At 74.0% G+C, this 42774-nt stretch carries 35 protein-coding genes, 3 pseudogenes and 1 riboswitch; of the genes and pseudogenes, 13 read left to right on the forward strand and 25 right to left on the reverse strand.

Going from position 1 to position 42774, the window contains the following annotated elements; translation table 11 throughout:
- Positions 1 to 401: 401 nt before the first annotated feature.
- Positions 402 to 2081 carry a recombinase family protein gene (locus ACFF45_RS28110; protein WP_381349412.1) on the reverse strand — a complete coding sequence of 560 codons (1680 nt, stop codon included), beginning with the start codon at positions 2079 to 2081 and terminating at the stop codon, positions 402 to 404.
- A 90-nt stretch (positions 2082 to 2171) separates the two neighbouring features.
- Between ACFF45_RS28110 and ACFF45_RS28115 the strand changes: the two genes are divergently transcribed.
- Both ACFF45_RS28115 and ACFF45_RS28120 read left to right on the forward strand, forming a co-directional pair.
- Positions 2172 to 2879 carry a DsbA family oxidoreductase gene (locus ACFF45_RS28115; protein WP_381349458.1) on the forward strand — a complete coding sequence of 236 codons (708 nt, stop codon included), beginning with the start codon at positions 2172 to 2174 and terminating at the stop codon, positions 2877 to 2879.
- Positions 2880 to 2975: 96 nt separating this feature from the next.
- Entirely contained in the window at positions 2976 to 4028 is a 1053-nt protein-coding gene (locus ACFF45_RS28120) for an aminotransferase class V-fold PLP-dependent enzyme (RefSeq protein ID WP_381349413.1), read from the forward strand.
- Between the two features lie 73 nt (positions 4029 to 4101).
- Here the strand turns inward: ACFF45_RS28120 and thpD are convergent, their stop codons facing one another.
- From thpD to dcd, 6 genes and pseudogenes are all read right to left on the reverse strand, one after another.
- A complete protein-coding gene (gene thpD, locus ACFF45_RS28125; RefSeq protein ID WP_381349414.1) occupies positions 4102 to 4995 on the reverse strand; it encodes an ectoine hydroxylase in 894 nt (297 codons plus the stop codon).
- Between the two features lie 6 nt (positions 4996 to 5001).
- On the reverse strand, positions 5002 to 5406 hold the full coding sequence (locus ACFF45_RS28130; protein WP_381349415.1) for an ectoine synthase: 405 nt from the start codon (positions 5404 to 5406) through the stop codon (positions 5002 to 5004).
- Positions 5407 to 5448: 42 nt separating this feature from the next.
- The gene (gene ectB / locus ACFF45_RS28135) at positions 5449 to 6732 is read right to left on the reverse strand and encodes a diaminobutyrate--2-oxoglutarate transaminase (protein ID WP_381349417.1); all 1284 of its coding nucleotides are present in this window, start codon (positions 6730 to 6732) and stop codon (positions 5449 to 5451) included.
- An 87-nt stretch (positions 6733 to 6819) separates the two neighbouring features.
- Complete coding sequence (gene ectA / locus ACFF45_RS28140; RefSeq protein ID WP_381349419.1) at positions 6820 to 7344, reverse strand: diaminobutyrate acetyltransferase; 525 nt, start codon at positions 7342 to 7344, stop codon at positions 6820 to 6822.
- Positions 7345 to 7845: 501 nt separating this feature from the next.
- On the reverse strand, positions 7846 to 8949 hold the full coding sequence (locus tag ACFF45_RS28145) for an aminotransferase class V-fold PLP-dependent enzyme (RefSeq protein ID WP_381349460.1): 1104 nt from the start codon (positions 8947 to 8949) through the stop codon (positions 7846 to 7848).
- A gap of 341 nt (positions 8950 to 9290) precedes the next feature.
- Positions 9291 to 9860: pseudogene (gene dcd / locus ACFF45_RS28150) on the reverse strand (dCTP deaminase).
- A gap of 17 nt (positions 9861 to 9877) precedes the next feature.
- Between dcd and ACFF45_RS28155 the strand changes: the two are divergent.
- The 3 genes and pseudogenes from ACFF45_RS28155 to ACFF45_RS28165 all read left to right on the forward strand — a co-directional run bounded on the left by ACFF45_RS28155 (position 9878) and on the right by ACFF45_RS28165 (position 12135).
- Complete coding sequence (locus tag ACFF45_RS28155; RefSeq protein ID WP_381349421.1) at positions 9878 to 10705, forward strand: DUF6585 family protein; 828 nt, start codon at positions 9878 to 9880, stop codon at positions 10703 to 10705.
- A gap of 150 nt (positions 10706 to 10855) precedes the next feature.
- Positions 10856 to 11053, forward strand: a pseudogene (locus ACFF45_RS28160) (hypothetical protein); the annotation flags it as partial.
- Positions 11050 to 12135, forward strand: coding sequence for an amidohydrolase family protein (locus ACFF45_RS28165; protein ID WP_381349423.1), 1086 nt, complete (start codon positions 11050 to 11052; stop codon positions 12133 to 12135). The pseudogene ACFF45_RS28160 and the gene ACFF45_RS28165, both read left to right, overlap by 4 nt.
- A gap of 72 nt (positions 12136 to 12207) precedes the next feature.
- On the opposite strand, the gene ACFF45_RS28170 is transcribed toward ACFF45_RS28165, so the two are convergent.
- From ACFF45_RS28170 to cobM, 7 genes are all read right to left on the reverse strand, one after another.
- On the reverse strand, positions 12208 to 13455 hold the full coding sequence (locus ACFF45_RS28170; protein WP_381349424.1) for a serine hydrolase domain-containing protein: 1248 nt from the start codon (positions 13453 to 13455) through the stop codon (positions 12208 to 12210).
- A 361-nt stretch (positions 13456 to 13816) separates the two neighbouring features.
- The gene (cobC, locus tag ACFF45_RS28175) at positions 13817 to 14893 is read right to left on the reverse strand and encodes an Rv2231c family histidinol phosphate aminotransferase CobC (RefSeq protein ID WP_381349425.1); all 1077 of its coding nucleotides are present in this window, start codon (positions 14891 to 14893) and stop codon (positions 13817 to 13819) included.
- Positions 14883 to 15812, reverse strand: a complete 930-nt coding sequence (locus ACFF45_RS28180; RefSeq protein ID WP_381349426.1) for a sirohydrochlorin chelatase — start codon at positions 15810 to 15812, stop codon at positions 14883 to 14885. The genes cobC and ACFF45_RS28180 overlap by 11 nt, the downstream gene beginning before the upstream one ends.
- A complete protein-coding gene (locus ACFF45_RS28185; protein WP_381349428.1) occupies positions 15809 to 16411 on the reverse strand; it encodes a precorrin-8X methylmutase in 603 nt (200 codons plus the stop codon). Before ACFF45_RS28185 ends, ACFF45_RS28180 begins: the two co-directional genes overlap by 4 nt.
- A complete protein-coding gene (cobJ, locus tag ACFF45_RS28190) occupies positions 16408 to 18099 on the reverse strand; it encodes a precorrin-3B C(17)-methyltransferase (protein WP_381349429.1) in 1692 nt (563 codons plus the stop codon). Before cobJ ends, ACFF45_RS28185 begins: the two co-directional genes overlap by 4 nt.
- Positions 18096 to 19334 carry a precorrin-6y C5,15-methyltransferase (decarboxylating) subunit CbiE gene (gene cbiE, locus ACFF45_RS28195; RefSeq protein ID WP_381349430.1) on the reverse strand — a complete coding sequence of 413 codons (1239 nt, stop codon included), beginning with the start codon at positions 19332 to 19334 and terminating at the stop codon, positions 18096 to 18098. Before cbiE ends, cobJ begins: the two co-directional genes overlap by 4 nt.
- Positions 19331 to 20149: a precorrin-4 C(11)-methyltransferase gene (gene cobM, locus ACFF45_RS28200; protein WP_381349432.1), complete on the reverse strand. Its 819-nt coding sequence runs from the start codon at positions 20147 to 20149 to the stop codon at positions 19331 to 19333. Before cobM ends, cbiE begins: the two co-directional genes overlap by 4 nt.
- A 106-nt stretch (positions 20150 to 20255) precedes the next feature.
- On the opposite strand from cobM, the gene ACFF45_RS28205 reads away from it, so the two are divergent.
- Positions 20256 to 20981: a ZIP family metal transporter gene (locus ACFF45_RS28205; protein ID WP_381349434.1), complete on the forward strand. Its 726-nt coding sequence runs from the start codon at positions 20256 to 20258 to the stop codon at positions 20979 to 20981.
- Between the two features lie 11 nt (positions 20982 to 20992).
- On the opposite strand, the gene cobI is transcribed toward ACFF45_RS28205, so the two are convergent.
- The 9 genes from cobI to ACFF45_RS28250 form a co-directional block, all read right to left on the reverse strand.
- Complete coding sequence (gene cobI / locus ACFF45_RS28210) at positions 20993 to 21724, reverse strand: precorrin-2 C(20)-methyltransferase (RefSeq protein WP_381349435.1); 732 nt, start codon at positions 21722 to 21724, stop codon at positions 20993 to 20995.
- A complete protein-coding gene (locus ACFF45_RS28215) occupies positions 21721 to 23094 on the reverse strand; it encodes a cobyrinic acid a,c-diamide synthase CobB (RefSeq protein ID WP_381349436.1) in 1374 nt (457 codons plus the stop codon). The genes cobI and ACFF45_RS28215 overlap by 4 nt, the downstream gene beginning before the upstream one ends.
- Positions 23088 to 23687: a cob(I)yrinic acid a,c-diamide adenosyltransferase gene (gene cobO, locus ACFF45_RS28220; RefSeq protein WP_381349438.1), complete on the reverse strand. Its 600-nt coding sequence runs from the start codon at positions 23685 to 23687 to the stop codon at positions 23088 to 23090. The genes ACFF45_RS28215 and cobO overlap by 7 nt, the downstream gene beginning before the upstream one ends.
- A complete protein-coding gene (locus ACFF45_RS28225; RefSeq protein ID WP_381349440.1) occupies positions 23687 to 25690 on the reverse strand; it encodes a putative cobaltochelatase in 2004 nt (667 codons plus the stop codon). Before ACFF45_RS28225 ends, cobO begins: the two co-directional genes overlap by 1 nt.
- On the reverse strand, positions 25687 to 29343 hold the full coding sequence (gene cobN / locus ACFF45_RS28230; protein WP_381349441.1) for a cobaltochelatase subunit CobN: 3657 nt from the start codon (positions 29341 to 29343) through the stop codon (positions 25687 to 25689). Before cobN ends, ACFF45_RS28225 begins: the two co-directional genes overlap by 4 nt.
- Positions 29340 to 30875, reverse strand: a complete 1536-nt coding sequence (locus tag ACFF45_RS28235; protein ID WP_381349443.1) for a cobyric acid synthase — start codon at positions 30873 to 30875, stop codon at positions 29340 to 29342. Before ACFF45_RS28235 ends, cobN begins: the two co-directional genes overlap by 4 nt.
- The gene (locus ACFF45_RS28240) at positions 30872 to 31822 is read right to left on the reverse strand and encodes a cobalamin biosynthesis protein (protein ID WP_381349444.1); all 951 of its coding nucleotides are present in this window, start codon (positions 31820 to 31822) and stop codon (positions 30872 to 30874) included. Before ACFF45_RS28240 ends, ACFF45_RS28235 begins: the two co-directional genes overlap by 4 nt.
- Before the next feature lie 102 nt (positions 31823 to 31924).
- A riboswitch (cobalamin riboswitch) is annotated at positions 31925 to 32066 on the reverse strand.
- Between the two features lie 173 nt (positions 32067 to 32239).
- Complete coding sequence (locus ACFF45_RS28245; protein ID WP_381349446.1) at positions 32240 to 32461, reverse strand: hypothetical protein; 222 nt, start codon at positions 32459 to 32461, stop codon at positions 32240 to 32242.
- A 74-nt stretch (positions 32462 to 32535) separates the two neighbouring features.
- On the reverse strand, positions 32536 to 33777 hold the full coding sequence (locus ACFF45_RS28250; protein ID WP_381349447.1) for an inorganic phosphate transporter: 1242 nt from the start codon (positions 33775 to 33777) through the stop codon (positions 32536 to 32538).
- 294 nt (positions 33778 to 34071) lie between these two features.
- Here ACFF45_RS28250 and ACFF45_RS28255 point away from each other — a divergent pair, with 294 nt between their 5' ends.
- The 3 genes from ACFF45_RS28255 (at position 34072) to ACFF45_RS28265 (ending at position 37709) form a co-directional block, all read left to right on the forward strand.
- On the forward strand, positions 34072 to 34812 hold the full coding sequence (locus ACFF45_RS28255) for a class II aldolase/adducin family protein (protein ID WP_381349448.1): 741 nt from the start codon (positions 34072 to 34074) through the stop codon (positions 34810 to 34812).
- A gap of 81 nt (positions 34813 to 34893) precedes the next feature.
- On the forward strand, positions 34894 to 36021 hold the full coding sequence (locus ACFF45_RS28260) for an alpha/beta hydrolase family protein (protein ID WP_381349450.1): 1128 nt from the start codon (positions 34894 to 34896) through the stop codon (positions 36019 to 36021).
- A 257-nt stretch (positions 36022 to 36278) separates the two neighbouring features.
- Positions 36279 to 37709, forward strand: coding sequence for a hypothetical protein (locus ACFF45_RS28265; protein WP_381349451.1), 1431 nt, complete (start codon positions 36279 to 36281; stop codon positions 37707 to 37709).
- Positions 37710 to 37733: 24 nt separating this feature from the next.
- Here ACFF45_RS28265 and ACFF45_RS28270 read toward each other — a convergent pair whose 3' ends face one another.
- On the reverse strand, positions 37734 to 38147 hold the full coding sequence (locus ACFF45_RS28270) for a VOC family protein (RefSeq protein ID WP_381349452.1): 414 nt from the start codon (positions 38145 to 38147) through the stop codon (positions 37734 to 37736).
- A gap of 288 nt (positions 38148 to 38435) precedes the next feature.
- Between ACFF45_RS28270 and ACFF45_RS28275 the strand changes: the two genes are divergently transcribed.
- From ACFF45_RS28275 to ACFF45_RS28290, 4 genes are all read left to right on the forward strand, one after another.
- Positions 38436 to 39251, forward strand: coding sequence for a PQQ-binding-like beta-propeller repeat protein (locus tag ACFF45_RS28275; RefSeq protein ID WP_381349453.1), 816 nt, complete (start codon positions 38436 to 38438; stop codon positions 39249 to 39251).
- A gap of 90 nt (positions 39252 to 39341) precedes the next feature.
- Positions 39342 to 40940 (forward strand): ABC-F family ATP-binding cassette domain-containing protein, encoded by a 1599-nt coding sequence (locus tag ACFF45_RS28280; RefSeq protein WP_381349455.1) that lies wholly within the window; start codon positions 39342 to 39344, stop codon positions 40938 to 40940.
- A 400-nt stretch (positions 40941 to 41340) separates the two neighbouring features.
- Entirely contained in the window at positions 41341 to 41562 is a 222-nt protein-coding gene (locus tag ACFF45_RS28285) for a helix-turn-helix domain-containing protein (protein ID WP_018567695.1), read from the forward strand.
- Positions 41563 to 41694: 132 nt separating this feature from the next.
- On the forward strand, positions 41695 to 42486 hold the full coding sequence (locus tag ACFF45_RS28290) for an enoyl-CoA hydratase/isomerase family protein (RefSeq protein ID WP_381349456.1): 792 nt from the start codon (positions 41695 to 41697) through the stop codon (positions 42484 to 42486).
- 5 nt (positions 42487 to 42491) lie between these two features.
- Here the strand turns inward: ACFF45_RS28290 and ACFF45_RS28295 are convergent.
- A pseudogene (locus ACFF45_RS28295) lies at positions 42492 to 42774 on the reverse strand (nucleopolyhedrovirus P10 family protein); the annotation flags it as partial.

A 42774-nucleotide genomic window follows, 5' to 3' on the forward strand; every position in this document is an offset into this window, starting at 1 on the left:
TTGCTCGTCTCACCCACTTGACGACCCCACCCCACCGCAAACTTCACGGCCTTGGGGCTAGAACGGGCTCAGGCGGGTGCCTGCCGGGGCTCAGCCTGCCAGTGCCTCAGGGAAGCCCTGTAGTGCCGCCTGCAAGGCTTCCAGTCGCCCTATGCGCTGCCTGGTATAGGCGGAGTCGTCCCCGGCCCTCACAGCGCCGTACAGGGCTTCCAGCTTCCGCGTGATCTGCCGCCACTCCAACTGGCGCTCCCATGCGGCGTCTTCGGCGTCCTGTTCTGCCTGCCACTGTGCGCGCTCTGCGCCTGTCATATCCTGGTGCCTTCCCTTGAGAGAGGGACACCAGGCCCGGTCAGCGTCCGCCAAGATTCCGGCCGGTCCTGGTGCCATTTCGGTTCTTTGACTCAGACAGCCGCTTGAGTGCGGCGCTCTTCCCACTTGTCCCATGCGGCGTCTTCCGCCGGGTTCGCCCTGTCGTCCCGCCATTCGGGAACCAGCCGGTCAAGGATCGGCGTGCGGTCACCCCGGTATTTCGACGGAAGCAGCGTGATGCCCTTTGCGGCTGCCTTGAGTAGCGCGCGCTGTCCGCCGATTCCGGCACCCTGCCAAAGGGCGGCAAGTGACTCCGGGTCCATCAGCGGCGTCAGGTCAGCTTCCTGTGACAGTTCCGCCAACTCTGCTTTCAGCTCTGCAATCTGAGCGGCCACCTGTCCCCGTAGGCGGTCATACGCGTCTTCGTCCATGCGGCCCGAGACGAAGAACTCTTTTTGCAGCTTCATTTCCCGGCCAACTGCTGACTCCAATGCAGCGTTGACGTGAGCCTTTCGTGCGTCGCGCTCCGGGTCCTGGTAGGAAAGCCAGTCACGGGCAATGGCCAGAACGGTGGGGGAGTCCGGCCTAAGCCTGAGCACGTGGTTAAGCCACATGATCTCTACAGCCGAATCAACGCGGGTGCGCTCAGTAGAGACACCCTTGCAGGAGGATGCCCCTTCCGTCTGGCGTGCGTAACAGCGGTAATTCACTCCGCCGTTCGCCATGGGGCCGTTGCAGAGTCCACAGCGCAGAGTGCCGGAAAGAAGGGCAACGATTTCCCGCTTCCCGCGCGTGCGGTCGCCAATGCTTGTGCCCGGCTGTGCGCGTTCGGCCAAAATGGCGTTGATCTTTACGTGCTCAGCGAAGGTCACCACGCCCTCACCGCACGAGATTGGGTGTCCCTTCTTGTCCAGCAAAGGGCTTCCGCCACGGTGGTATTTGCCGGTGTCGTTGCCGTGTTCGTCCAGCATCTTTTCCCGCTTCACGACCAGTCCGGCCCATGCAACGGAATGGGCAAGACTGATGATCCCCGGGCCGGTCCACTTCTTACCGTGACGCGTAGGGATTCCCTCACTGTTCAGCTTCTCTGCGATCCAGTTGGGCGTCTTTCGGTCCAGAAGGTATTCGGCGATGCGGCGCGCAATGGGGTACTCCGTTGGGTGGCGCGCTAGCTTGCCGGAACCCTTGGGAGAGTAGAGGCCAAAAGGCGTTACTCCGCCGGTCCAGCGTCCGTCAGCCTTGTTGCCGTCAATGCCGATCTTCGTAAATTCGGCAATGTCGCTCGCTTGCTCCCGTGCCTGTTCGCTGAGAATGGCAAGCACCATGCGTGATTTGGTGGAGTCAAGGTTTTCAGCGACTACGAAGATTCGCGCCATGCGCTCTTCGAACTTGTCCAGCAAGAGGCCAACCTGACCCATGCCCCGACGTGAAAGGCGGCTGGTCTTGAAGACATACAGAGTCTTCGAGAGCCCGGCGTCAGTAATAGCCGCTGTGGCCTTCTCGAATTCCTCACGCCGGACGTATGCCTTGCTGGCGCTCTTCTGTTCAAACCAGACGTGCCGGATTCGCTTTCCCTCGTAGGTAGCGTGCCCGCACATCCGGCGCACCTGTTCCCGCAGTGAGCTAAGGGTGTCTTTCTTCTTGCTCCGCCGGACGTACATCTCTGCCAGTTCGGCAGGGCTGCCGGTAACTGGTTCCCAGAGTCCCAGCGCCTTGAGTTCGTCGTCCTCGAAGCCCAGTGCACGCAGGTTGGGCAGGTCTTCCCGCTCCATCGCTGTCCATTCGCCAAGGGTGGTCCGCCTCCGGAACCCTGTGAGTGAGTGGAAAGCTCAGAATCCACGTTTCCGCAGGTCAGGGGCGGTCTGGTTCCCTTGGTCCATGGGTGCCCCTGGTGCTACGTGGGCAAGGCCCGCTTCGAGAGGGCGCTGGCGGCCTTCCCGCACCGTGACGCGGTCGAGGTGGTGCACCGGTCCTTCGAACTCGACCCCGGCCGGGCCAAGGACGACGTCCAGCCCGTGCTGACGGTGCTCACCAAGAAGTACGGCATGAGCGAGGCGCAGGCGCAGGCCGGTGAGGACGACCTGGGCACCCGGGCCGCCGCCGAGGGGCTGGCGTACCGCACGCGCGGCCGTGACCACGGCAGCACCTTCGACATGCACCGGCTGCTCCACCTCGCCAAGGAGCACGGGCGCCAGGACGAGCTCGTCCAGCGGCTGTACCGGGCGAACTTCGCCGAGGAGCGGTCCGTCTTCAACGACGACGAGCGGCTGGTGGGGATCGCCGTCGGCGCCGGGCTCGACGAGGCCGCCGTGCGCGCGGTGCTCGCCGACCCGCGGGCGTACGCCGACGAGGTCCGCGCCGACGAGCGCGAGGCGGCACAGCTCGGGGCCACCGGGGTGCCGTTCTTCGTACTCGACCGGAAGTACGGCGTGTCCGGCGCCCAGCCCGCCGAGGTGTTCGAGCGGGCGCTGACCCAGGCCTGGGGCGAGCGCGCGCCCCTGACGCCGGTCGCGGACGGTGCCGCGGACGCGTGCGGCCCGGACGGGTGCGCGGTGGAACCGGGGCGGTGAAAGCCCAGCTGGGGCAGGGTGCATAAGCATCGCTTGGGGAATCCACGAAGAAACGCGCAATGGACGGGGGCATCCGGCGGGCCGCAGAGTGGATCCATGGAGACCTTCGAGAGTCTGGTCCGTGCCGAGTTCGCCCCGCAGAACACCTATCTGAACACCGCGAGCAACGGGCTGCTGCCGGCCCGCACCGTGACCGCGCTCCACGAGGCGGTGCGGCTGCGGGTCGACGGCGGCCCCCTGGACCCGCTGTTCGACGACGTCGAGGCCGCTCGCGCCGCGTTCGCCCGGCTGGCCGGCGTGCCGGCCGCCCGGGTGGCGGCGGGTTCCTCGGTCGCCGCGCACACCGGCGTGATCGCCGCCGCGCTCCCCGCGGGCGCCGAAGTCCTCACCGCCGAGGACGACTTCACCTCCGTCCTCAACCCCTTCCACGTGCGCGGCGACCTCAAGGTGCGGGCCGTGCCGCTGGAGCGCCTCGCCGAGGCCGTCCGCCCGGACACCGCGCTGGTCGCGGTGAGCGCCGCGCAGTCCGCCGACGGACGCGTCGCCGACCTGCCCGCCCTGCGCGAGGCCGCCCGGGAGCACGGGGCCCGCACGTACCTCGACTTCTCCCAGGCGGCCGGCTGGCTGCCGATGGACGCGAGCCTCTACGACTTCACCGCCGTCACCTGCTACAAGTGGCTGCTCGGCCCGCACGGGGCGGCCTTCCTCGTGCTGCCGGAGGACTTCGGGGGGCTGACGCCGGTGCTGGCGGGCTGGGTCGCCGGCGAGGTCCCGATGAACAGCTGCTACGGCCCGGTCACCGAACTCGCCCACTCCGCCCGGCGCTTCGACCTCACCCCGGCCCTGTTCAGCTACGCCGGGCTGCGCCGCTCACTGGAACTGATCGAGGAGATCGGCGTGGACGCCGTGCACGCCCACGACCTGGCCCTCGCCGACCGCTTCCGCGCCGGGCTGCGCGGGCTGGGCCGCGAACCCGTCCCCGCACCCGGCTCCCCGATCGTCTCCGTGCCGGGACTCGGGCACCGGCAGTCCGAACTGGCCCGGGCGGGCGTCCAGGTCTCCGAGCGGGCGGGCCGTCTGCGGGCCTCGTTCCACCTCTACAACACGCCCGCCGACGTGGACCGCCTCCTCGACGTCCTGTCCGGCTGACCCGCCGCACGGCCGGAGCCCGGGCCCTGCGCACGGGGGCCCGGGCTCCGCGTCCCGGCTCAGCGGCTGCGGCTCACCGGACCGGGGTGAAGTCGCGCGCGCCGATGAACGACGGCCGGCGCACCGGTGCGGAGAACGGCTCGACCGCCTCGTTCTCCACGCTGTTGAACACGATGAAGACGTTGCTGCGCGGGAACGGCGTGATGTTGTCACCCGAACCGTGCATGCAGTTGCAGTCGAACCAGGTCGCCGAACCCGCCTTGCCGGTGAACAGCTTGATGCCGTACTCCGAGGCCATCTTCGTCAGCGCCTCGTCCGAGGGCGTGCCCGCGTCCTGCATCTGCAGCGACTTCTTGTAGTTGTCCTTCGGCGTGGCCCCCGCGCACCCGAGGAACGTCCGGTGCGACCCCGGCATGATCATCAGTCCGCCGTTGGTGTCGTGGTTCTCGGTCAGCGCGATCGAGACCGACACCGTGCGCATGCGGGGCAGCCCGTCCTCGGCGTGCCAGGTCTCGAAGTCGGAGTGCCAGTAGAAGCCACTGGCGCCGAACCCGGGCTTGACGTTGATCCGCGACTGGTGGACGTACACGTCCGAGCCGAGGATCTGCCGCGCCCGTCCGACGACCCGCTCGTCACGCACCAGCGCGGCGAACACCTCGCTGATCCGGTGCACCTCGAAGACGGACCGGATCTCCTGGGACCGCGGCTCGACGACCGACCGTTCGTCGGCCCGGATCGCCGGGTCGTCGATCAGCCGGTCGAGTTCCTGCCGGTAGACGGCGACCTCGTCCTCGGTGATGAGCTCCTCGACGGCGAGGAAGCCGTCCCGCTCGTACGCCTGGAGACCGGCGACGCCGATCGGGCCCGGCGTGCCGGGCGCGCCCCACAGGACGGGGTCCTGGCGGGGGGTGGACACCTCGGCGGTGCCGCGGGTGGGGTAGAGATCGGTGACGGTGGCGGTGGTCATGCCCGGTCACACCTCCTCGGGTTCGGTGAGCAGGGGATAGACGCCGTTCTCGTCGTGGTCCTCCCGTCCGGTCACCGGCGGGTTGAACACGCACAGGCAGCGGAAGTCCTCCTTGGCGCGGAGCGTGTGCCGCTCGTGGCCGTCGAGGAGGTACATGGTCCCGGGCGTGAGGGTGTACGTCCGGGAGGTCTCGTGGTCGATCAGCTCGGCCTCGCCCTCGACGCACACCACGGCCTCGATGTGGTGGGCGTACCACATCGTCGTCTCCGTGCCGGCGTAGAGGATCGTCTCGTGCAGGGAGAAGCCGACCTTCTCCTTGGCGAGGATGATGCGCTTGCTCTCCCAGGTGCCGGACGCGGCCTTCACATGCCGGTCGGTGCCCTCGATGTCCTTGAACGAACGAACGATCACGGTGGTGCGTGCCTCCTAGGCGACGGGGTGGTGGCGAGGTCCTCAGGCGGCGGCCGGGGAGGTCTCCCGGACCGCGCGGGCGAGGACGCGCAGGCCCTCGTCGAGTTCCTCGGGGGTGATGGTCAGCGCGGGCAGCAGCTTGACGACCTCGCTCTCGGGGCCGGACGTCTCGATGAGCAGCCCCAGTTCGAAGGCGCGCCGGGCGACCCGCTCGGCCCGCTGCTTGTCGTGGAACTCCAGGCCCCACACCAGGCCGCGGCCCCGGTACTCCTTGACGTCCGCGAGGTTCTCCTCGGTGACGGCGATCAGCGCCTGCTCGACCTGCTCGCCGCGCGCCCGGGTCTGCTTCTCCATCGCGGAGCCGTCGGTCCAGTACGTCTCCAGGGCGGCGGTGGCGGTGACGAAGGCGGGGTTGTTGCCGCGGAAGGTGCCGTTGTGCTCGCCCGGCTCCCACACGTCCAGCTCGGGCTTGAACAGGCACAGCGACATGGGCAGTCCGTAGCCGCTGATGGACTTCGACACGGTGACGATGTCGGGGACGACGCCGGCCTCCTCGAAGGAGAAGAAGGCGCCGGTGCGGCCGCAGCCCATCTGGATGTCGTCGACGATCAGCAGCATGTCCTGGCGCTCGCACAGCCCGGCGAGCGCGCGCAGCCACTCGGGGCGGGCCACGTTGATGCCGCCCTCGCCCTGGACCGTCTCCACGATCACGGCGGCGGGCTTGTTCAGGCCGGAGCCCTGGTCCTCCAGCAGGCGCTCGAACCACAGGAAGTCCGGGACCTTGCCGTCGAAGTAGTTGTCGAACGGCATCGGCGTGCCGTGCACCAGCGGGACGCCGGCCCCGGCGCGCTTGAAGGCGTTGCCGGTCACGGCGAGCGAGCCCAGGGACATGCCGTGGAAGGCGTTGGTGAACGACACGATCGCCTCGCGTCCCTTCACCTTCCGCGCCAGCTTCAGGGCGGACTCGACGGCGTTGGTGCCGGTCGGGCCCGGGAACATCACCTTGTACGGCAGGTCGCGCGGCCGCAGCACCAGGTCCTGGAAGGTCCGCAGGAAGGCGCGCTTGGCGGTGGTCGACATGTCGAGACCGTGGGTGACGCCGTCCCGCTCCAGATAGTCGAGCAGGGCCCGTTTGAGGACCGGGTTGTTGTGGCCGTAGTTCAGCGAGCCGGCGCCGGCGAAGAAGTCGAGGTACTCGTGGCCGTCCTCGTCGTACATGCGGCTGCCGCGCGCACGGTCGAAGACGGTGGGCCAGCCGCGGCAGTAGCTGCGCACCTCGGACTCCAGGGTTTCGAAGACGCTGAGGTCGGGCTGGGTGATGGTCACGGGGATTCGCTCCTCTGTGCGGCTGATCGGTGTGCGGGGTGGTGGCGGGAAGGGGCCCGGGCGAGAGCCGCGCGCCGGGCGGAGGTGTCAGTCCGTCGGCTGCGGCAGGCGGGTCAGCGGGCCGATGCGGTAGAGGACCTCGGGGTCGTGCGGGCCGTCCGGGAACTGGTCCGTGCCGAACAGCACCTCGCGCTCGACCCGGGCGCCGTGGCGCGCGGCGTAGGAGGTGAACAGCCGCTCGGAGGCGGTGTTGCCCGGGGTGATGGTGGTCTCGACGGTGGTCAGCCGGTGCTCGGCGGCGACGCGTGCGGTCAGCCCGTCGAGCATCCGGGCCGCCAGTCCGCGCCCGCGGTGGGTGGAGTCCACGGCCACCTGCCAGACGAGCAGCGTCCCCGGGCGGTCCGGCCGCAGGTACCCGGTGACGAACCCGACGGCCTCACCGTCGGCCGCCCGCGCCACGGCCGACGTGCCGGCGAAGTCGCGGCACCACAGCAGATAGCTGTAAGCGGAGTTCAGGTCGAGGGTTCCGGATTCCTTGGCGATCCGCCAGAAAGTGGCCCCGTCGGCCACCGCCGGGCGGTCTATGAGCAGGTCTGCTTGTGCGGCGGTCATGCGAATTCAATTTACCGATCGCGAATTGAAAATGCATGGCCGGAAGGTCTTACGTGCGGCCGCCGTGTGTGGTATCGCGCGAGCGCGGGTGATCGCGTGAGATGGCAGTGGAATGTCCGGAATTGACCAGGAAGAAAAGGGCGTAACGGGCGCGATGTGTAACGCGTCACAGCCGTGTGACCCTCACGGAATCCGCCCGGACCGGGTCGCCCGACGTTCGCGAAATCTTTGCGTTTAGGGTCGAAAAAAGCGGGCAGAAGAACACGGGAAGCCCAGGGAATTGAATTGCACAATAGCGATCGGGGGGAATTGGCAATTGTGCCGAATTCAGGTTCCGGTCACCCCGTCGGCACGTGCGCGAGGATGCGGGGGGTTTCAGGGTGACCGTCGGGCCGGCCGCACTGGGCGAAGCCGGCGGGCCCGCCGGACGGGCCGCCCCGCCCGAGCGACGGGCCCGCCGGACGGGCCGCCCCGCCGCTCACGGCCGGCCCGGCCCGCGCCCTACCGCCAGGCCTGCTCCGCCGCCCGGCGGCCCGCCTCCAGGTCCACGGGCTGTGCTCCCCGCTCGGACAGGGCCGCCCCCAGAGCCGCCAGGCTCGCCTGCACCGCGCGCGGGGTGGCGTCCGGGCCGTAGTGGTTGACCCGGACCATCTCGCGGGCCAGGGCGCCGCCGCCCGCCGCCAGCGGCAGCGTGGGGTCGGAGGCGAGGGCGCGGGCGACCAGCTCCGAGGCCACCACGCCGGGCGGCGTGCGCAGGGTCGTCGCCACCGGTGCCGCGTCCGCGGCCGCGTGGACGTACGGCCGCAGGCCCCCGCCCAGCGCGAGCGCCCCCGCGCGGGTGGCCGCCGCGGCGGACGCGTGGCGGGCCATCACCGTCGCCGGGCCCTCCGCCTCGATGCGCTCCACGCACGCCTCCAGCGCCAGCATCTCCAGCTGGGCGGGCGCGTGCAGCAGGGCCTTGCGGCCCGCGTCCACCCAGCGCTCCTTCCAGTCGAGGAGTGACAGGTACGAGCGGCGCGGTGCCCGCGGGTTCGCCGCCATCCGGGCCCACGCCCGCTCGCTCACCGACACCGCCGACACCCCGGCGGGCCCGCCCATCGCCTTCTGCGCCCCGATCACGCACAGGTCCACGCCCCACGCGTCCGGCAGCACCGGCTCGGCGCCCACCGAGGCGACGGCGTCCAGGGAGAACAGGGCGCCCTGCGCCCGTACCGCCGCACCGATCTCCGCGACCGGGTTGGTGTTGCCCGTGGCCGCCTCGGCGTGCACCAGTGACACGAAGTCGATCTCCGGGTGCTCGGCGAAGGTCTCGCGGACCTGCGCGGCCGTGACCGCCGTGTGGAACGGGACGGCCAGGTCGTGCACCGTCGCGCCGCAGTCCCGCAGCCAGTCGCCGAAGGTCTGCCCGTACGGTCCCGTGATCACGTTCAGCGCCACCGTCCCCGGACCCGCGGCGGCCCGGATCACGCCCTCCAGCGGCAGCAGCGCCTCGCCCTGCATGATCACGACGTCCTGCCGGGTGTCCAGCAGCCGGGCCACCCGGTCCTCGATGGCGGCGAAGTGCGCGGCGCTCAACGGGGCCAGGTCCAGGAAGGGATGGGTCACGGCGGTGCTCTCTTCGGTCACGGGATCGACTCGGACGAGCCTACCGAGGCTGAACTCGTGGAGTCGTAGGGGCTGGCGGCTCGTCGCTCGTGCGGCAGAGGCGGGACGAGGACGGCCCGCGGGCTCTGCGGTCACAGGGGCCGGCGTTATGTGCGGCAGTGGCGTCGCCGGCTAGGGCGCGCCGTGAAGCACCAGATGATCAGAGGCATGTCGTTCGGAGTCGGAAGCGGCGCCGTCAGCCTCATCGTCATGTGGTGGTCAAGCCGTCACTGACCTGTAGGTAGACCGATGACGGCCCCCACGCCGGTGGGGGCCATCGCTGCGTTCAGGCAGCCGCCAGATCAGTGCGCCGGCAGCGTCGTCTGGTGCAAGCCCTGCCAGGACCGGGAGGGGGTCGGCCCCCGCTGCCCCTGATAGCGCGAGCCGCGCTCCATGGATCCTATGGGAACTGGGCCGGGCCGCTCATCCGGAAGACAGCCGGCTGCCCGACCTTCATACCCGGCCACAGCTTGATCGGCAGGGGTGGCCAGGTTCGACAGCTCCAGCGTGACGTGCCCCTCGAAGCCGGGGCCGATGAAGCCGGCCGTGGAGTGGGTGACCAGCCCGAGCTGGCCGAGCGATGACTTGCGCTCCAGCGGGGCTGCCAGGTCCCGGGGCAGCCGGACTCGTTCGTAGGTGGACGCCAGGACGAACGCGCCGGGGTGCAGGATGAACGGTGCGTCGTCGAGAAGGCCGGCGGATCCGGCTGGTTGGCGGCCGAGGCGGTCGCCGACCAGGCCCGAATAGGACACGGTCCTCAGGGACGGCACCTGCTCCCAGATCGGCACGAGCAAGGACAAGGCGGACTGCTCAGAGACAGGGCTGAAGTGAGGAGCCCTTTCGAAAGGGCTAGATTCGGCGTCGCCAACCACGCCTCCTGGGGGACACTATGACAGATGAACCGCAGCAACACTCCGAGCCCGGGTCCCTGTTGAACTGGGGCTGCCTGATGTTGCTGGTGGTCTTCGGCGGCCTGGCGACGATGCTCTACGGCCTGGGAGTGCTGATCTTCGGCGACACCCCGGCCTCGTCCGCCGTCACCGTCCTCCTCGCGGGCCTGGGCGCCTCGGTCCTGGGTGTCGCCGTCATCAAGCGGTTCCCCGATGCCGTGCAGATGAAGGGATACGCCCCGTCGGCACGCGTCACCCGCCTGGCCGCCGAGCGTTCGCTGGGCGAGCACGTCCTCACCCGCAAGAACACCAGCCCGCTGGAGATCGTGGCTGGCACGGTGAGCATCGGCGCTGTGATCGTGGGAGCCCTGTGGGGCGTGAACTGGGTACTCAGCAAGACCGGGACCGACATCCCCGGCCTCCAGAAGCTGGCGACCACCGTGGTGCTCTGTCTGCTCACGGCGCTCGTCCTGGTGATCATCGCGCTTCCGGTCCTGTTGTGGAGAATGCCCAAAGGCTTCGTTCGCACGCATCTGTACGCGAGCGGACTCGTGTACACCTCTTACGGCCGCCCGCGCGCCGTGACCTGGGACGACGTCGACCGCCTAGTGCTCTCACGACAGGCCCACCGAGCCCATCCTTTCGGCGGCAAGGTGCTCGCCTACCACGTGATCACCCATGACGGGCACCGCCTGCGCATCGACGCCCATCCCCACCTGGAATCCGACCCCCTGGGTGCGCACATGCTGAATGCCGTACAACTGCGCCGGCGCCCGATACTGGAGGGCGGCCCGGCGGCGGGCGACCCCGGTCACCGGCGGATCTAGGACCCCAGCGCCTGAGCAGGGCTGCTCCTGCACCACCATGGCTCACGCAGCAACGGTGGCCGTCGTGGTCTTCCGGCGCTTCGGCGGGCGCCGTGGTGGGACCCGGCAGCGCCGCGAACCGGTCGGCAGCTGTCACTTCCTGGCCGTGCCGAACTGGAGGACGGCGGTCCCGAGCGGGTGATCGCGCGCCCGCGGCACGAGCGCACGCGCCACGTGCTGTCCCGGCTCCTCGACCCGGCCACGGCGGACGTGGAGGAGGACGGCGCCGGTCGACGGTCGCGCGCGGTGGCCCGTCGGGCCGGCGGGCGGGAGCCGGGCCGGCGGGCGGAGTTAGGGTGCGGTGCATGAGCGAAGTGCTGCATGTGCGGGGCCGCGTCCTCGTGGGTCCCGAGGACGTCCGCGACGAGCTGTGGGTGATCGACGGGCGGATCTCCTACGCCCGCCCCGTGGGCGCCCGCGACGTGCGGACCCTCCGGGGCTGGGCCCTGCCCGGTCTGGTCGACGCGCACTGCCACGTGGGCCTCGACGCGCACGGCGCGGTCCCGCAGGACGTCGCCGAGAAGCAGGCCCTCACCGACCGGGACGCCGGCACCCTGCTGATCCGCGACGCCGGTTCGCCCTCGGACACCCGCTGGATCGACGACCGCGAGGACCTGCCGAAGATCATCCGGGCCGGCCGGCACATCGCCCGCACCCGCCGCTACATCCGCAACTACGCCCACGAGATCGAGCCGGAGGACCTGGTCGCCCACGTCGCCCGGGAGGCCCGCCGCGGCGACGGCTGGGTCAAGCTGGTCGGCGACTGGATCGACCGCGACCTCGGCGACCTGTCGGCCTGCTGGCCCAGGCAGGCGGCCGAGGCGGCGATCGCCGAGGCCCACCGCCTGGGCGCCCGCGTGACCGCGCACTGCTTCGCCGAGGACTCCCTGCGGGACCTGGTCGAGGCGGGCATCGACTGCGTCGAGCACGCCACCGGCCTCACGGACGACCTGATCCCCCTCTTCGCCGCGCGCGGCGTCGCGATCGTGCCGACCCTCGTCAACATCGCCACCTTTCCCCGGCTGGCCGACGGCGGCGAGGCCAGGTTCCCCCGCTGGTCGGCCCATATGCGCCGGCTCCACGAGCGGCGCTACGACACCGTCCGCGACGCCTACGACGCCGGGATCCCGGTGTACGTCGGCACGGACGCGGGCGGCTCGCTGGCGCACGGCCTGGCCGCGGCGGAGGTGGCGGAACTGGTCACCGCCGGCATCCCGCCGCTGCGGGCCCTGTCGGCGACGGCCTGGGCGGCCCGGGACTGGCTGGGCCGTCCCGGCCTGGACGAGGGGGCACCGGCCGACCTGGTGGTGTACCGGACGGACCCGCGGACGGACGTACGGGTACTGGCGGCGCCGGAGCGGGTGGTGCTGAACGGGCGGGTCGTGGGCTGAGGCTCCCGCGCCGGCCGAGGCTCCCGCGCTGGCCGAGGCTCCCGCGTCGGCCGAGGCGGCCGCGTCGGACGGTCAGCGGGCCGCCGGCTGCGCCGGCAGGTTGTACACGTGCTCCGGGCTCACGATCCGCGTGACGGCGTCGCCGAGGAGCGTGCTGGGCTCCTCCTGCCCCCGGCCGATGTCGGTGTTCAGCAGGACGACCAGGGTGGCCCGGGCCGACGGCAGGTAGACGGTGAGGGACTCGTAGCCCGGCAGTGAGCCGTTGTGCCCGATCCAGCCCTGGACGTCGAAGATGCCGAGCCCGTACCCGGCGCCGGGGACGGAGGTGGGCGGCGTGTCGAGCCGCTGCCGCTGCGTGGCCGGGCTGATCAGCGTGGTGCCGTCGGGCAGGACGCCGGTGGCGACGGTGGGCGCCCACACGCGCAGGTCCTCCAGCGTGGAGATCATCGCGCCGGCCGCCCAGCCCCAGGACGGGTTCCAGTCGGTGCTGTCGGCGACCTTCCCGTCCGCGGTCTGGTTCGTGTACCCGTGGGCGTGCGGCCGGGGGAACGCCGCGTCCGTCGCCAGCAGGGTGCGGTCCATGCCGGCCGGTCCCGTGACGTTCTCCCGGATGTAGTCCTGCAGCGGCCGGCCGCCGGCCTGCTCCACGACCAGGCCGAGCAGGATCAGGTTGGTGTTGGAGTAGGAGAACTTCTCGCCGGGCTGGAACAGCACCGGGTGCTCGAAGGCGTAGTCCAGCAGTTCCCGCGGGGTGAAGGGCCGCTGGGGGTCCGAGGTGAGCGCCTTGAAGAAATCCTCGTCCTCGGAGTAGTTGTAGAGCCCGCTGCGCATCCCGGCCAGCTGGCGCAGGGTGATCTCGCCCCCGTCGGGCACGCCGTCGACGTACTCGCCGATCGTGTCGTCGAGGCCGACCTTGCCCTCGTCGACCAGCTTCAGCAGCGCCGTCACGGTGAAGGTCTTGGTCTCGCTGCCGATCCGCATGTACAGGTCCGGCGACATCCGCCGGCCGGACTCCTTGTCGGCGACGCCGTACGACCGCACGTGGCTGCCCTTGTCCGGGGTCCAGATGCCCACGGTCACGCCGGGGATGTCCGCCTCGCGCATGACCTTCTCCACGGCGGCGTCGACCTGCCGTTTCACCTCGGGGGTGAGGGTGCGGAAGTCGTCCGAGGGCGCCGGGGAGGGGGAGGGCTGCCCGGCGGTGGCCGGGACGGGGTGCGGGGCGCCGAGGGCCGTCGCGCCGCCGGGCGGTGCCACGAGCGCCCCCACCGCCGCCGCGATCACGGCCCCCCTGCGCAGTCGTCCGCACGAGCGCGTCATGGGCTCCTCCCGGCAGTACGGCAGTACGAGGAGAGGCCCGCGACGTGGGCCGCCGGCCCTTCACCTCAGCATAGGAGCGCTCGTGGCGCGCCGCCCGTCGGAGCCCGGTGAATCGAACGCGTGCGCGGAGACCCAGGGTGGGGTGGATCAGCTGCCGCCGGGGCGGTCCGGTCGTCGCGCCACTGCCTGGTCGGTCAGCCCGCCGGATCAGCCCCTGGCGGATCAGCGCCCCGCCGGCCGGGTCAGCCCGACCGCGGCGGATGCCCGCCGGGTCAGCCCAGCCCTGCACCCGCTCGACCGGTCGGCCCCGGTCAGCCCGTCGCCGCGGGCGGTCGGCGGGATCGGCAGTCCGCCGGATCGGTCACCCGGCGGAGCGCCCCGCCGGATCGCCGCCCGGTGTCGCCGCCGTCTCCAGTGCGTGCAGGAAGGCGTCCGTCGTCGCCCGGTCCCGTACCGCCAGCCGCAGCCAGTCCTCGCCCAGCCCCGGGAAGGTGTCCCCGCGGCGGACCGCGAACCCCAGGTCCCGCAGCCGCCGGCGGACCGCGGCCGCGCGCGGCAGCCGGACGAGGACGAAGGGGCCCGCGGCCGGCTCCACGACCCGCACCCCGGCGATCCGGGCCAGCCCGGCCACGAGGTGGGCCCGGTCGGCGGCGACGCGATGGGCGGCGTGGGCCGCCTCCGCCAGGGCACGCGGGGCCACGCAGGCCTCCGCGGCGGTCAGCGCGGGCGTGCAGACGGGCCACAGCGGCTGGGCGCGTGCCAGCTCCGCGACGGTCTCCGGGTGCGCCAGGACGTACCCGACGCGCAGCCCGGCCAGGCCCCAGGTCTTCGTCAGGCTGCGCAGCACCACGAGCCCGGGGACGTCCGTCCGCCCGGCCAGCGCCTCCCGCTCGCCCGGCACGGCGTCCATGAACGCCTCGTCCACCACCAGCGTCCGCCCCGGGCGTGCCAGTCCCGCCACGTCGGCGGCCGGGTGCAGCACCGACGTGGGGTTCGTCGGGTTGCCGATCACCACCAGGTCGGCGTCCTCCGGCACGGCCGCCGGATCCAGCCGGAAGCCGTCCTCCGCCCGCAGCAGCACCCGCCCGACGGTGTGCCCGGCGTCCCGCAGCGCGGCCTCCGGCTCGGTGAACTGCGGGTGCACCACGACCGGTCGGCACACCTTCAGCGCTCGCGCCAGCAGCACGAACGCCTCGGCGGCGCCCGCCGTCAGCAGCACCCGCTCCGCGCCGACCCCGTGCCGCGCCGCCACCGCCTCCCGGGCCCGCCGGCCGTCCGGATAGGCGGCGAGCCCGCCCAGCGAACCGGCGATCACCTCCCGCAGCCACGGCGGCGGCGTGCCCGCGCGGACGTTCACGGCGAGATCGACGAGCGCCGCGCCGTCGTCGCGGACCTCGGCGTCCCCGTGGTGCCGCAGGTCGTGCGCGTCAGTGGGCATGGGAGTGCGCGTGGTGATGCCCGTGCCCGTGCCCATGGTGGTGGCCGTCGTCGTCGGGGTGATGGTGCGGCTGCTGCGGCAGGCCCACCTTGTCCTCGAACCCGGGCAGCGCGACGCGGTACACGCACGAGTCGCAGTTCATCCGCAGATCGCCCTTCAGGGCCTCCTCGTACCGCTCCATCACCAGGTCCAGCAGCTCCGGCTCCGGCCCGATGACGTCCGCCGAGCGCACCTCGACCTCCGGGTGCGCGGCCGCCCAGCCCTCGGTCTGCTGGCGCACCCGGTCCGGCAGGATGCCGGTGAACAGGAAGTAGGGCAGCACGACGATCCGCCGCGCGCCCAGCCGCAGGCACCGGTCCAGCCCGCTCGGCACGTCCGGCGCCGCCAGCGACACGTACGCCGTCTCCACCCCGGCGTACCCGCGCCCCTCCCACAGCAGCCGGGCCGCCTTGTGCACCTCGGCGTTGGCGTCCGGGTCCGTGGACCCGCGCCCGACCAGCAGCACCGTCACGTCGGCACGGTCCCCGGGGGTGCGCCCCCCGGCGCCCAGCGCCTCCTCCAGCCGCCGCTCCAGCACCGACAGCAGCGCCGGGTGCGGACCGAGCGGGCGGCCGTAGGTGTACGAGATCCCGGGGTGCCGCACCTTCTCGCGGGCCAGCGCGGCCGGGATGTCGCCCTTGGCGTGCCCGGCGGAGACCAGCATCAGCGGCACGGCCGCGAAGCGGCGCACGCCCCGCTCCACCAGCTCGGCGACGGCCTCGCCGAGCGGCGGCGGGGACAGCTCGATGAAGCCGCCCGCGACGGGCAGTTCGGGGTGGCGGCGCCCCAGCTCCCGCACGAAGTCGCGGAACGCCTCGGCTCCGGCGTCGTCCCGGGTGCCGTGGCCGGCGATGAGCAGGGCGGGCGGCGGGGTGGTCACGGTTTCTCCTCGGGAAGCGAATCGGCGGACGAAGCGGGGTGGTACAGAAGCGCGTTGAGCGCGGCGGCGGCGACCGCCGAGCCGCCCTTCTCGGACACGTTGCTGACGGCGGGCAGCCCGCTGGCGCGCAACGCGGCCTTGGACTCGGCCGCGCCGACGAACCCGACGGGCAGACCGATGACGAGCGCCGGGTCGGCGTCCAGCGTGAGCAGTTCCTCCAGGGCGGTCGGCGCGCAGCCGATCACCCACAGCGCGCCCGGCCCGACCTGCTCGTACGCCAGCCGCACGGCGTGCGCGGACCGGGTCAGGCCGGGACCGGCCTGCGCCTCCTTCAGCCGGCAGACGGTCTCGCGCCGGGTGATACCGGCGGCGACCATCTCCACGTCCACGACGACGGGCGCCCCGGCGTGCAGCGCGGCGCACGCCTGCTCCAGCGCGGCCTCGTCCGTCACCAGGTCGGTGGCGTAGTCGAGGTCGGCGGCGGAGTGGATCACCCGCTCCACCACCGCCCGCGTGAGCGGCGGGAAGTGCGAGGTGTCCAGGCGGGCGCGCAGCCGCCGGAAGGACTCCTGCTCGATGGGGTGGACCACGCGGTTCACCGGGCCTCCTCCTGCGACGTCTGCCAGCGGTAGCCGCGCGGTGTCACCATACGGCCCGCGATCTGCCGGGTCGCGGTGTTGCCCACCGTCACGACCGTCATCATGTCGACCGTCGCCGGGTCCAGCCCGCCCAGCGTGGTCAGCCGGCTGGACTCGTCCGGCCGCGACGCGTTGCGCACGACCCCGACCGGAGTGGCCGGGTCCCGGTGCCCGGCGAGGACCGACAGCGCCTTCGGCAGCTGCCAGTCGCGGCCCCGGCTGCGCGGATTGTAGAAGGTGACGACGAGGTCCGCCTCGGCCGCCGCCCGCACCCGCCGCTCGATGACCTCCCACGGCGTGTGCAGGTCGGACAGGCTGATGGAGACGTGGTCGTGGCCGAGCGGCGCGCCGAGGATCGCCCCGGCCGCCAGCGCCGCCGTCACCCCGGGCACGCCGACCACGTCGATGTCGTCGGACGCCTCGGCGAGCGCCGGGGAGGCCATGGCGTACACGCCCGCGTCGCCGCTGCCGATCAGCGCGACCGCCTGCCCGCGCCGGGCCTCCTCGACGGCGGTCCGCGCCCGCTCCTCCTCCGCGCCCAGCCCGGACTCCACGATCCGGGTGCCGGGGCGCAGCAGGTCGCGGATCTGGTCGACGTACTGGTCGAGTCCGACCAGCACCGACGCCCGCTCCAGCTCGGCCCTGGCGCGCGGGGTGAGCAGGTCGCGGGCGCCCGGCCCGAGCCCGACCACCGCGAGCCGCCCGCGTCCCGGCCGCCGCACGACCGCGCAGGTCGCCGTCGCGGGGCTGGCCGCCGACTTCCGCTTCGGCACGAGGAGTTCGCCGCCGCGGACCAGCGCGGCGGCCTCCGCCACCGACGGGGTGCCGACGGCGGCCAGCGGCGCGTCCGACGGGTTCGGCACGCCGACGGCGGCCAGCTCCTCGGCCGGGTACGTCACCAGCGGCACCCCGAGCCGGGCGGCCGCGCCCACGATGCCGGGCTCGTCGCGCTTGGCGTCCACGGTGGCCAGCTCGGCGACGCTGCGCGCCGACAGCCCCGCGTCCCGCAGCGCGCTCTCGATCACACCGAGTACTTCCGCCTCGGGCGCCCCCTTGGACGCACCGACCCCCACCACCAGCGTCGGCGGCCGCAGCACCACCTCGTGCGCGGCGGGCTCGGCGAGGCGGTCCGTGACGCGGACCGTGTACGCGCCCTCCGCGGCGACCGGCAGCGGCGGCAGCGGCCAGGCGACCTCCGCGCGCAGCGCCACCGGCTCCCCGTCCAGCAGCGCCCGCGACACGGCCGCGACCGCGCCCTCCACCGGCAGCCCGAGCGTGTCCAGGCCGGCGATGCCGACCGCGTCCGTCGCCGTCGTCACCACCGGCTCCGCGCCCAGCACCGCACCCACCTCGCGGGCCAGGCCGTTGGCGCCGCCGCCGTGCCCGCCGGTCAGCGCCACGGCGTACCGGCCGGCCTCGTCGACGCAGACCACGCCCGGGTCGGCCGTCTTGTCCGCCAGCAGCGGCGCGACCAGCCGGACGACCGCACCGGTCGCCAGGAAGCACACCAGCTGCTCGCACTCGGCGAACGCCCGCCGCACGGCGTCCGCCACGGGTCCGTCGTACACGCGCGTGCGGTCCGGCCACACCGCGGCCAGCCGGTCCCGCGCCGCAGCCCCCGCCGCGGTGGCGGAAATGAGGCCGATCACTGGGCAACTCCTTCACAACGGGCCGGGGGCCGCACGCCCCACAGCAGGAAAACCGGATTGGTCGCCGCGAGCCGGGTCACGTCCCCGGGCAGCGGCGCGAGCCGGGACGACTGCAACAGCACCCCGTCGCACTCCAGCCCCGCGCTCGTCAGGGCCGCGCGGGCGGCGGGCACCCGGTCGAGCGCGGCCATCGCGACGACCACCGTGCGCCGGGCGCGGCGCGCGCAGGCGGCCACGACGGCGGGCAGCTCGCGCCCGCCCCCGCCCACGAACACCGCGTCGGGGTCGTCGGGCAGCTCCGCCAGCGCGTCCGGCGCCGCCCCGTGCACCACGCGCACGTCCACGCCGTGCGCGGCGGCGTTGGCACGGATCCGCGCCACGCCGTCCGCCGCCTTCTCCACGGCGACGGCCGCCGCGCCCAGCCGGGCGCACTCCACGGCCACCGAGCCGGAGCCCGCGCCGACGTCCCACACCAGGTCGCCGAGCCGGGGGCCCAGCCGGGCCAGGGCCAGCGCCCGCACCTCGAACTTGGTGATCATCGAGTCGCGGTGCGCGAACGCGTCCTCCGCCAGGGCCCATCCGGCCGGCCCCGGCGCCGGACCGGCCACCGTGCGCACCGCGTCCACCGCCCGGCCCGGGTCCAGGCACAGCACGACGCTCACCGCCGTGCCCCAGTCCCGCGCCGCCGCCTCGGCGGGCGTCACCCGTTCCACCCGCTCCCGCCGCGGATCGCCCAGCGCGGAGGCGACCACCAGCACCCGGCCGGTGTCCCGCAGCGCCGCGCCCAGCTCGGCCGGACCGGCGCCCGGACCGGTCAGCACGGCCACCTTGGGGTGCGCCCGGCACACGTTCACCGCCGTACGCGGCTGCCGCCCGTGCGCGCTGACCACCACCGCGTCGTCCCAGGGCAGCCCGGCCCGCGCGAACGCGGCGGCCACCGACGACACCCCGGGCCGCACGTCCAGCCGCCGCGGCCCGAACCGCTCGGCCAGCGCCCGCACGATCCCCAGGAACCCCGGATCGCCCGAGGCCAGCACGACCACGGGCCGGTCCTTGTCGACGTACGCCTCGATCGCGTCCAGCGCGGGCGCCAGCGGTCCGAGCACGATCCGCTCGGCCCCCGCCGGCAGCCGCACGGCGTCCAGGTGCCGCCGCCCGCCGACGACCAGCGCGGCGTCGGCCGTCAGCTCCTCCGGCACGGGCGCCCCGGTGCCCGTGCCGACCACTCTGATCACGTCTGGGCACCCCGCGCGCGCAGCTCCTTGCGGGCCTGCGGGTCGGCCTTGCGGTACCCGTGGAAGTGCCCCGGGTGGTACAGGTGCGAGCGGGTGCCGTGCGCGTCCAGGGCAGGGCCGACCAGGAACAGCGTGTGCTTCCAGAGCTTGTGCTCCTTGACCGTCTCCTCCAGTGTGCCGACCGTGCACCGGACGACCAGCTCCTCCGGCCAGGTCGCCTGGTGGGCGACGACGACCGGCGTGGTCGTCGGGTAGCCGCCCTCCAGCAGCTCCCGCACCAGCTGGCCGCTGCGCGCCGCCGACAGGAAGATCGCCATGGTGGTGCCGTGCTTGGCGAACTCGCGCACCTCCTCGCCGGGCGGCATCGGCGTCTTGCCGCCGCCCAGCCGGGTCAGCACCACGGACTGCGCCACCTCGGGGATGGTCAGCTCCCGCCGGGCCAGCGCGGCCACGGCGGAGAACGCCGAGACGCCGGGCACGACCTCGGTCGCGATGCCGATCCCGGCACACCGGTCCAGCTGCTCCTGCGTACCGCCCCACAGGGCCGGGTCGCCGGAGTGGACGCGGGCCACCTTCAGCCCCTCGGTGAGGGCCCGCTCGTACACGGCCACCACGTCCTCCAGCGACATCGTCGCCGAGTCGAGGATCTCGGCGCCCTCGCGGGCGTGGTCGAGGACCTCCGCCTGGACCAGGCTCGCGGCCCAGATCACGACGTCGGCCTCGGCGATGGCGCGCGCGGCACGGAACGTCAGCAGATCGGCGGCGCCGGGGCCGGCACCGACGAAGGTCACCTTGCCGGCGGGGGCTTCGGCCATGGGTTCGGGTCCTCTCGTACGGGATGTCAACGTGCGGGTGCTGCGGCTGTCAACGCGCGCGCAGCCGGATGTGCGCGACCGCGGGCCGATCGGATAGCAAGGGCGCATGGCGGTCTTCGTCGCGCTGGGCGCGTTCCTGATGACGCTGGCGGGCGGCTGGACGGCACAGCGCGTGACGGACCGCCGTCACCTCGTGCTGGGCCTGGCCGGCGGCCTGATGCTGGGCGTGGTCGGCCTCGACCTGCTCCCCGAGGCGCTCGCGGCGGCGGGCACCGAGGTGCACGGCGTCCCGGCCGCCCTGCTGCTGTTCGTGGCCGGCTTCCTGCTGGCCCACGGGGTGGAACGGCTGCTGGCCGCGCGGCGCGCGGCACACGGCGCCGGCGAACACGCGCGCACCCCGCAGGTGGGCCTGACGGCCGCCGCCGCGATGGTCGCGCACAGCGCCATGGACGGCGTGGCGATCGGCGCCGCCTTCCAGATCGGCGAGGGCATGGGCGTGGCGGTCGCGTTCGCGGTGATCGCCCACGACTTCGCGGACGGCTTCAACACCTTCACGCTCACGACCCTGTACGGCAACGCCCGCCGCCGGGCGGTCGCGATGCTGTGCGCGGACGCGGTGGCCCCCGTCGTGGGCGCGGCGAGCACCCTGCTGGTGACCGTCCCGCAGCCGGTGCTCGGCGGCTACCTCGGACTGTTCGGCGGAGCGCTGCTCTACCTGGCCGCCGCCGAGATCCTGCCCGAGGCCCACCACCGGCACCCCGCCGGCCCGACGCTGCTGTGCACGGTCGGGGGCGCGGCGTTCGTCTGGCTGGTGGTGGGCGTCGCCGAGTGACGCCGCGGGCCTCACAGCTTGCCGCCCCGCCCGCCGTCGCGCCGCGGCGGCGCGATGAGCGTGGACAGGTACGGCAGCGGTGCCCCGTCGAGCTCACCGGCGGGCCGCACGGACTCCTCCGGCAGCCCGAGGGCCGACCCCCAGACGGCACCCTCGATCCGCCCGCTGTCCCGGAGCGCCTCGACGACCTCGGCGGCCTGCCGGCCGAACTTGTAGGCGACGACGGTCCCGGGACCGTTCAGCGCGTCCTTCAGCACCGCCGCACCGGCGGTCACCGGCACCAGCGTCAGCGGCTCGGTGCCCTCCGTCAGCACGGCACCCGACCGCGCGGCGAGGTCCTGCATGGCGGTGATGCCGGGCACGGTCTCCACGACGGTGCCCGGGACCAGCCCGGCGACGGTCTGCGCCAGATAGGTGAAGGTGGAGTACACGTTCGGGTCGCCGATGGTGGCGAACGCGACCGAGGCGTGCCGCCGCAGCAGCCCGGCGACGCGCTCGCCGGCCGCGTCCCACGCCGCCTCGCGGCGGGTCCGGTCGGTCCGCTCGTTCAGCGCGAACACCACCCGGACGACCTTCTCCTCGGGCACGTAGTGCAGCACCGTCGCCTCGGCGCGCCCCCGCTCCCCGGTGTCCATCACGGGGACGACGACGACGTCGGCGGCGCGCAGCGCGTTGACGCCCTTCACGGTCACCAGCTCGGGATCGCCCGGACCGACGCCCACTCCGATCAGCCTGCTGCTCATGACGTCCGGCACCTCTCCACGAACCGACTCGCGACACCGGGCCGGGACGCCCAGTGCGTGTGCAGATAACTCGCGTGCACACCACGCTGTACGAAACCTTCGACGCCCCGCCGGGGCGTGCGCACGCCCCAGGCGGGCGACGCCCCCGCGCCGGGCTCGACGGCGGTGCGGTGGAACTCGTGCCCCCGCATCCGGGTGCCGGCGCCGGCCAGCGCGCTGTCGCTCACGGCGACGGCGTCGCGGTACCCGAGGGTGAGCCGCCGCGTCATCCGCGCGGAGGCCTCCAGCACCCCGCACATCGGCAGCCCGTCCAGCTCCCGGCACAGGTACAGCAGCCCGGCGCACTCGGCGGCGACGGGGGCGCCCCGCCCGGCGAGCGCGGCGACGGCCCGGCGCAGCGGCTCGTTGGCCGACAGCTCCCCGGCGTACACCTCGGGGAACCCGCCCCCGACGACCAGGCCGCGGGTGCCCTCGGGCAGCCGCTCGTCGCGCAACGGGTCGAACACGACCACCTCGGCCCCGGCGGCGGCGAGCAGTTCGGCGTGCTCGGCGTACGAGAACGTGAACGCGGCCCCGCCGGCGACGGCGACCCGCACGTCCGCGACGGGACGGGGCGGCACGGGCGAGTCGGCCAGGGCCGCGCCCGCGTCCCACGCCGCGCACGGCAGCGCACCCGCGCCGCCGGCCAGCGCCACCAGCGCGTCCAGATCACACCCGGCGGCGACCTGCGCGGCCATCGCCGCGACGGCCGCCACCGCCGCCGCCCGCCGCTCGGCGACCGGCACCAGCCCCAGGTGCCGTGAGGGGGTGTCCACCTGCGGCGCCCGCCGCAGCACCCCCAGCACCGGCACCCCGGCGGATTCCAGCGCCTCCCGCAGCAACGCCTCGTGCCGGTCCGAGGCGACCTTGTTCAGGATCACGCCCCCGATCCGCACCCGCGGGTCCCACGACACGAACCCGTGCACCAGCGCCGCCACCGACCGTGACTGCGACGAGGCGTCGACGACCAGCACCACCGGCGCCCGCAGCACCTTGGCCACCTGCGCGGTGGAGGCCAGCTCGCCTTCCCCCGCGGCCCCGTCGTACAGCCCCATGACGCCCTCGACGACGGCGATGTCACAGCCCCGCGCCCCGTGCGCGAACAGCGGCCCGACCAGCTCCGGCCCGCACAGGTACGCGTCGAGGTTCCGCCCCGCCCGCCCGGTCGCGAGCGCGTGGTAGCCGGGGTCGATGTAGTCCGGCCCGACCTTGTGCGGGGACACGGCGAGCCCCCGCGCGGCGAGCGCGGCCATCAGCCCCGTGGCGACGGTGGTCTTGCCGCTGCCCGAGGAGGGCGCGGCGACGACCAGCCGGGGCACGGACGTCACCACTCGATGCCCCTCTGCCCCTTCTGCCCGACGTCCATCGGATGCTTGACCTTGGACATGTCGGTGACGAGATCGGCGAAGTCGACCAGCGGTCCGGGCGCGTTGCGGCCGGTGATCACGACGTGCTGGGTCCCGGGGCGGTCGCGCAGCACCGCCACGACCTCGGCGGTGTCGATCCACCCCCAGTGCAGCGGGTAGGCGAACTCGTCCAGCACGTACAGCCGGTACGTCTCGGCGGCCAGGTCCCGCTTGACCTGCTCCCAGCCCTCGCGGGCCTTGTCCTCGTTGTCCATCTGCGCGTCCCGCTGGACCCAGGACCAGCCCTCGCCCATCTTGTGCCAGGCGACGGTCCCGCCCTCCCCGGAGTCGCCGAGCACCCGCAGCGCCCGCTCCTCGCCGACCTTCCACTTCGCCGACTTGACGAACTGGAACACCCCGATCGGCCACCCCTGGTTCCAGGCCCGCAGCGCCAGCCCGAAGGCGGCGGTGGACTTGCCCTTGCCGACGCCCGTGTGCACCACGACCAGCGGCCGGTTGCGGCGCTGACGGGTCGTCAGCCCGTCGTCGGGGATGACACTCGGCTGTCCCTGCGGCATTACGCGGCCCTCCTGGTTCCCTGTACGTCCCGTACCAGCCCGGCGATGCTGTCCGCGCGCAGCTCGTCCAGCGTCACGGCGGTGCCGCCCAGCGCGTCCGCGAGCTGCCCGGCGAGCCCCAGCCGCACCGGCCCCGACTCGCAGTCCACCACCACCGAGGCGACCTGCCCGGCGGCGAACAGCCGCGCCGCCCGCCCGGCCAGCGCCACCGGCTCCGGGCCACCGGTGGCCCGCCCGTCGGTCACCACCACGACCAGCGCACGCCGCGCCGGGTCCCGCAGCCGCTCCACGCGCAGCACCTCGTGCGCCCTGAGCAGCCCGGCGGCCAGCGGCGTACGGCCGCCCGTGGGCAGCGACTCCAGCCGGGCCGCCGCCGCGTCGACCGACGAGGTCGGCGGCAGCGCGACATCGGCGGCCGACCCGCGGAAGGTCACCAGACCCACCTTGTCCCGCCGCTGGTAGGCGTCGAGCAGCAGCGACAGCACGGCACCCTTCACGGCGCCCATCCGCTGCCGCGCCGCCATCGACCCGGAGGCGTCCACCACGAACAGCACGAGGTTGCCCTCGCGCCCCTCCCGGGTCGCCTGCCGCAGGTCGTCCCGGCGGATCACCAGACCCGGACCCGACCGGCCCCGCGCCCGCTGGTGCGGTGCGGCGGCCTGCACGGTCGCGGCCAGGTGCAGCTTGGTCAGGGCGCCCCGGGGCCGCCGGGCGCCCGTGGTCCGCCCGTGCTCGGTGCGCGCCCGCGAGCGCCGCCCGGCGGCGCCCTCGCCCAGACCGGGCACGCTCAGCACCTTCGTGCGGAACGGCTCGGCCGCCCGTGCGGCGGACTGCTCGCCCGCGCCGGCCGGCTGCGGCTCGCCCCCCTCGCCGGCCTCGGGGCGCGCGGCGGTGTCACCGCCCTGCGGGCCCGCGTCGGGCGCCGGCTGCCCGCCGCCACCGCCGGGCCCGTCCGGGCCGGGATCCGGGTCGTCGTGGGGGTCGTCGTCCTCCCCGGAGAACTCCTCCAGCGTCTGGTCGAGCTTGTCCTCGTCCAGCCCCGGCGCGTCGAAGGGGTTGCGGCGACGCCGGTGCGGCAGCGCCAGCAGCGCCGCCTGCCGGACGTCCTCGGCGAGGACGTCCGTCCGGCCCGCCCACGCGGCCAGCGCCGTCGCGGTGCGCGCCATCACGATGTCGGCGCGCATGCCGTCCACCTCGAAGGCCGCGCAGGTCGCCGCGATCTGCCGCAGCGCCCCGTCGCCCAGCCGCACGGACGGCAGCAGCTCGCGGGCCGCCACGATCCGCGCCCGGACGGCGGCCTCCTCCTCCGCCCAGCGCGCCGCGAAACCGGCCGGGTCGTCGTCGTGGGCGAGGCGCCGCCGCACCACCTCCACCCGCTGGCCGGGTTCGCGCGAGGCGGCGACCTCCACGGTGAGCCCGAACCGGTCGAGCAGCTGCGGCCGCAGCTCGCCCTCCTCCGGGTTCATGGTGCCGACCAGCAGGAACCGCGCGGCGTGCCGCACGGAGACGCCCTCGCGCTCCACGTACGACGCGCCCATCGCGGCCGCGTCCAGCAGCAGGTCGACCAGGTGGTCGTGGAGGAGGTTGACCTCGTCGACGTAGAGGACGCCGCGGTGCGCGTCGGCGAGCAGTCCGGGCTCGAACGCCTTCACGCCCTCGGCGAGCGCCCGCTCGATGTCGAGCGCGCCGACCAGCCGGTCCTCGGAGGCGCCGACGGGCAGCTCGACCATCCGCGCGGGCCGCGTCGCCTCCGCGCCCGCCTCGTGCGGCCCGTCCGGGCAGCCGGGGTCGGGGGAGGCCGGGTCGCAGGAGAAGCGGCAGCCGGGGACGACGGCGACCGCCGGCAGCAGCGCGGACAGCGCCCGCACCGCCGTCGACTTGGCGGTGCCCTTCTCACCGCGCACCAGCACACCGCCGACCGCCGGGGAGACGGCGTTCAGCAGCAGCGCGAGCCGCAGGTCGTCCTGGCCGACCACGGCCGTGAACGGGAACGGGGTGGTCACTTGTCGTCGCCTTCCAGGTCGCCTTCCAGCTCCAGGTACGTGGCCCGCAGCCGCTCCAGGGTCTCCGCCTCCGGCTCGGCCCACAGACCGCGCTCGGCGGCCTCCAGCAGCCGTTCCGTGATCCCGCGCAGCGCCCACGGGTTGGACCGCTTCATGAAGTCCCGGTTCTCCGGGTCGAAGACGTACTCGGCGCTGAGCTTCTCGTACATCCAGTCGTCCACGACCCCGGCGGTGGCGTCGTAGCCGAAGAGGTAGTCCACGGTGGCCGCCATCTCGAAGGCGCCCTTGTAGCCGTGCCGGCGCATCGCCGCCATCCAGCGCGGGTTGACCACCCGGGCGCGGAAGACGCGGTGCGTCTCCTCGCCCAGGGTGCGGGTCCTCACCTGGTCGGGCGTCGCCGAGTCGCCCACGTACGCCTCGGGGCTGGCGCCCGTCAGGTGCCGCACCATGGCGACCATGCCGCCGTGGTACTGGAAGTAGTCGTCGGCGTCCACGAGGTCGTGCTCGCGGGTGTCGACGTTCTTCGCCGCCACCGCGATCCGCCGGAACGCCGTCTCCATGTCCCCGCGCGCCGCCCGCCCGTCGAGCCCGCGCCCGTAGGCGTAGCCGCCCCACACCGCGTACACCTCGGCGAGGTCGGCGTCGGAGCGCCAGTTGCGGGCGTCGATCAGCGGCAGCAGACCCGCGCCGTACGCGCCCGGCTTGGAGCCGAAGACGCGGGCGGTGGCGCGCCGCCGGTCACCGTGCTCGGCGGTGTCCTCGTCGGCGTGCGCCCGCACGTAGTTGGCGTCGGCGGGCTCGTCCAGCTCCGCCACCGCCCGTACCGCGTCGTCGATCAGCCCGACCACGTGCGGGAAGGCGTCCCGGAAGAAGCCGGAGATGCGGACCGTGACGTCGATGCGGGGCCGGCCCAGCTCGCTCAGCGGCACGATCTCGAACCCGGTCACCCGCCGGGAGGCGTCGTCCCACACCGGACGGCACCCCAGCAGCGCGAGGATCTCGGCGATGTCGTCGCCCTGGGTGCGCATCGCGGAGGTGCCCCACACCGTCAGGCCGACCGACTTCGGGTAGGCGCCGGTGTCGGTCAGGTACCGCTGGACCAGGGAGTCCGCGAGCGACTGGCCGACCTCCCAGCTCAGCCGGGACGGAATCGCCTTGGGGTCGACGGAGTAGAAGTTGCGGCCGGTCGGCAGGACGTTGACCAGCCCGCGGGTGGGGGAGCCGGACGGCCCGGCCGGGACGTACCCGCCGTCCAGCGCCCGCAGGATGTGCCCGATCTCGTCCGTGGTCCGGGCGAGCCGCGGCACGACCTCGGCGCAGGCGAACTCCAGCACGGCCACGGCGTCGGCCAGTTCGGTGCCCAGCACCTCCCGCACCAGGCCCGGGACGGCCGCGGGGTGCCACTCCCGGGCCTCCATGCCCTCCGCGAACCGCCGGCACACCTGCTCCAGCAGGTCGATCGCGTCGGCGCCCGTCCGGGACGGGCCCGGCACCAGGTCCGTCAGCTCCACCGGCACCTTCACCGGCGCGCCCGGCGCGGCCAGCAGCTCCTTCTCCACCAGCCCGAAGTGCGCGGCCAGCGCGGCCCGCAGGCCGGGCAGCGCGTTCGCCCGCCCGCCCCACACCTGTGCGGCGCGCAGCACCGCGAGGACGAGGTTGACGCGCGGCTCACCGACCGGGCCGCCGCCCAGGACGTGCAGGCCGTCGCGGATCTGCACGTCCTTGATCTCGCACAGGTAGCCGTCGATGTGCATGACGAACTCGTCGAACGCGTCGTCGTCCGGCTGGTCGTCCACGTGCAGGTCGTGGTGGAGCTCGGCCGCCTTCACCAGCGTCCAGATCTGCGCCCGCACGGCCGGCGCCTTCGCCGGGTCCAGGTCCGAGACGAGCGCGTACTCGTCCAGCAGCTGCTCCAGCTTGGCCAGGTCGCCGTAGGTGTCGGCGCGGGCCATCGGCGGCACCAGGTGGTCCACGACGGTGGCGTGGCCGCGGCGCTTGGCCTGGGTGCCCTCGCCGGGGTCGTTGACGATGAACGGGTAGACCAGCGGCAGGTCGCCGAGGACCGCGTCCGGCGCGCACCCGGCGCTCAGCCCGAGCCCCTTGCCCGGCAGCCACTCCATCGTGCCGTGCTTGCCCATGTGCACGACCGCGTCGGCGCCGAAGCCGTTCTCCAGCCACCGGTAGGCCGCCAGGTAGTGGTGGGACGGCGGCATGTCCGGGTCGTGGTAGATCGCGATCGGGTTCTCCCCGAAGCCGCGCGGCGGCTGGATCATGACCACGACGTTGCCGAACCGCAGGGCGGCCAGCACGATGTCGTCGCCGTCGACGTAGAGGGAGCCCGGCGGCTCGCCCCACGCCTCCCGCATGGCCTCCCGCAGCCCGGGGTCGAGCGTGTCGAACCAGGCCCGGTAGTCGGCGAGCGGCACCCGCGCGGGCGCCGCGGCCAGCTGGTCCTCCGTCAGCCACTCCACGTCGTGCCCGCCGGCCTCGATCAGCCGGTGGATCAGCTCGTCGCCGTGGCCGGGGTAGCCGTGCACGCCGTACCCGGCGTCCCGCAGCGCGTCCAGCACCCGCACCGCGGAGGCCGGGGTGTCGAGCCCCACCGCGTTGCCCACCCGGGAGTGCTTGGTCGGGTACGCGGTGAAGACCAGCGCGATCTTCTTGTCGGCGTTCGCCTTGTGCTTCAGCGCCGCGTGCCGCACCGCGATCCCGGCGACCCGCCCGGCCCGCTCGGGGTCGGCCACGTACACCGGGACGTCGTCCGGGCCCTGCTCCTTGAAGGAGAACGGCACGGTGATCAGCCGGCCGTCGAACTCGGGGATCGCGACCTGCATCGCCGCGTCCATGGGGGAGAGGGCGGCGTCCGACTCCTCCCACGCGGCCCGCGACGAGGTCAGGCACAGCCCCTGGAGGACGGGGACGTCCAGGTCGGCCAGCGCGCCGATGTCCCACGCCTCCTCGTCGCCGCCGGCCGACGCCTGCGAGGCGTGCGTGCCGCCGGCCGCGAGGACGGTGGCGACCAGGGCGTCGGCCCGGCCGAGGACCTCGTACAGACCGGCGTCCGCGCCGCGCAGCGAACCGCAGTACACCGGGAGGGCGTTGGCCCCCTTCGCCTCGATCGCGTCGCACAGGGTGTCGACGAAGGCGGTGTTGCCGCTGAGTTCGTGGGCCCGGTAGAAGAGCACGCCGACCGTGGGGCGCCCCTCCCGGACCGCGCGGTCGCCGTGGACGCCGTACTCCGGCATCCGCCGCGGCTCCTCGAAGCCCTCGCCGGTCAGCAGCACGGTGTCGGAGAGGAACCGGGCGAGCTGGGTGAGGTTGTCCGGCCCGCCCTCGACCAGGTAGCGCAGCGCCTCCGCCACCACCCCGGCCGGCACCGACGACTCGGCCATCAGTTCCGCGTCCGGCACCGACTCGCCGCCGAGCAGCACGGTCGGCAGGCCGGACGCCTTCAGCGCGGCGAGCCCGTCCTCCCAGGCCCGCTTGCCGCCGAGCAGCCGGACCACGACCAGGTCCGCGCCCTCGACCAGGCCGGGCAGCTCCTCCCGGACGTCGATCCGGGTCGGGTTGCCGATCCGGTACGAGGCACCGGACGCGGCCCGGGCCGCCAGCAGATCCGTGTCGGCGGTCGACAACAACAACACTGTGCTCATGCGGGTGCTCCCGGGGGGATGAAGGGCAGTCCTTGCGGCGCGCCGGACTCGATGAGCCGCCACAGCGCGTCCGTGTCCGCGTGCTGTTCGATCAGGTCGCCGAGCCGGTCGAGCTGCTCCTCGCGCAGCGCGGCGAACGAGGTGCCGGGCGCCGGCACGAAGCGGCGGCCCGCGGCGGCGGCCACCTCGCGCAGGAAGGCCCGCCGGAAGCCGTCCGACTCCAGCGAGCCGTGCCAGTGCGTGCCCCAGGTCTGCCCGACCCGGCAGCCGTCCAGGCCGCGTCCCGCGCCGTCGGTGAGGAACGCCTCGCCGCCGTGGACGTCGGCGACCCCGTGGTGGATCTCGTAGCCCTCTACGGGCTCGCCGAGGGCTTCCCCGGCGGGCCGGGCGAGGGTCTTCTCGCGGGCGAACCGCACCCGTACGGGCAGCAGCCCGAGCCCGTCGACGCGCCCGCGCCGGCTCTCGACCTCGTCCTCGATGTGCTCGCCGAGGATCTGGAAGCCACCGCAGATGCCGAGGACCGGGCGCCCCTGCGCGGCTCTGCGGAGCACGGCGTCCGCCAGTCCCCGCTCCCGCAGCCACTCCAGGGCCCGGACCGTCCCCCGGGTCCCCGGCAGCACGACGAGATCCGCGTCGGCCAGCTCCTCCGGCCGGTCCACGAACCGCACGACGACACCCGGCTCGGCGGCCAGGGCGTCCACGTCGGTGAAGTTGGACATCAGGGGAACCGCGCAGACCGCGACGCGCAGCACGTCCGCACCGACGGGCGGGGTGGCGCCCGACTCCCGGACCGCCCCGCGCAGGGAGACGGCCATCCCGTCCTCCTCGTCGATGCCGAGGCCGTGCCGGAAGGGCAGCACGCCGTACGTCCGCCGCCCGGTGAGCCCGTGCAGCATGCCGAGGCCGGGCTCCAGCAGCGAGACGTCCCCCCGGAACTTGTTGACCAGGAACCCGGCGACGAGCGCCTGGTCCTCGGGGGAGAGCAGGGCGACGGTCCCGAAGAAGGAGGCGAAGACGCCCCCGCGGTCGATGTCGCCGACCACGAGCACGGGCAGCCGCGCGTTGCGCGCGATCCCCATGTTCACGATGTCGGTCCGCCGCAGATTGATCTCGGCGGGAGAACCGGCCCCCTCACAGATCACCGCGTCATACGTGCCCCGCAGTTCGGCCAGGCACTCCAGCACGGTGCCCAGCAGCGCCTGCTGCCGCCCACCGTGGTAGCCGCGCGCGCTCAGCTCGCCCACCGGCTTGCCGAGCAGCACCACCTGGCTGCTTCGCTCCCCGCCCGGCTTGAGCAGCACGGGGTTCATCAGCGCGGTGGGCTCCACCCGGCACGCCTGCGCCTGCATGGCCTGCGCCCGCCCGATCTCGGCGCCCTCGCGGGTGACGAACGAGTTGAGCGACATGTTCTGCGCCTTGAAGGGCGCGACCCGCACCCCCTGGCGCACCAGCCACCGGCAGATCCCGGCGGTGACGACACTCTTGCCGGCGTCGGAGGTGGTGCCGGCGACGAGCAGCCCACGGCCGGTCACGCGTGCCTCCCCGACAGCCGCCCGCGCAGCAGCGCACCCGCCGCGCTCACCCCGAACGCCAGCCAGCCGACCCGCCGGGACAACCGGACGGCCCGCTCGATGTCGCCGACTTCCACCGCACGCCCCCCACCGTTCAGCACGGGCCGGTGCTCGATGCGGCCCGCATACGACAACGTCCCCCCGAGCCGTACCCCCAACGCCCCCGCGAACGACGCCTCCACCGGCCCGGCGTTGGGACTCGGATGCCGCGCGGCGTCACTCCGCCAGGCCCGTACGGCCCCCCGCGCGTCGCCGCCCGCCAGCACGGCGAGCGCGGCGGTCAGCCGGGCCCCCGGCCATCCGGCGACGTCGTCGAGGCGGGCCGAAGCCCACCCGTAGCGGCGGTACGCGGGCGACTTGTGCCCCACCATCGCGTCCAGCGTGTTCACGGCCCGGAACCCCAGCAGCCCCGGCACGCCCCCCACGGCTCCCCACACCAGGGCGCCCACCAGGGCGTCGGAGGTGTTCTCCGCGACGGACTCGACCACCGCGCGCGCGATCCCGTCCGCGTCCAGCGCCTGCGGATCCCGCCCGCACAGGTGCGGCAGCCGGGCCCGCGCCCCCGCGACGTCCCCGCTCTCCAGGGCCCGCCCGACGGCCCGGGCCTCCCGGGCGAGCGAGGTCCCGCCGACGACGGCCCAGGTGGCGACGCCGGTCAGCGCGACGGAGGCGGCGGGGGAGGACCGTACGGCCCGGTGGGCGGCGGCGCCCAGCGCGACGGCGCCACCGGCGCACACGGCGGCGTGCAGCGCCCCCCACCCGCGGTGGTCGCGCCACAGCCGGCGTTCCACGGCCGCGGCGGCCCGCCCGAACGCGGCGACCGGGTGCCCGCGGCGCGGATCGCCGAGGAGCAGGTCGCCGAGGAGTCCGGCGGCGGCGCCGTACGCGAAGACGCGGTCGGCACGCATGCGGCTCAGCCGGCCGAGCGGTCGGGCAGGGACCTGGTGCAGGACCTCACTGGGCAGCCGAGCATCGCGTTATGTCCTCACTCAGGGTGTCCACGCCCTGGTTCGACGAGACCGGCGGTGAGAGTTCCTGGCTCCCGGGGCGTTTCCTCCCCGGTCACAGTGGCGGGACCGCGCCGGATTCACACCGGGCTTCCTCTCCTGCCGCCGTACATGGCCCCGGAAGTCCACCATGGGGCCCGAACGGCCGTCAACTCGCCGTTGACCTGCGACGGGGCAGTGTGCTGAGGCCCACACCACACGGGCGACACCCGTCTCGTCCGCGTCGTGCGCCGCGCCCGCCGGCGCACGACGGCGCGCCCTGCCCGGTCCCCCCGCCGGGGGCCGCGTGTCAGGGCGCTCGCTCGCGCGGTCCGGCCGTCAGGCCACGATCAGGTAGATCCCGTACGCCACCGCCGCCGCGCAGCCCGCGAACGCGGCGCAGGCGCCGGTCACGGCCAGGGCGGCCGAGCCGCCCCGCTCCGCGGCGCGCTCGCGCCGCGACAGGCCGGCGATGCCGAGGGTGAACAGGCCCACCAGGGCCACCGTGGCCACGAGGCTGACCCCGAAGACGGAGCCGAGCGCCGCCCAGTCGATCTTCATGCTGCTGCTTCCTTCAGTAACCGGATGCTCAGTACCGGATGACCGGTAACCGGGTGCTCGGGCGAGCGGGGTGCTCAGACCGTGGCCTGGGAGGGCGCCGGCTCGGCGGTCGTCTTCTGCGCGGGCAGCGCGGCGGTGAGGTCGTCCGCCGGCGGGCCGGCCGGAGGCGGGGTCACCGCGGCCATCGCGGTCGTCACGACGCCGGCCGGCTCCTCGTCCGTGTCGTTGACGTTCGTGTGGTCCACGACCTCACGGCGCGAGAGCTTCCAGATCGCGGCGCTGGAGGCGACCAGGAAGACGGCCACCGCGGCGGTGCCCCAGGCGCCGAAGCCGGTCACCCACTCGGCGACCGCGCCGACCAGCGCGGCGGCCGGGAGAGTGAGGCCCCAGGCGACGAACATCCGGGTCGCCGTCGACCAGCGGACCACGCCGCCCTTGCGGCCCAGGCCCGCGCCCATCACCGCGCCGGAGACCGAGTGCGTGGTGGAGAGGGAGAAGCCGAGGTGGGAGGAGGCCAGGATGACCGTCGCGGCGCTGGTCTGGGCGGCGAAGCCCTGCTGCGGCCGGAGGTCGGTCAGGCCCTTGCCCATGGTGCGGATGATGCGCCAGCCGCCGAGGTAGGTGCCGAGCGCGATGGCGACGCCGGCGGAGAGGACGACCCACAGGGGCGGGTCGGAGTCCGGGGCGAGGGTGCCGCCGGCGACCAGGGCGAGGGTGATGACGCCCATGGTCTTCTGCGCGTCGTTGGTGCCGTGGGCCAGCGAGACCAGGCCCGCGGAGGCGATCTGGCCGGCGCGGTAGCCCTTGGCGGCCGCCTCGCCGTCGGCCTTCCGGCCGAGCCGGTACGTCAGCCGGGTTCCGATCATCGCCGCGACGCCCGCCACCAGCGGGGCGGCGACCGCCGGGATCAGCACCTTGGTGACCAGCACGTCGCCGTGGACCGCGCCGACGCCCGCCGAGGCGACGGTGGCGCCGACCAGGCCGCCCATCAGGGCGTGCGAGGAGGACGACGGCAGGCCGACCAGCCAGGTCAGCAGGTTCCACAGGATCGCGCCGACCAGCGCCGCGAAGATCACCTCGGGGCGGATGCCGCTCTCGTCCACCAGGCCCTTGGAGATCGTGTTCGCGACCTCCACGGACAGGAAGGCGCCGACCAGATTGAGGACGGCGGACATGGCCACCGCCACCTTGGGCCGGAGGGCACCGGTGGAGATGGTGGTCGCCATCGCGTTCGCGGTGTCGTGGAAACCGTTCGTGAAATCGAACGCGAGTGCGGTCACCACCACAATCGCGAGGATCAGCGAGATGCCTTCCATTTACCCAGGCAATCGTTCGAGGTCATTGGCCGGATGAACGTAGGTAACCTAAGTGAACGAAAGATGAACTGGGAAGGGCTTCCTGGTGTCCACGGACGAGGGGTGCCGTGACCCCGCGCATCGACGGCCCCCGCGCCGTCCGGACCGGGCCCGGACGTACCGGGCCAGGCGCCCCGCGCGGACCGCCCCGGCCGGGTCGCCGGCCCGTCGGTGAGACATCGGTCACCCGCAGGCCGCCGCCGTTGCCGCGCCCGCGCCGGGACACGGCGGCGGACCGGCTGGCAGGATCGCGGCATGACGGAAGAGCAGTGGGAACGGCGGGACGCGCGCGGTGCCCGGGGCGGCCCCGGCGACGCGCAGGGCGACGCGGAGCGGCGGGGGAGCGGCGTGCCGGACGAGGAGGCCCGGGCCTGGGAGGAACTCGTGGCCACGGCTCGCCGGTCCGTCTCCGACGGACTGGTCGTCGGCACGTCCGGCAACGTCTCCGTACGCGTCGGGGACACCGTCCTGGTCACCCCCTCGGGCGTCCCCTACGACCGGCTCGCCCCGGCCGACCTGACCGGCGTCGGCCTCGACGGGCGGCAGGTCCGCGGCACCCTCGTGCCGACCAGTGAACTGCCCATGCACCTCGCCGTCTACCGCACCACCGACGCCCGTGCCGTCGTCCACACCCACGCCGTGCACGCCACCGCCGTCTCCACGCTGGTGACGGAGCTGCCGGTGATCCACTACATGGCCGGCGCGCTCGGCGGACCCGTCCGGGTCGCCCCGTACGCGACCTACGGCACCGAGGAACTGGCCGAGAACATGCTGCGCGCCCTGGCCGGCCGCGCCGGCTGCCTGCTCCAGAACCACGGCACCGTCACCCACGGCAGCACCCTCGCCCAGGCCTACGACCGCACGGCCCAGCTGGAGTGGATGTGCCGCCTGTGGCTGACGGCGTCCTCCGTGCCCGGCCTGTCCCCGTCCCTGCTGACGGGGGAACAGCTGCGGGAGGCGGGGGAGCGGCTCCGGGGGTACGGGCAGCGGACGTGACGCTCGCCACGTCGCCTCACTCCGTTCCGCCCTTCCGCCCTTCCGCTGGCCGCCGGACGGCTCGGACAGGACACTGGTCTGGTGCGCACTGTCAAAGCGACGGCCGCCGCCGTCACCGCCGTGACGGTGGCCGGCGCCGCGGTGGTGGCCGCCGGCCGGTTCGCCAGTGACGCCGCGCTGAAGGCGCCGCCCGGCCGGCCCCTGCCCACGGAGCCCCGGCTCACCGTGCACGGCACGGCCGCCGGCCGCGTCACCCTCACCCGCTCCCTCGCCTCCCTGCGCCCCGGCAGCTACGGCCTGGCGGGCAACGGCACCCACGCGGTGGTCGGCCCCGTCCTGGACTCCGCCCCGCACCCCGCCGACTCGGTCGTACGCCGCCTGGAACGCGTCACCCACGGCACCCTGGAGCCCGGCGACAAGGTCTGGCTCACCCCCGGCCTGCACACCGGCGACCCCGGCGCCGCTCTCGGCCTGGCCCACACCGACGTCGACGTCCCCGGCGAACTCGGGCCCCTGCCCGCCTGGTTCGTGCCCGGCGCCCGGGAGACCTGGGTCATCACCGTGCACGGTCTGGGCACCACCCGGGAACACCCGATGAACGTCATGCGGTTCCTCAACGGCCTGCGCTTCCCGGTACTCGACCTCTCCTACCGCGGCGACCTCGGCGCCCCCCGCCCCCCGGACGGCCTGAACCACCTCGGCGAGGCCGAGTGGCGCGACCTGGACGCGGCGATCCGCCACGCCATCGGCCACGGCGCCGAACGCGTCGTCCTCCACGGCTGGTCCACCGGCGCCACCATGGCCCTGCGCGCCGCCACGCACTCGCCGGTACGGGACCGCATCCGCGGGCTCGTGCTCGACTCCCCGGTGCTCAGCTGGGAGGCGACCCTGCGCGCCCTCGCCGCCGCCCGCCGCACCCCGGGCCCGCTGCTGCCGCTCGCGGTCCGCGCCGCCCAGGGCCGCACCGGCCTGTACGGCGACCGCATCGACGAGGCCGCCCACCCGGAGCGGCTCACGGTCCCGACCCTGATCTTCCACGGCCCGGACGACCTGGTGGCCCCCTGGGCCCTGTCCCGCCGCCTCGCCGACCGCCGCCCCGACCTGGTCGCCCTGCACACCGTGCGGCAGGCCCCGCACCACGCCATGTGGAACGCCGACCCCGCCGGCTACGAGGAAGCCCTGCGCCGCTTCCTGACGCCGCTGATGTGACGTCGCTTACTGACGTCGCTTCCTGACCTCGCTTACTGATCTCGCTTCCTGACCTGACCTTGCTGCCTGACTCCGCTTTCTGACTCCGCTGATGGGACGTCGCGGCACGCCGCCCCGCCGCACGGTTCCGTTCAACGCCGTACCACTGTCCGGAGGCCGGCGGGTACCCCCGCCCAGGACCTGTCCCTTGGCCACTCCGGTCGCCCCACGTGACATTCCGTTTGGGTTTTCGGACCGTCAACCGGAAGACTGCACCCGTGACGTCCCGTATCCCGCGCGACTCCAGGCTCCGACTCGTCCGCCCGCGACCCCTGGCCGCCGCCCCCCGAGCGATGAACCAGCGGCGCTCGCGCCGCCCCGCCCCCCGCCCCCCGGAGGGCACACCGGCCCCCGCGGAGCTGGCCGGAATGGCGCGTCTCCGGCTGGCCGGCGCGGCCCGCGTGGCCCGCTGGGCCGACGCCGCCCTGCGCCCCGGCAAGGGCAGCGCGACCTCCGACGGCAAGGCCACACTCGCCGACGCGACCGCCGAACGAGCGGCCGCCGAGCTGGGCCTGACACCGGCGCAGATCCGTGCCGACTGGGACACCGCCCGCCTCGCCGGGCTCGTCGAGGTGCACGGCGGCAGCGCCCGCCCCGGCTGGCGGCTGCGCGCCTGGCACCGCGACGACACCGCCGTGCTGCGCGGCTGGGTGGCCCTCTTCGACGCCTGGTCGCTGGCCCACCCGGAACCCGCCGAGCACGAGCCCGCCGCCGTCGCCGAGGTCGTCTCGGCGATGCCGCAGGTGCTGTCCTTCCTCCAGCTGTCGGCCGGCCCGGTCCCCGTCGAGCAACTCCTCGACCTGCTCCAGCAGCGCGTCAGGGAACTGCGCACGCAACGCTGCGAGGTCCCCTACGGCCCCCAGCGCGAACCCGCGAGCCCCCCGGCCCCCGGCACCGCGCCGCCCGCCGACGCCGAGCCCGGGGACACCGAACTGGCCCCGCTGCTGGACTGGGCCCTGGACGCCCTCGCCTCCGTCGGCGCCCTCACCTGCGGCGCCGGACAGGCCACCCTGACCCCGCTGGGCAGCTGGGCGGTCTGGGTCAAGCTGGAGCAGATCTGCGTCGCCGCGCAGAGCCCCGCCGGCAACATCGAGGCCGCCGCCGAGGACATGCTGCGCGGCTGCGCCCAGCTGCGGCCCAACGCCGCCCGCGCCGAGTACCGCGCCTGGCTGGCGGCCCGCCCCGTCGGCAGCGCCGTCACCGAACTGCTGGACGCCGCCCGCGGCGAGGACGCCCTGCTGCGCGGCCTGGCCTTCGAGGCGCTGCGGGTCGTCGGCGCCCCCGCCGAGCCCGAGGTCCGCGCGGTGCTGGACGAGCCGACCCTGCGGCCGTACGCCCTGCTGTGGCTCGCCGAGCACGACGGCGCCGACCCCGAGGACGCCCACGAGGTGCTCACCCGGGAGGAGGCCACCTGGCTGTGGGTCGACACGGCCGCCGCCGTCGCCGACCACGGCGAGGCCCCGCTGCTCGTGCGGCACCTGGAGTCCGCCGTGCAGCCGACCGTGCCGGCCCTGCTGGACGAGGTGCGGGCCGTGGGGCATCCGCGCACGGTGCAGGTCCTGGTCGCGCTGGCCGCGGCGCACCCCGACCCCGCCCTGGCCAAGGCCGTGCGCCGCGCGGCCTTCCAGGTGCACACCGGGGGCAGCTGAGGCGCCCGGCCGCCGGGGCGCGGGTCAGTCGCCGGTCCGGGGCGCGTAGGTGCCGAAGCTCCAGACGTTGCCCTCGGCGTCCCGGGCCAGGTAGTCGCGCGAGCCGTAGTCCTGGTCCGTCGGGGGCATCAGGATCTCCACGCCGTGGTCGACGGCGTTCTGGTGGTGTGCGTCGACGTCGTCCACGGCGACGTACACCCCGGCCGGTCCCGCGTCCCGCATCAGCGTGTCGTAGAGTCCGCCGCGGCCCTTGGAGCCGATCATCACCGCGCCGTTGCCCTGGACCAGCTCGGCGTGCGTCACCGTGCCGCCCGCGCCCTCGTACACGGCCAGCTCCGTGAAGCCCAGGCCCTCCGTGAGCTGCTTGATCGCCGCCTTGGCGTCCGCGTACAGCAGCGTCGGGAAGACGCTCGGACCGCCACCGCTCGTACCCGCCATGCCGATCACTCCCTTGTGCGCAGGACCCGCGAACCGGTCGGACCGGGTGCCGGTCACACGGCCGGACCCCGCCGGGCCCGCCCGGTGCACTCATCGTGACACCCCCCACCGACAACGCCACCCCGCCCCCACCCCTCCCCGTCCCCGGCCCGGACGCCCGTCCCCTGTTTCCCTCCCGCGTCCGAACGGGCGACGTGCCCCCCGCCGGCCCCCCGCCTGCCGGTGCGGCGCGCCTCCCCTGGCTACGCTCTGCGCCTGTCCGTGCGCACGGTCGTCGAAGGGAGCCCGGTGGTCGCTCTGCCGGCCGAGCCGATGCCGGCCGATCCCCTCCCGCCGGACCCCGAGGCCACCGTCCCCCCAGCCCCGCCCCGCGCGCCCCGCCGTCTGCTGACGGCCGTCGCCGCACTCGTCCTCACCGCCCCGCTCCTCGCCGCCGCCCACCAGGCCCGCACGGCCCCCTACGGGGACCGCCTCACCGTGCACGCGCGCGTACCGCACGCCGAGCCGCACCTGCGCGTCCGGCGGGCCGCCGTCGAGGCGTACGACCGTGCCACCGGCCTGGTCCGCTGGCGCTACGCCCGGGAGGGCCGCCGTCCCCTGACCGTGCTTCCCGCGCGCGGGGAGGCGATCGCGCTCTGGGACGACGGGCTGGTCACCGACACCGACGGCACCTCCGTCCGCTGGCACCGCGCCCTGCCCGCGGCCGCCGACTGGCTCCCGGCGCACGGCGGCACCGGCGTCCTGCGCCCCCTGGGCGGCGGCATCCTCGCCGTCGTCACCCCGCGCCGCATCGCCGCGTACCGCACCGCCGACGGCGACCTGCGCTGGGTGCTGCCGGCCCGCAAGGGGTGCGTGTTCCGGCCCGAGCGCGCGCTGCGGCACGGCCGCGCCCTGCTCGTCGCCCAGCCCTGCCCGCGCGCCGCCTGGACGGGCCGGCTCGTCGCCGTCGACGACCTGGGCCGGATCACCCCGCACCGCACCCCGCTCGGCAACGGCGTCCGCGGCCGGCGGCCCGCCGAGCCCGCCCCGCACCCGCTCCCCGCCGCCCCGCCCCCGCCCCCGGGGCGGCCGGACCCGCGAAAACCGGTTGCACCGCCCCGTTAGACTGGCCCCATGGCCATTCTCCTCGCGCATTAGACGGCGGGAACGTCCTCAGCCGCCTGTCCCGCCACCCACCCGCCCTGGAGTCTGTCCGTGATCTCCGCCTCCGGTATCGAGCTGCGCGCCGGTGCCCGCGTCCTCATCGAGTCCGCCACCTTCCGCGTCGCCAAGGGCGACCGCATCGGCCTGGTCGGCCGCAACGGCGCCGGCAAGACCACCCTCACCAAGTGCCTCGCGGGCGAGGGCATCCCCGCCGCCGGCACCATCACCCGCTCCGGCGAGGTCGGCTACCTCCCGCAGGACCCGCGCACCGGCGACCTCGACGTCCTCGCCCGCGACCGCGTGCTGTCCGCGCGCGGCCTGGACGTCCTGATCCGCAAGATGCGCGAGAACGAGGAGCGCATCGCCAACGGCAAGGGCGCCACCCGCGAGAAGGCGCTCAAGCAGTACGAGCGCCAGGAGACGGAGTTCCTCACCAAGGGCGGGTACGCCGCCGAGGCCGAGGCGGCCACCATCGCCGCCGCGCTCAACCTGCCCGACCGGGTGCTCGGCCAGCCCCTGCACACCCTCTCCGGCGGTCAGCGCCGCCGTATCGAGCTGGCCCGCATCCTGTTCTCCGACGCGGACACCCTGCTGCTCGACGAGCCCACCAACCACCTCGACGCCGACTCGGTCGTCTGGCTGCGCGACTACCTCAAGACCTACCGCGGCGGCTTCATCGTGATCTCCCACGACGTCGACCTGGTCGAGACGGTCGTCAACAAGGTGTTCTACCTGGACGCCAACCGCGCCCAGATCGACGTCTACAACATGGGCTGGAAGCTCTACCAGCAGCAGCGCGAGGCGGACGAGAAGCGCCGCAGACGGGAGCGGCAGAACGCGGAGAAGAAGGCCGCCGCGCTGAACGCGCAGGCCGACAAGATGCGTGCCAAGGCGACCAAGACGGTCGCGGCGCAGAACATGGCCCGCCGCGCCGAGAAGCTGCTGTCCGGCCTGGAGGACGTCCGCCAGTCCGACAAGGTCGCCAAGCTGCGCTTCCCCGAGCCCGCGCCCTGCGGCAAGACCCCGCTGACCGCCGAGGGGCTGTCCAAGTCGTACGGCTCGCTGGAGATCTTCACCGACGTCGACCTGGCCATCGACAAGGGCTCCCGCGTGGTCATCCTCGGCCTCAACGGCGCCGGCAAGACCACGCTGCTGCGGCTGCTGGCCGGGGTGGAGCAGCCCGACACCGGCCAGGTCACCCCCGGCCACGGCCTCAAGCTGGGCTACTACGCGCAGGAGCACGAGACCCTCGACCCGGACCGCACGGTCCTGGAGAACATGCGCTCCGCCGCACCCGACATGGACCTGGTCGAGGTGCGCAAGGTGCTCGGCTCGTTCCTGTTCTCCGGCGACGACGTCGACAAGCCGGCCGGTGTCCTCTCCGGCGGTGAGAAGACCCGGCTCGCGCTGGCCACCCTGGTGGTGTCCTCGGCGAACGTGCTGCTGCTCGACGAGCCGACCAACAACCTCGACCCGGCCAGCCGCGAGGAGATCCTCGGCGCGCTGCGCACCTACAAGGGCGCGGTCGTGCTGGTCACCCACGACGAGGGCGCGGTCGAGGCGCTCCAGCCGGAGCGGATCATCCTGCTCCCGGACGGTGTCGAGGACCTGTGGGGCGCGGACTACCTGGACCTGGTCACCCTCGCCTGACCGCGCTGCCGCCCGGCTCGCCCGCCCCGGACCGATTGACTGATCAATCGGTCAGTGCGGTGTGATCGAAAGGGTGATCCACTGGGTATGGATCATTCGGCCCAGCCGTGATCCATCATCTGTGTGAGATCTCCTCGTACCCGGGTGTGTCGTACACCGATTTCCGGGCGAATCCCTTTGTCGACAAGAGGTTCGCCCGTCCGGGTCTCTGACCTGCCGCTTCGCGGAACACCCCGTTCGGCCGTATGCACACCGCACGACGGAATCACGGATTCCGCTTGTGGGGACGTGCTCCTGTCGTCACAACGCTGTCGCACGGACCTTGCCGAATGGGTGGCCATGAAGGCCCGGAGGGGTGATCATGAGGGGACCAGAGCGCACTTCCCATGAGGAGGCACGGGTGGCCGAGACTCTGAAGAAGGGCAGCCGGGTGACCGGCGCCGCGCGCGACAAGCTCGCGGCAGACCTGAAGAAGAAGTACGACGCCGGTGCGAGCATCCGGGCGTTGGCCGAGGAGACCGGCCGCTCGTATGGCTTCGTGCACCGCATGCTCAGCGAGTCGGGCGTCACGCTCCGTGGGCGTGGCGGGGCGACGCGGGGCAAGAAGGCCGCTTCGGCCTGACCCCCGGGTACGCCCTTCGGCTTCGGTGGTGGCCACCCGGTCGGTCCGGTGATCGGCTGGGTGGTTACTGTGCAGTCACTTGAGAGTGCCTCGGTACGGCACTCACGATGACCGCATCCATCGGAGACGCCCATGGCTTCGCTCGACCCGGTACTCGACAAGGACGGCGTACGGCTCACCGTCGACGACGCGCTCGCCACGGTGACGCTGACCCGTCCCGCCAAGCGCAACGCGCAGAGCCCCGCTCTGTGGCGGGCGCTGACCGAGGCGGGCCGGCTGCTGCCGGGCTCCGTCCGGGTGGTCGTGCTGCGCGCCGAGGGCAAGTCCTTCTCGGCGGGCCTCGACCGGCAGGCCTTCACCCCCGAGGGCTTCGACGGCGAGCCGTCCTTCGTCGACCTCGCGCGCGGCAGCGACGCGGAGCTGGACGCGACCATCGCCGAGTACCAGGAGGCGTTCACCTGGTGGCGGCGCAGCGACATCGTCTCCGTCGCCGCCGTGCAGGGGCACGCCATCGGCGCGGGATTCCAGCTCGCCCTCGCCTGTGACCTGCGCGTCGTCGCCGACGACGTGCAGTTCGCCATGCGCGAGACCGGCCTGGGCCTGGTCCCGGACCTGACCGGTACCCATCCGCTGGTCGGACTCGTCGGCTACGCCCGCGCGCTGGAGATCTGCGTCACCGGGCGCTTCGTCCAGGCGGACGAGGCCGTGCGCAGCGGCCTGGCCAACGTCGCGGTGCCGGCGGCCGAACTCGACGGCGCGGTCCGCGACCTGACGGCGGCGCTGCTCGCCGCGCCGCGCGACGCGGTGATCGAGACCAAGGCACTGCTGCGCGGCGCGGGGCAGCGCGCCTACGACGACCAGCGCGTCGCCGAACGCGCCGCCCAGGCGCGCAGGCTGCGGGACCTCGCGGGCCTGGGGGAGTGACGCCGTCACCCCACCCCGGTGATCAGGACCGCGACCGTCGGATGATCCGGCACGGCGATGCCCACCCGCGCGCGGACCGCCCGGGCCACCTCCACGGCCCGGTGGTCCGGGTCGACGGCGCACTCCAGCCGCACGTGCCGGCGCGGCGGCGCGGCGTCGGCCCGGCCCGCCGCGATGTGCACCGCCCGGCCCAGGGCTTCGGTCAGGTACGTCACCCCCGGCACCGCGAGGGCCGCGGCGGCCACCGCCGGCGCCTCGCCGTCCGCGGGCGGCCGCGCCCGCGGCGGC

Source organism: Streptomyces cinereospinus (genome assembly GCF_042430725.1).
In the GTDB taxonomy this organism is placed as follows: Bacteria; Actinomycetota; Actinomycetes; order Streptomycetales; family Streptomycetaceae; genus Streptomyces; species Streptomyces cinereospinus.

Excerpts from the sequence above, each read along its gene's own strand:
- ACFF45_RS28205 (WP_381349434.1), top strand. The coding sequence starts at position 20,256 with ATGGCGGTCTTCGTCGCGCTGGGCGCGTTCCTGATGACGCTGGCGGGC.
- ACFF45_RS28290 (WP_381349456.1), top strand. The coding sequence starts at position 41,695 with ATGGCTTCGCTCGACCCGGTACTCGACAAGGACGGCGTACGGCTCACC.
- ACFF45_RS28155 (WP_381349421.1), top strand. The coding sequence starts at position 9,878 with ATGACAGATGAACCGCAGCAACACTCCGAGCCCGGGTCCCTGTTGAAC.
- ACFF45_RS28170 (WP_381349424.1), bottom strand. The coding sequence starts at position 13,455 with ATGACGCGCTCGTGCGGACGACTGCGCAGGGGGGCCGTGATCGCGGCG.
- cobM (WP_381349432.1), bottom strand. The coding sequence starts at position 20,149 with ATGGCCGAAGCCCCCGCCGGCAAGGTGACCTTCGTCGGTGCCGGCCCC.
- ACFF45_RS28255 (WP_381349448.1), top strand. The coding sequence starts at position 34,072 with ATGACGGAAGAGCAGTGGGAACGGCGGGACGCGCGCGGTGCCCGGGGC.
- cobC (WP_381349425.1), bottom strand. The coding sequence starts at position 14,893 with ATGCCCACTGACGCGCACGACCTGCGGCACCACGGGGACGCCGAGGTC.
- ACFF45_RS28270 (WP_381349452.1), bottom strand. The coding sequence starts at position 38,147 with ATGGCGGGTACGAGCGGTGGCGGTCCGAGCGTCTTCCCGACGCTGCTG.
- ACFF45_RS28250 (WP_381349447.1), bottom strand. The coding sequence starts at position 33,777 with ATGGAAGGCATCTCGCTGATCCTCGCGATTGTGGTGGTGACCGCACTC.
- ACFF45_RS28165 (WP_381349423.1), top strand. The coding sequence starts at position 11,050 with ATGAGCGAAGTGCTGCATGTGCGGGGCCGCGTCCTCGTGGGTCCCGAG.
- cobO (WP_381349438.1), bottom strand. The coding sequence starts at position 23,687 with ATGCCGCAGGGACAGCCGAGTGTCATCCCCGACGACGGGCTGACGACC.
- cobI (WP_381349435.1), bottom strand. The coding sequence starts at position 21,724 with ATGAGCAGCAGGCTGATCGGAGTGGGCGTCGGTCCGGGCGATCCCGAG.
- cobN (WP_381349441.1), bottom strand. The coding sequence starts at position 29,343 with ATGAGCACAGTGTTGTTGTTGTCGACCGCCGACACGGATCTGCTGGCG.
- ACFF45_RS28110 (WP_381349412.1), bottom strand. The coding sequence starts at position 2,081 with ATGGAGCGGGAAGACCTGCCCAACCTGCGTGCACTGGGCTTCGAGGAC.
- ACFF45_RS28120 (WP_381349413.1), top strand. The coding sequence starts at position 2,976 with ATGGAGACCTTCGAGAGTCTGGTCCGTGCCGAGTTCGCCCCGCAGAAC.
- ACFF45_RS28245 (WP_381349446.1), bottom strand. The coding sequence starts at position 32,461 with ATGAAGATCGACTGGGCGGCGCTCGGCTCCGTCTTCGGGGTCAGCCTC.
- ACFF45_RS28240 (WP_381349444.1), bottom strand. The coding sequence starts at position 31,822 with ATGCGTGCCGACCGCGTCTTCGCGTACGGCGCCGCCGCCGGACTCCTC.
- ectA (WP_381349419.1), bottom strand. The coding sequence starts at position 7,344 with ATGACCGCCGCACAAGCAGACCTGCTCATAGACCGCCCGGCGGTGGCC.
- thpD (WP_381349414.1), bottom strand. The coding sequence starts at position 4,995 with ATGACCACCGCCACCGTCACCGATCTCTACCCCACCCGCGGCACCGCC.